Source organism: Pseudoalteromonas sp. UG3-2, from assembly GCF_037120705.1.
Taxonomy (GTDB): Bacteria; Pseudomonadota; Gammaproteobacteria; order Enterobacterales; family Alteromonadaceae; genus Pseudoalteromonas.
In genome coordinates, this window is record NZ_JAWLJU010000002.1 from 1,384,115 (window position 1) to 1,441,785 (window position 57,671).

Here is a 57,671-nt window from a genome sequence, read left to right on the forward strand (position 1 = left end):
AATCTTCCAGCGCTCTTCGGATCAAAGCAATGATACGCTGAACTGAGCTGGGGGAAAAAACTCGACCAGGCCAAATAGCCGAAAAAATAGCTTGTTGCGATACCACTTCACCGGCATGTTGCCGTAAAAAACATAACACTGCCATTGCTTTGGGCTCTAATGTATTGACTTGGTTATCCTTTTGCACCGTGCCTTTGCTCGGAGAGACCTGCCAGCCTCCAACTTCAAAATCTGACATCCTTCTGAAATCCCTAGATATATTTTCCCTAAGATTAACCTTAGAAATTTTTAAGCGTTTCTCAATTGCCACTTTCTCAGTAAAGCGCAAATTGGCCTGAGCGTATCAAAAAACAGGAGATCATAATGAAACGCCTTGCTTTATTATTTATCATTCAATTCTTTGCCTTAGCTGCTGTCTATGCTAGCCCAGCAAAACTGGGACAACACTTTACGATAGAATCCACCCATTTAAAACAATCTCGAAAAATTGTTGTATCAGTGCCCGAATACTATGACAGTGAGCCTCATCAACATTATCCAGTGCTTTACGTAACCGATGCTGCGGCGCAGTTTGATCACTTGTCTAGCACCATAAACTACATTGCCGGTACCGTCAGCCCAATGATAGTTGTGGGTATTTATCAGCAAGACCGCCGCGATGAAATGATGGCCTTTGATCAACAAAGCCAACCGCGCCAAAAGAGCCAGCGCTTTTTAAAGTTTATCACCGATGAGGTGAAACCGTTTATAAAGGAAAAGTTTCGTACCGTAGATCACAGTCTGTTAGCCGGTCACTCGATTGGTGGTGCTTTCACCCTTCATGCTTATTTAACTCAGCCGCAAGAGTTTGATGTTTTCTTAGCACTGAGCCCGAGCTTAGCGTGGGGTAATGAGCAAATGTTAGAACTACTACCAGCACACCTCAACCGCTCAGGACAGCCAACACTGCATGTCTATTTTGAAGGGATCACGCCATTTCCAACACCAGCAAAAAGCTATAAAGCGCTGAGCGCCATGTTTGCTAACGCCAAAGAGCAAAATAAGCTCGCTATTGAACTTAGAAATGATGAGGATCACATATCCATAACTCATTATGGTGTCTACACTTCGTTAAAGGCCATATACCATGATTGGTTTTTATATATTCCAGAAATAGTCAAAAATAAAACCGCGTTTACTAGCCACTTTTCGAACCTATCTCAACGCCTTGGCTTTAATGTTAAACCGAGTGAATACTATATTCGTGGACTGGTAGGGGCAATGCTGGATCAAAACCAAATTGACACGGCGCAGTACATTGCTAGCGAAGCGGTAAAATTATACCCCAACTCACATCAAAGCTTTGAGCGTCTTGCAGAAGTAGCAACAGCGAAGCAACAAACTAGCACAGCGCGCAAGCACTTAAACCAAGCGCTGCAATTAGCCAGTACTGATGAAGTGAAAGTGCGGATAAAAGAAAGCATTTCTGAACTTTAGATAACTTGCCAGCGCCATGGTTTTTTATCATGGCGCTGTGAGACGCACTTTTAACGCTTAAGCAGCGCCTTTAATTCAGGATCCGTAATATCCGCTTGGGCTAACTGGTTAAGCAGCCGCTGTGATGCGGTGTTATCATTATTCAGGCGATATAACTGACTCAGACGGTATTTGGCCCAGGTTTTCGGTGGGTGTCCGGGCTCTAGTGTCTCTGTAAGGTATTGCTCTAGCGCCATTATCCCCGACTTGATAAAGCGTTCTGCCAACACCGCGGTACGGCCTAACTGATATAAACTGGCAATGCGGTGGTAATTAAGCCCCACTGCCGGTGCTGGGCTCTGAGCTTGGGTAAAGCAGCGCTGCGCCAATTCGTAATGCTTCTTTTGCTGTGCTGCAAGCCCAGCTTTGAATAGCCACTCTTTACCTTTATCAGCCTCTTGTAACTGAGTGTTTATATATTCTACCAGGGTGTTATCATCACTTTGCTCGCTATGGTAGTTAAGCGTCAGCAATGCTGATTGATGGCTATCGATGGCATCGACACTCTGTATCTGTTGCCACGCTTTTTTACTCGAGCCACCAACAATGGCGGGGGCTGAGAGGTAAAAGTAAAACAACCCGATGTGAGCTTCTAGATGATTTGGCTCGGTTGCAATGGCCTGCAAAAAAGCCTCTTCAATAGCGCTGGCGTAACGGGGTTTGGCTAAGAAAAACGCGTCTTTAATAAGCTCAGCATTGGTTAGTCCTAGCCAATAATATTCATCGGCGTGATTAGGTGATTGCGTTAGCGCCTGCTCGAAATAGTCCAGTGCCCCCGCAAAGTCACCTTGTTGATAATAAATTCGACCTAAGTAATACCACGCCGTATTTGCGTCTTGCTGTTGTAATTGTTTGAAAGCCGCTTTGGCTTGTTGGTACTTTTGCGCAGTAAACCACTGCATCGCCTCTGCAAACTGGCTTTGCTGCGCTCTGGCAGACTGACCAGCCATTACCAGCAGCATTAGCACTATAATTAGAATTTTAATTAAACGAAACATTACTCTCTCCTTAAGCGATGCGGTACTGTTTAGCAATGCGTTTTTTAAAGCGATTTATCGCCACTGTGCCAATAATGCCAGGTAACACCCAAGGCAGTAACTGCCAAGCTCCAGGTAACACTTGCATTAACCAATGGCGGCCTCCAACAGCAAAAAAGGCAGTATACACAGCAATCCCTGCGCCGATGATGGTGGTCATATGCTCAAGCACCCACTCCCGTGATTTAAGCGTAGGTTTATAGATGTAATACAGCGTGGTGATCGCTGTAAATAACCCTATCCCGGCAAAGATGGCATACAACACACTGCCCTTGTCGATGGCAATATAAAGCACCCGAGCACCACTGAGTGTTAACAGTCCAATTCCTAACAAGTGGCCCAATGTTTTGAGCTGTTGGCGGGCTTGCTTTACCTGCAATACCAAAGTGGCGTGACGCACGCTCACCCATACCAGCAACGACAGCATCAGCAAGAACTCACTCAATTGTCTTTGTTGTGTGCTTAAACTAGCCAACTGTTGTGGCGACAGCTCTGCGCTTGGATAGCGAATGGCAATGGGGTCATAAATCACCATCAGCGACATAACAACGCCACTGACGGCCACCGCAAGCATACTGTAGTTAAACATTCTGCCCATTAAAATATGCTTGGCGCTGCCTTTTTTAACTATTACAGGCCCCCAAAAAATGATGAGCGCAAACGCTCCTAATACAATATGGAGATATAAAATAAACTGGTGAACGGTAAGCATAATTCTGCCCTCAATAATGTCATTAAGGTTAGCTTACGCAATGAATGGCCTTGTCACCTGTGCCAAAAGTCATGACTTAAATCGTGACTTTTGGCCTATAGGAGCCGCAGAGGATCTGTGCCATACTGCAAAAAAGAACAATAACAGGTACATCATCAATGCCGCAGAATAAAGCTTTACCTGACCGTGATAAGCGCGATGTATTGGCCATCGCCACATGGGCAGTAATAGCGCTGCTAGCTACCTATATAATGCAAAAGCAATCAGCGAGCTTGCCGTGGTATCACTATTGGCCATTTTTACTCAGCTATGTCGGCGGGTACTGGTTCGCCACCAACAGGCGTTTAAATCCGGCTGTGCGTGCAAGTTGTCTCGTAATGATGCTGCTCTCAGCAATTGGCACCATCACCATTTTGCAGCTTGAATTTACCGTTATTCTTACCATTATCTGGGCTGCCGTGCTGGCCTATTTTACCTCACCTAAGCGTGCAACTTGGATCACGGTTGCGGTTGTAGTGCTGCTTTTTGCGCTGCTGAGCTGGCAAGCACAGCAGGTAAAATGGATTGAGGCCATTTTATATGGCGCGTTTCACTTATTTTCGGTGTCTTTAGCAGCCGCCAACCATGGTGAAGAGCAAGCCAAAGAAGCCTTACAAAATAAAAACGCACAACTGCAAGCTACCCAGCACCTATTATCGGAGCTCTCGAGGCAGTCTGAGCGCACCCGAATTGCCAGAGATTTGCATGATTTACTTGGTCATCACCTCACCGCCTTAACGATAAAATTGCAAGTCGCAGGCCTCGCCTGCGCTGAGAATGCAAAAGCCAAATCGCAAATAGACGAATGCCATCAACTCGCCAAGTTACTCCTCAACGATGTCAGAGATGCCGTTGACACCTTAAGACATCATCAGCACATAGACTTCAGACAGTCACTGGCGTTATTTCTCGCACAAGTGCCTCGGCTTGAAATACACCTAGCAGACGAGGATGATTGGCAGCTGCAAGATAGTGCCTTGGCGCAAACTATGCTGTTTTGCATTCAAGAAGCCATTACCAACAGCTTAAAGCACAGCCAAAGTACGCGTTTTTGGCTTAAAATAAGCCAGCAACAGCAGCAAATCATTTTAATAATGCATGATGATGGCAAGGTCGCCGCTGACTTTCAGCCTGGCAATGGCCTAACAGGTATGCAGGAACGCACCCAGCTTTACCACGGCGATGCTCAGTTTGCGGTGGTGGCTGGTGCTTTGCATTACACTCTTACCTTTACTTTACCAAATGACGAGGAGCAACGATGAAAGTCGTATTGGTCGACGACCAAAAGCTGATCCGCGACGGCATTAAAAGCCTGCTTTCATTTCAACCGGGAGTGGAAGTCGTGGCGGAGTACAGTAATGGTCAAGCGCTCATTGAGCAGCTAGACACCTTACAGGCGGATATCATCTTATTAGATCTTAATATGCCGGTGATGAATGGCATAGAAACCCTTGAGGCGCTGGCCAAGCAAAAAACGACACTGCCAGTCCTGATGCTGACCACCTTTGATGACCCTAAGTTGGTGCTAGACAGCTTAGACAAAGGTGCCCGTGGCTTTGTGCTCAAAGACATTGCACTGGAGACTCTGGTGGCGGCCATGGAGGTTATCATCCAAGGTGAAACCTACTTCCAACCCGCCATTACCAACTCCTTGCTACAACAAGTGAGCAACAACCGCCAAGGGCTTGAAAGGCAAAGCCACTGTGAGGCATTAAGCAATCGCGAAGTTGAAGTGCTACGACTGTTGGCCAATGGCTACTCCAACAAAGAGATAGCTGCGGCTTTGCACAAATCAGAGGGCACCATTAAGAACCATGTCTCTAATTTGCTGGCTAAACTGGGGGTTCGCGATCGCACTAAGGCCGTGCTTCTGGCCATTGAGCAGAGGCTGATTTAATCTGCTCGCAAGGGCGTGAGTATCGCCCCCAAGCGCTGTTTGCTAGTCGCCATTGACATCAACGATGACGCGGCCTCGGACTTGACCTGCCAGCAACTGCTCGGCCAAAGCTGGTACTTCAGCGAGCGAGATTTGATGGTAAATTTGCGCTAACTTAGTCACATCCAAATCTCGCGCTAAGCGCTGCCATGCCTCAAGCCGCAGTGGCCTTGGGCACATCACACTATCAACCCCCAGCAAACTCACACCGCGAAGAATAAACGGCGCCACGCTCGCAGGAAAATCCATACCACCAGCCAAGCCACAAGCGGCCACAGCACCACCGTACTGGGTACTAGCACAGGCATTGGCCAACACATGAGAGCCAACCACATCAATTACCCCAGCCCAGCGCTCTTTTGCTAAAGGCTTGCCAGCGCCCTCTAATTCACTGCGAGGGATGACTTCAGAGGCGCCAAGTTCAAGTAAAAAGTCTTGCTGTTGCGCTACACGTCCACTTAAGGCGATCACCTCATAACCCAACTTAGCAAGCAGTGTCACGGCGATACTGCCGACCCCGCCGGCAGCTCCAGTAACAAGCACAGGACCACTTTGAGGTGTAATACCATGGCGCTCTAAGGCCATAACACACAGCATCGCAGTGTAACCTGCTGTACCAATGGCCATGGCGGTTTTTGGCGAAAATGCCTGAGGTAAAGGAACTAGCCAATCGCCATTTACTCGTGCTTTTTGCGCCAACCCTCCCCAATGTTTTTCACCCACGCCCCAGCCATTTAAGATCACCAGCTGGCCGCTTTGATAGTCGGGGTGTTGCGAGTCGGCCACACGGGCGACAAAATCAATCCCTGGGATCATCGGAAACTGCCGCACCACAGGCGACTTTCCGGTAATGGCTAAGGCATCTTTGTAGTTTAGGGTTGAATACAGCACCTCAACGAGCACATCTCCTTGAGGTAAATCTGACTCAGTCAAGGTGGTCAGTTGACAATGATACTCACCAGCTGGTTTATCTATTAGGATCGCATTAAACATAGCCTCTCCAATTAATTAGACCGATTGTCTATTAAATCATGTAAAAATGGTTAGGTTGTTTTGCAAAGAGCAACCTAGCCGCTACTTCACTGCTTAATTGCAGCGACATAAAAGTCGCTAAAAGCCGTTAAAGGTCGAGTAGAATGTTCCAACTTAGCGCGCATCACAGCGCCTTCCCAGCCATTCCAAAAAACATAGGCTAATTGCTCACAATCACTGTCAGCGGCGATTTCTTGCTGCGCTTTGGCAAGCTCTAAGCACTGTGTGACCAACTGCTGCCAATCAGCCAATACGCCCGAAAGCTTTTGCCGAAAAGACGGCGGCAACTGCGCCACTTCTTGGCTTAAGTTGCCCACCAAACAGCCTCGCGCAAACTGGTGGCGCTGCATCGCTTGGGCAGCATTTTGCATGTATTGCTGCAGTCGTTCTAAGCCCGACAAATGCGATTGTTGCAGTGCTCGGTTCAGTTGTGTTTGTAAGTAGTTACTATAACTTTCAAGTAGTGCTAAACCGTAGTCTTCTTTGCTTTTAAAATAATGGTAAAACGATCCTTTAGGCACATTCACTTGTCGTAAGATCACTTCGATCCCGGTGGCACAAAAACCGCGCTCGGTAAGAATTTCCATGCCCGCGCGCAGTAAAGCCGCTTTGGTTTCACTGTGCCCCGCTTGATCTTTTTTTGGCCGGCCGCGCCGCCGTTTAGGAGAATATTCAGTCATAGAAAAATATTAGACCGGTCGTCTACAAAAGTAAAGAGCAAAAAACATTCTTTCAATGTTATTCGGTTGGGGGAGTAAGTCAGGGCTTTATACCAATTAGCTTAATTAAGTGGTCTATTTAAGGGAATATTAATGCGGATTGGTGTTAGTGCCTGTGAGTTATTGCCGGATAACAGTGAACAAGGTTGAGCTACACTCTGAATTTAGAGACTTGTTGTTTTAATGCCACAGCCAGCGCTTTTAGCTCACTGCCGGCATCGGCAATTTCGCTACTGCCTTTCACTGTGGTGGTGGCGTGTTCACTGACATTAATAATGCCGCGATTGATTTCTTCTGCAACCGCCGACTGCTCTTCAGAGGCCGTTGCGATTTGGGCACTCATGTCATTAATAATGGAAATGTCTTCAACGATTTCTTTCAGCGCTTGATCGGCATCTTGCGCCTGCTCCACCGTTCTGTGGGCATACACTTGACCTTCTTCCATTACCGTTACCGCTTCATGAGAATATTTTTGTAAGTCCTCAATCATTTTTTGAATGCTTTCGGTGGACTCTTTGGTGCGCTGTGCCAAAGCACGCACCTCGTCGGCCACCACAGCAAACCCGCGGCCTTGTTCACCGGCACGTGCGGCCTCAATAGCCGCATTCAAAGCCAGCAAGTTAGTTTGTTCAGCAATGCCATTAATCACCGTAGTAACATTGCCAATTTCTTCACTCACCGCACCCAGCTGATGAATAACATTTGCTGCTTTTTCAACTTCACTGGCAAGACCATTCATCGCTTCAATGGCTGTATTAAGCAGCTTCATACCATCACCGGCTTCGTTATGGGCTTTGCTAGCGGCGTTCGCGGTATTAACCACATTATGAGCCACTTCGGTCACTGTGGTGGTCATTTCATTCATGGCCGTTGCCGCCTGCTCTATTTCTACCTGCTGACTGTCCATCGAGCGCTTAGTGTCACTGGCAACGCCTTCGAGGCTATCGGTGGCCACATTAAGCTGCTCTACCGAGGCATTGGTATTAAAAGCAATGTCTCTAAAGCTCGACACCATGCTATTCAGGCCAGTGGCTATATGGGTTAATTCATCTTTGCCAGAGGTATCAACACACAAAGTTAAGTCACTGGTGGCCTCCAGCCGACCAATGGTTTCATCAATACGGGTAAGTGGGTTAATAATACTGCTCAAGACCTGGATTGTAACAAACACGGTGATCACCGCGATCACCAATATAATCACAATGAGAGAGGCAGCTTCAGACCAAAAAGTATCTTCAATGTCATCAACATATACCCCAGTTCCAACGACCCAATCCCAAGCTGCAAACTCTTTAACGTAAGAAATTTTACCCACCGGTTTGCTCGAGCCGCTTTTTGGCCACAAGTACTCCACCGTGCCCTCGCCGTTACGCTCGACAGTGTTCACCATTTCTTTAAATAAGTATAAACCGTTAGGGTCGCGGTTATTTGCGACATTTCGGCCATTTAGCTCAGGCTTAATGGGATGCATTACCATGGTGTGGTCGGTGGTTAAAATAAAGATATATTCATTGTCGGCGTAACGCACCGCTTCTAGTGCCGCTTTTGCCCGTTGCTTTGCTTGCTGCTGGGTTAGCGCCCCGCTTCGAGCTTGATCGCCATAATGTCTAATAATACTGTGGGCTGTTTCCACCAGATTCTGGGTACTGGTTTGCTTTGCGGTTTTCAGCTCATCGTATAAGGTGTTCAGCATCAACACCGATATTAACGCAATCACCGCAAAACAAGAGATAACTTGCGCCCATAGGCGCGTTTTTACGCCATATTGTCTAAAAAAATCTTCCATCACTTTCCCTAAATAATCGTGCTAAATTTCCAGCAGCCATTAGCTAACAATGTCTTAAAAATGCCCTTAAACTCATGAGCAGCCAAAGTAAATCATCTACTCATGGGTCATTTAATAGCAGACAGTATATTTGCTTAGCAATAATCCCCTTTGTTTTTAATCAAATTTCGAGTTGAAGTGGTATAGTAATCAGTCACCTTCTTCTAAGGTAGAAGATGAAATAACAACAGTAAAGCCATTAAAGCTAAAGCCAACATAGACTTAAGAAGTTAATTCTTTCACCATAAAGTAACGACACCCAGTTTTTGGGTAGTCCTGTTGCACCCACTGTGTTTCATAACCATGACGCTGGTAAAAAGGCTGCGCTTGAAAGTGTAAAGTATCCAGCAACGCACGTTGACAACCGCGCTCAATGGCAACGGCTTCAACTTGTTGCAGCAGCTGTGTGCCAAGGCCTTCTCCACGCTGACTTTCACAGACCCATAAACGGTCTAATAACAACCAATTCCCAAAGGTACGTGCGGTTGCACCTGCCACTACTTCTCCTTGGTCATTTTTCACTTGTGCGGCTAATGGTAAACGCTCATTAACCTCCCAGTTTTGCCAGTTAAACTCACTGAGTTTGTTACTAATAAAGTCAATAAAATCAGCATCGGGGTCGGATAATATTTCTACCTGCAAAGGGTGTGCTCCTAGGCAAAACAAAACAGCAAACAGTATAGTATTAAACGGCTAGGAAAGGGAGTACTTGCTCGGGGTTTGCGTGGCATCAAGCAACTGATTAAACGCCAGGGTACTTCCTAATAATTCGCTTTTAATGCTATTCCATGCTTGCTTGTGATGACCATAACGAGATTGCCATAACGCCAACTCATCGCGACTGGGCTGATAAATTTCTGCCCCAGCTTGTTTTAATCCCATTTCGCAGCGCTGTTGCAGTGCTTTTATCTCGGCCAAGTGAGCGCTAAAGATAAGTTGGCTAGCCTCTTCCACTTGTTGCTTAAGCTTAGTGGGCAGCTCAGCTAACCACTGCTGATTTAACACGGTCACCCAAGCATCCGGGACGCTGGCGATTTTGGCAACCTGGCCAATTTCATTTTTAAGGTTATCGGGGCCAGCATAAAGTCCCACAACACTGGGATCCAACGCATCAATTTGGCCATTACGAGCCAGTTGCGCGGCTTTATCCCATGGCACACCCACCACATTCGCTGCTGTCATACTGTAAAAGTGATTTAGCACTCGAGAAGCAGGAACTCGCATAGTCACATCGGTTAACGCGTCGGGCGTGTTGATTAAACGCTTATAGTGCTTGGTGGTAGTCATGGTGCGAGACCCAACCACATGCTGCAACAACACAGTGAGCTTACTGTGTGTTTGAATAGGCTGTAACACCATTTTTTGCCATGTCGGTGAGGTGATCAGATTAAGGTACGCCTGATCGCTATTAAGCCAGAATGGAATATTTAAAATATCGAGCAGTGGCAACGCTCGAGATAAGTTTGAGACCGAGATCAGCGCCGCGTCAATTCTGCCGCGAGTAACCGCAGCCATTAATGCTCGGCCAACGCCTAGAGCGCCATTATCATAGATTTCAACATATACCTTACCTTGCGTGAGTGACTCAATATGCTGCTTAAGCTGCAAGTGCATGTGAGGAATAAAGTCAAAATCAGCCATACGGTAAGGCGAGGCCAGCCGCAACGTTTGCCAGGCCTGCTTTTGTTTCTCAACCTCCTCGGCTTGATGCAATATCTTAGCAGTCAAGTTATTAGCCAATCCTCCAGACAAATAAGTGACGGCGTAGAGTGCCAGTGAAGCTTGGAGAAAACGGCGTCTGTTTGGTGGCATAACTACAACAGCCCAATAACCACAGTGTTTTAACTATAGTAACTGTGGAGTCAAAAGCAATTCTCACCTTGCTATTGGCAAGGTCTAGATAATGGGTAATAATCCGCTGGATAAATAATAAAAATAAGGACGATTATGAACAGGCTTATGTTGCTGTTAAGTGTTTTTCTGATTGGCTGTTCCAGTAAAAATACCGTCAACATGGTAGTAGCAGAAAACGCGGTGATCAAACACAGTCATATTCAAGGATATGAAGACAGATACAGCAACTTGTATGATAAGCAAATCGCTTACCCCGTAACCTGCGAGGAAAACTGCTACCCTACAACCGAGCAGATACAGTGCCAGGAGGCTATGGAAAACTGCCACTTTGTTGGCAATAATCCCTCCTTAGAGCTCGATACCGGCTTTACCATTCAATGGCTTGGACACGCTTACTTTAAAATAAACACCGCCGATGGCCAGCAATTTCTTTTTGATCCTGTTTTTGAGCAGTTTGACTGGCCAGTGAACTGGGCGTTTTATCTCGCCGATAGCTTTAACCGCCAACCAGCCACCCCCTTATCAGAGGCCGAGTTAAAGCAAACCACAGCGGTGATGTACTCACATATTCATTATGATCATTTTAATAAAGACGATATTGCCGCTCTAGGAACTAAGCCGCAATACCTTGTGCCACTGGGCTTTGCCAAACACTTCGCCCAAGGCGGTTACAACATCACCGAAATGGCCTGGTACTCCAGTAAACGCTTTGCCGGAGTGACCGCGCACTTTGTCCCTGCTAACCACTTTAGTAGCCGCATTTGGGTACCGTTTATTTATGAAGACAATAACGCAAGCCTTTGGGGTGGCTGGATATTAGAGCAACAAGGTAAAACCCTGTTTTTTGCCGGTGACACTGGCTACTCGCCGCATTTTAAAGATATTCAAGCTAAGTACGGCGACATTGATATTTGCCTGCTACCCATTGCCTCTTATTACAGTGAAGAATCGCCAAAATGGTACCGTAAAGTGCACACCACCCCAGAAGATGCCTTAACCGCCGCGCAGGATCTAAACTGTAAAGTCATGATCCCATGGGGCTACGGCAATGCTAGCTGGAAAATGGGCGACCGCAGCTCCCATTCAGCCTTATTTCGCTTACTACACATGCGCGAGACATTAAACACAACCACGCCATTATACATTCTTAATGAAGGCGAGGCGGTAGCACTATAATCCGGATAAACAGCACAGCAGAAACAATCACTGCTGTGCGCTCAACTTGCCAATTTTTTGCTGTACTCAATAATAATATCAATCTGTTATAATTGAGGGTAATAAACGACTGGAGTATTGCGCCCGAGTGAATAAAGCCAAATTAAGCCAAGATGAAAGCCTATCATTTAAAGTAAATTACCAACTTCTCCCCAAAGAGACTAACCAGCTCGACTTATATTTCTCCATCCCCACCGACATGGGGATCAACGCCAACACCCTCAATGAGGCGAGCTACTTTAATGCCAATATTAAGTGTCATAGTGCGTTTTATTCCGAGCAGCTTCACCTGCCATTGGTTCGCAGTCGCTTTATTAGCCAAAGTAAGGGCGAAAAAAGCGATTACCGGGTAAACCTGAATTTATTCAGTTACCAGATCCGCATCGCCTTAGATGCCGACATAAAAATGACCTTAAAATTAAAGTCGGCAGAGGAGTTCTATCCGGCGGCGGTCATATTAGTAGCTGAAACCAAGCGCTTATTAAAGAAACTTAGGCGCTACACGCCCCCAGACGATAAGCTTAAGCCGTACTTTCAAAATGCCGATAACTACCTTAGCTGGCACAGCGAGCAAGCTTTTTTAAAGCTGCTCTCTCAAGGACCTAAATCCAGTGATTTCAGTGATGAGCGAGCCATCTTAATGGCGTTTTGCCAGGCCGAAAACGACCATCGCACCGCTAAAAGTTACAACTCACAGGTCACCTTGGAAGATCCCAACCGCATCACCAATAAAATGAAATTGTTGGAGCGCTTGATAGAGTATGGCGTGGTATTAAATAAACACACCATCGATTTAGGCGCTAATTTAAAACGCCTAGTTCGGGGCGTTGTCACCGGTGTGATGATGGCATTTGTCATGTACATTGTGCTTAACGCCCGCTCTAATTTCGAAGAAATCACCGTCGCCCTGATAGCCTTACTGGGGGTTATTTATGGGCTGCGGGAAACCTTTAAAGAAGATCTCACCCGCTGGGCTTGGCGGCTGATCCAAAGAGGCCGACCAAAGTGGCGTAATAAGTTTAAAAACTCAGTCAACGACGCCATTATTTGTAGTCAGACCATTTGGCTGGAGCATATTCGCAAAAAGGACTTGCCTGAAGAGGTCAAAAAGCTTTTAAGTAAGCGCCGGCAACAAAATAAGCAGGCCGCTAACCTGTTGCATTTTAGCTGTAAAAACCAAGTTCAAGTGAATGCCTTTCTGCCAGGTTATGAAGAAGTACAGCAAAGGATCACCTTTAACATGAGCTCCTTTGTGCGCTACCTGAAAAAAGGCGCGGGCAAACTGTACAGCCTAGAGGGTAAGAAAGTCTCAAAGCAGTCGGTAGAGAGGCGCTATCAAATTAACTTAGTGATGCGCTTTAAGACCGAGTCAGGCACACAATTAGAGCGCTATAAGGTCACCATGAACCGCTCTGAAATTGTCGCCATCGAGCTAATGGAAAGCGATTCTGAGTACATCGAGCACAAGTCTAGTTAGCCAAGCGTCCTTTAAGCCATACAACAACGTACCAGCTGCTATGGCTTAAAGGCAGTTACAGACAAACTAGCAACCGCTACTCTTTTGCACTGAACTGATTAATCTGCTCGTTTAAGCGCAGTGCCATGTCATTTAAGCGAGCTGCGCTTTCCTTGTTTTTATTATTATCGCCTAGCAGCTGCTCTGAGGCATCTTGGATCACGAAGGTGTTATTACTGATCTCTGCGGTTTTCACTTTTTGCTCTTCGGCCGCCACTTTAATTTCACCCGCCATAACGTTAATCTCTTTTACTAACTGCGCAATATCAGCAAAGCCACTTGAGGCATTACTGGCATCAATCACACTTTCTTCTGTTAATTCATGGCATTGACGCATGGTTTCAACGGCAGAATTAGAGGTAGATTGCAACGAGGTGATCATCCGCGATATTTCTTCTGTGGAGTCGTGGGTGCGCTGCGATAACACTCTGACTTCATCGGCAACAACGGCAAAACCACGACCTTGTTCACCGGCACGGGCGGCTTCAATGGCGGCATTTAGCGCAAGTAAGTTAGTTTGTTCCGAAATGCCGCGAATAGTGGCCACAATGCTATTGATTTGCTGACTGCTCTGCTCAAGCTCTAGCAGCACTTTGCTGGCGTTATCCACACGCTGCGACAAGGTATTAATGGTCGATTCAAATTTGCTCGCAAGGGCCCTACCTGAGTCACTGGTTTCCACCGCCGACAATAACGCACTTGAGGTTCTTTCTGCATTATCAGCCACTGCGGTCATGGCCTGCGCCATCTCTTCCATTACGGTGGTGATTTTATTAATTTCAGCTTGTTGCTCTTGCGCAGCATTCACCCCATGTTGCGCCACCCGAGTAACGTCACCGGCTTGCTCTGTCAGTTGATTGGCAGTATCACTGGTGTTTGTGAATACCCGCTCAATGCGGTCAAAAAACACATTGACTGTATCGCTAAGACCGTCTTGATCTTTAATGTTGATGCGACCGCTAAAATCCCCTTTAGCACCGCGCTGAACCAAGCCAATAACGCTGTTTGAAGTAACGAACTTAATGTTACCGTCCCAAATATAATAGGTGGCAACAGCTGCGCCTAGCACCGCAATAACAACATGATAAATCAACGGCGCAAATAAGCCCCAACTTGTGTCATAGCCCCACGAAAAAACATTGATGTCGGTGCCAAGCACAGTTAAGCCAATGCTTTGGCAGTAAGTAAATATAATATGATGAGCAACCGTAGTGGCAACCAGCACCAGCAAAGGCACAATGTCGCGATAACGGATCAAAATAGTAAAATTGACAAAAAAGAGAAAGTGCCCTTCACCTAAGCCATTGGCCTGTTGGATACTGATGGCCATCATCGCCGTTAATCCCACCGCCATAATGACCCGAGTAAGTGCCGCGCCAGGCATGATCTTATAGGCCATAAAGCAGGCGCCAAAAACTAAGCCTCCACCCACAATGCCTAAGGTAAAATAGCCGTGTTGCCATGAGGTTAAAAAAGAAACAATTACAAAGTAGGCAAACAAAACCTTAAGCACAACGCTGTCGGCCGCTCTAAAGTCCTCAGCAAAGGCATCCTTAAGGCCTTTATCTAAGCTCTCGTCGTAGCACACAAAAAGTTGCTTCAACATATATTCTCCTTGTTAATAAAGGTCACGTTCAAGTGTCGCGGCGTCAAACGTATCTGGATTATAAGATTTAACTAAATACCACTGCTGGTTTATACGGTTAAGTACGTAGGTGCGGCCGCGATGAATAATTTGCTCGCCTTGCTGGCGAATATTTAGACCAAAATCACCTTTGAGTTTAGCTAACAAATCAGCATTTGCATGTATCCCTTTGAAACTCGGGTGAAACTGCTTGGCATAGCGAGAGGCTGCAGCCATGCTACTGTTGCTATCAATATCAATAAACGTCACTTGGGGCCACCGAGCTTGATTTTCAGTATTATCCATAAGATGGCTAATAACGGCTAAGCTTGTGGGGCAAACATCGGTGCAATGACTAAAGCCAAAAAAGACCACAGCCTTATCACTGCCGTTTTGCTCTAAAAACGCAACATCAACCGGTTTATTAGAGTCTAATGGCACAAAAGGGATTGCAAAAATAATGGCAAACAACAGCACTAGCAGTGAACTGGACACAAGGTATTTAGCAGGTAGCTTCAATGTACTCTCAATCAATTAATGTTACTTGTTAAGTTATTAGTATAGTTTGCTTCAATGGTGTGACAAAGAAATAACAGTGCTTTGGTAACTAAAAAAGCGGGTCAAAGACCAGCCCCAATGAGGGGCTGGCGAATGGAGCTATTCTTTAATTTGGTTAACAGAAAAGCTGTTATTTTTAGCCAATATTTGCTCCATTTTCTGCTGCTTTTCGTTGTCAATGTCCACTAAAATAGCCAGCGGGTGTGATTTGTCTTTGGTTAACAGCTGACATTGGCTGTAAAGGTGGATCATGTGCCACCCCACCAAGCCGCTTACCCAAACAGAAAATAACGTCATCAGGGTGAAAAAGCCAAAACCTATGGCAAAGGACCAATCGAATAAACTACTCAACACCAGTGTGATCAAATAAAGCACCAGCAAAAATACCACTTCTGCTCGGGCTATATTGGCCACTCGGTGTGTTATCCAGGCATACCAAGGGTGTTGTTGCGAACCACAAATATCTGAAATATCATCCACCTCAGATATGTTTTCCAATTGGTCTTTCAGGGTGACAAATTCTTGATAGTTTGTACTAGTGATAAGGTAGTGCATAACTGCACCTCGATTTGTTGCTTAATCCGCTTAGTTCTACGTAGCGCAAACACAAATCGTTCAAAAATTACACAGTCACCATATTTCAGTGAATGTTATAGGGAAGCAGAACAATAAAGTGGCAAGTTTAGAGGGAAGATCTGGGAGCGCTTCAGCGCTCCACCAGCCAAAAACGATGCTACTTAGTGGCGTTTCTTTGATCCGTAACGCACCATGTCTTTACCGTTTTCGAAGACTTCGCTTGTCACCCAACGCCCTAACAGCAATTGGTGATTATCATCGAGCACCGCAACGAATGGCCGACCATCACTGTTATTGGTTGCCAACGCCACACCGGCCACGTTTTGTAGCCCCAATCCACCATTGTCGACTAAAATCAAAAATGATTCTAATTCCTCCAGAGTAGCGATCACGTCGTTGTCATTAATCATGTTGCTCTACCTAAGTAAAATTTTAAGGCGCGTAGAATAGCAGTTATCATCGCTTGGTTGAAGTAAAGCACTACGCCGCTCATTGCTCAGCGTGGCTTATTTACACTCAGGTAAATGCCCCACTTTCACCAAAATCACGGTTTCTTGCTCGACATAGGGGCAATGTTCGCTCAGGTGCGGGCTACGGATCCAGGTGGCTTCTGGGTAGCGACCCAACTGGTCAATAAATTCGCCACTGAGCACCAAAATTTCTTCACCGCCATAATGCTTATGAGCAACGAACTGTTCGCCTGCAGGCCATTTAACTAGAGCGGTATGTTGACCTTCAAAACTGTGCAAAGGCATCACTTGGAGACCACCCTGCCCAGCTTGCCATGGCGTTTGCTTGGTATTAACCCGCACCACTTGGTTATCATCAGGGTGAAATTGATTCAGTTTAACGAAAATAACGCAGCCCGATTGACTAAAAGGTGCATGACTACTGCCAGGGGGATTACGCAGGTAGGTACCGGCGGGATAATCTCCATGCTCATCAGAGAATACACCTTCTAAAACGAAGATCTCTTCACCGAGCGGATGGGGATGCGAACTAAAAGCTGAGCCAGGTTCGTATTTCACAATACTGCTAGTATGCCCCGATTCTTTATTTTCACGCTCCAGCGGCTTGCGCCACACACCGGCCGCCGGACTGGCAAGCCATGGTTGCTGCGCCGTTTCAATCACTAAGCGCTCAGCAAAGTCCATATTAAACATCATCACTCCACATCTATTACTGCTAACTGATGAATCATACTGAATAACTTAGTAAATGGCTCACTTGTTGCCGCATCTATATCAGTTTCCCCATTGCGAATACATCAGATGCTTCACTGTGTGAGCCAAATTAACCTCATCGCGGTCCAGTTAATAACGGATAAGGGGATTGTTAAGGCAACAGAAACTTAAATAAAGTTAATTCAGTTGCCTGTAACCGCCGCGATAAAAAGCACGCTACAGCGTGGCAATCATTGCTTATATTTTTCAAACCACGCCAAAGTATGCTCAATTTTACTGATCATTCTTGATGGCTTGCCTGCAATACCGTGGGGTGCGCCAGGAATTTTAACCAACACCGAATCCACTTTTCGTAATTTCAGTGCTTGATAATATTGCTCGGTTTCGGCCATTGGCGTACGTAAGTCTTCTTCGCCGGTCATTAGCATGGTGGGCGTAGTAACATTGCCTACCAACGACATGGGTGAGCGCTGCCAGTAGTGCTCAACATGCTCCCAAGGCATGCCAGGGAACTGGGTGGGAATTTGCATTAAGCCACTGTCCGCGGTAAGCACTTTACTGAGCCAGTTGATCACCGGTTTTACCACCGCGGCGGCATTAAAGCGGTCGGTTAAACCAATGGCGTAGGCGGTAGCAATGCCGCCGGCAGAGCCCCCAGCAATAAAGAGGTTGTTGTTATCAATAAAGCCTTTGGCTAGCATGGCATCCACTCCGGAGTTATGATCGGCAAAGTCTTCTTTGGAGCTGTACTTATACTTTAATAACATGGCAAAACGCTCACCGTAGGAGCTACTACCACGGTGGTTGTCGTAAAATACTACATAGCCTTCAGCCGCATAGCGCTGTAATTCTGCAGAGAAGTGTGGGCCGTAAGCTAGATGTGGACCGCCGTGAATTTCCAGTAACAGTGGGTACTTTTTGTTGGGATCAAAGTTTGGTGGGGTAATATACCAGCCTTGAATGGGCTCACCATCAAACGACGAGGTATAGTTTATCTCATGCACCTGACCTAAGGATTTATGGCCAAACAAATCCTCGTTGAGGGTTGTTAGCTGTTTTACCTTGCCGTCTTTTCTCACCACAGCCACATCCGCCGGACGCTCGCTCGAGCCCTTGGTAAAGGCTATTTGGCCAGCATAGTTGGCACTGAATTCGCCGCTAATGTAAGGGCGACCAAGATACGTCCCCGACACCGAATCGGTTAAGTCGGTGATCTTGCCACTGGTGGTAATGGTCGCAAGCTTGCGTTTGCCGTGGTCGTCATAAGCAATAGCGAGCTTATTACTAGCAATCCAAGCTGGGCTTTGAATGGAACGATCAAAATCTTTAGCAATCATTTGGTAAGACTTTGATGACCAATCCATAATATTGAGTTTGTGATTGCGATAAGGGTTCAACTCACCTGAAGCGCTTAAGAAAGCCAGCTTTTTGCCATCTTTAGAAAAGCTAGGGGCGTGCTCTTTACCTGGCGCCGAGGTTAACTGGGTTAACTCCCCAGACAACGACACCTTAAATAAATCCCCTTCTAGGCCTTTGTATTCCCAGTCGGCTATGCGATTAGCTGAAAACACAATGGCCTTTGAATCAGGCTGCCAAGCCAGCTTACCGCCATGGTGAAATTCGCCGCTGGTTAACTGTCTCGGCGTCCCCCCTTCACTTGGCAGAATAAAAATCTGCTGGTAGCCTGGCTTTACTAATCCTCGGCCATCGGCTTGGTAGTAGGCTTTATCAATTACAATTGCCGCTTCTGACCACTGGGCCCCTTTAGGCTTAGCTGGCATCTTGGCAATCACCGCCGGTTGCTCTGCTACTTTTTGACTAAACGCTAACCATTTGCCATCCGGCGACCAAGTCAGGTTACTAATAGGTGCCTGCAATTGACTCACCAGCGCCGTGCGATTTTGTTTTAGGTAATGCACGTAAATTTGGCTGCTACCAGAGGCTGAACTTAAAAAGGCGATTTTACTGCCATCTGGCGACCAGCGCGGTTGATAATACTGGTGCTGATCAGAAAACAACGGGGTTTGCGTGCCCGACTGCGTATCTAGCAGCCACAAGTTACGTCGCGTACTGTCTTTCATTACATCATTACTGTTGCGCACATACACCACCTGCTCGCCACTGGGGGAGATTTGCGGATCGCTGGCGTGCTCCAAGTCGAAAATATCACTGGCCGTAAACGTGCTGTTGGCCTGCACCAAGGCTGGTAAAAGTGCAGCCGCCGCAAGGGTGCGCTTTATTGAGCTTTTCATAAAAATCCTTTCGGGCAAATTAAATTAGCTAAGTGATACTAAAGATATCAGCAAATGTCATTCATTAACGATAAAAGCCACACCAAGAATAAAAATAATAACTCTCCGCACAGCAAATAGTTAGCAAATGCTTGGCGTAAAACCATGGCGTAATGGCCATCACAGCAGTTATAATGGTCGGTTTCGCCCGTTACGTCGTAGCGTAAACGCAATACCAAGCAACAACCGAGTATTTTTGCTTAACTGAAGTTTGATGAGGAAACATTATCCATTTAACCACAACACCCTCGAACCCACTTGGGGTAGATAAACCGTTATTTGTCATCACCGCAGGGTTTATCGCTCTGTTTTGTCTGTTTGCCGTGGTCGACCTCGATACCTTATCGGCTCTAGTTGATAGCAGCTTTGCTTGGTCGGCGCGCTACTTTGGCCTGTACTGGCAATTACTGTTACTGGCTACTTTCTTGATCAGTATTGTGATTGTATTTATGCCTGGAGCGGGCAGAAAACTGGGCGATACCGAGCAACCCGAGTTCACCGCCTTTCAATGGGGGGCCATGATCATGTGTACCCTCCTTGCAGGTGGAGGCGTATTTTGGGCGGCCGGAGAGCCCATGGCTCACTTTTTAACCTTGCCACCGCTATTTGATCATATAGCAGCAAGTAGCAAAGCAGCGGTGCCATACGCTTTAGCTCAGGCTTATTTACATTGGGGCTTTTTGGCTTGGGCCATACTGGGCAGTCTTACCACCATCATGTTTATGCATTACCATTATGAAAAAGGCTTGCCGCTGGCTCCGAGAACACTGCTGTATCCGGTATTTAAACAACACGCAATAAGCGGCCCCATTGCGACTTTAACCGACGCGGTGTGCATTATCGCGGTTGTCGCAGGCACCGTAGGGCCCATCGGCTTTTTAGGATTGCAAGTCAGCTATGGCCTCGAGGCGCTGTTTGGCATTCCTGATAGCACCACCACCCAAGTGATAGTCATTGCCGTACTCACTGCCCTATTTGTCCTTTCGGCTGTATCTGGCGTGACCAAAGGCATCCAAATTTTAAGTCGCTTAAACATGTACTTAGCTCTGGGCTTACTGGCTTTTATTATTGTGGCAGGCACCAGTGCGTTTATTTTCACCAGCTTTTTTGCCGGTCTTGTCACTCACCTTGAGCATTTCTTTGCCTTGGCACTGCACCGTGGCGATGCCGGGTTATTTAATGAAGCCGGCTGGTTAGGTTGGTGGACAGTGTTCTTCTGGGGCTGGTTTTTAGGCTATGGCCCTATGATGGCCATTTTTATTGCCCGTATTTCTCGCGGCCGCTCTATTCGCGCGATTATTATAATGCTGTCGGTGGTTGCGCCATTAATCACCATGTTTTGGTTTACCATTGTTGGCGGCACTGGCCTGGGCTTAGAACTAGAAACGCCCAACACCATTGCCAAGGCCTTTGAGGGCTTTAATCTACCCGCTGCGCTAATTGCCATCACCCAAGCGCTCCCCTTAGGTGGGCTAGTATCCTTTTTATTTTTGCTACTGACCATGACGTTTGTTGCCACCACCGGCGACTCCATGACCTATGTGTTGTCTGTATCAACCTCAAAATCCGAGCACCCGTCAGTGCAAGTTCGGGTATTTTGGGGCGTGGCCATGGGCTTAATGGCAGCCATCTTGATTGTGATAGGTTCTGGCGGTATCGATAAGCTACAAGCCTTTATTGTGGTCACTGCGGTGCCCGTTTCCATTATTTTGTTGCCGTCGCTTTGGGATGCGCCAAGAATAGTGATGACTCGCTCAACTCAAAAAGCCCACACTAGCTAACAAATAGGCAACTTTGGGCCTGCCTCAAAGTTGCCCCGCTCAGCGGCTTGCCGTACACTCATCACTATTAGAAGTATTTCGGTAAGAGGGTGTGGTGTCAGCGACCAATCAAAAGCAGTCTGGCTTTTTTAGCCAAATGATTTTTAACATTATTATTCCTGTGGTTATTCTAACCCGCTTTTCTGGTGAAGAAGATCTCGGCCCAACTCTTGGAGTCATTATCGCACTGGCTTTTCCGTTAGGGTTTGGTTTGTGGGAGCGCAAGAATACCGGAAAATTTAACTTTATTTCAGGCTTAGGCATTGTTTCAGTGCTACTCACTGGCGGAATAAGCCTATTGCAGCTCGATGCTAAATACATAGCCATCAAAGAGGCCTTAGTACCAGGCCTCATTGGCATCGCCATTATTGTCAGTCAGTACACTAAATACCCACTGCTAAAAACATTACTGTTTAACGACACCGTTATGGACATTGCTAAAATAGAGCAGGCATTGGCAGATAAAGGCAATACGCAAAAGCTGCGCAAAGTGCAAATTGTCGCCTCGAACATTCTGGCTGGTTCGTTTTTCCTATCTTCCGTTTTAAACTATGTACTGGCGAAAATGATTGTCGTCAGCCCAGCAGGCACTGAGGCTTATAACAATGAACTTGGCCGCATGACCGCCCTAAGCTACCCGGTTATTATGGTGCCAACCATGATCATCTTTTTTATCGCCATGTACTACCTGATCACGTCGCTCAAGAAGCTAACTGGGCTGGAGTTAGAAGAGCTGTTTCACGAACAATAATGGCTGACCTAGCGCGGCTAAGATCGGCTCATGACCTAAGTGAGTATAACTAGCATGATTGGCAAATAGGGTAGACACATTGGACTCAATTACACAGGTAGCATTAGGCAGTGCCGTGGGGTATGCCGCCCTTGGCAGCAGGCTGGGTCGAAAAGCGCTATTGGTGGGTGCTGCATTTGGCACCTTACCCGACCTAGATGTCTTAATTGATTTTGGTGGTGCGGTGGAAAACTTTGTCTTTCACCGCAGCTTTAGCCATTCATTACTCATGCAACTGTTGTTGAGCCCCCTATTTGCCTGGTTATTGCTGCGTTTTCAGTGGGCAAAGCCGGTACCTTTTAAGTGCTGGACTGTCGCCTTATTTGCCATCATGAGCACCCATGCTCTGCTCGATGCCTTTACTGTTTACGGTACCCAATTGCTCTGGCCTTTAACCGATTACCCCTTTGGGATATCCAGTATCTTTATTATTGATCCCGCCTACTCAGTGCCTCTGTTGTGCTCTGTGATTGCCTTGGCTTTTATAAAAAGCCCCACTACGGGACAACGCCTCAATACTGCCGTGCTAACGTTAACCTGTGGCTATCTTGCCTGGAGTGTGGCCGCAAAATGGTACATCGATGACAAAATCAAAGCCGCCATGAATGCTCATAACATGACTTACTTGGCTTATGAAAGCACGCCTTCGGCTTTCAACACCTTATTGTGGCGCGCTGTTGCAACCACGCCTGCGGGGCATTATGAGATTTACGCTTCGATATTTGATAACCCAGAAGAGGTCAGCATTGTCTTTTACCCCACTGAAAATACCTTACTGGATAAACTCAGCAACGAACGCAGGGTGCGCTTACTGCAGCAATTCACCAAAGGCCTATATGGCATTTATTTAGAAAATAATCAGCTAATTTTCAGTGACTTGAGAATGGGAGTTGAAGGGTTTTACGTGTTTTCTTTTGTTATTGCTAAACAGTCGCAACAAACCCTGAAATTTGCAGATTTTAAACAGCTGGAACGGCGCCCACCGCTATCACGCGCCAGCAAGTTGTTTGAGCGCATTACCGATCCTAGCATTAAATTAAACTTTCAAAACGACATACAGCCCGACTAAGGCCATAACACGATAATGACGGGGTTACTCTTCAGAGCCACTTTGCTTAGTTTTACAGCCTCGCTTGGCATTCGCAAAAGCAATCCCTAAGGCCGCACCCAGCGCGATTCCAACTCCGACGTTATCAAACAGGGCCTCACCAAAGACAATCCCCAAAGCCACGCCAACCGCTATCCATGTGCCCTTTTGTTTATTATTCGACATCCTACCTCACCTTGTAATTTAAACTCTAGATGAACAAATACTATCATGTTAGCTTACAAATTGTTCTATTTTTAGCCAAACTTTAAGATAGGCGGAAGCACTTTGCGATACATTACCCAAGCATACTCATTTGACCCGGCACTTTTTGCTTTTAAGTACCGAGTCAAACTCACCTAATGGCTATTCGCCCAATTATGTGATCTATTTGAAAAGCTAGTGGTAGGCTTAAGGCGAGTCAGTAAAGCTTATCTCTTGTGATTGCAAGCTGTATTGCTCGCCACTATCGAAGGTAATCTCAATAAAAAAGACATGGTTTAGCTTATATTGTGGTTCAGTATTTAATACTAGATGCATCGTTTTACTAGCTTGTGGGTTAGGCTCATTATTTTCAAAAAACTCTGTGATGGAATAATAATCTTTAGTGCCATCACTTGAGTCATAATAACGGTGGCTTAAAGCCTCTGAGTAAACAATATCAAACACCTCATTTAAGCTTGTCCCTGCAGTAAGCTGGTCACTAAAAGCGGCACTGGATGTAACCTTAATACCTGTGATCCTCTCTTTAGCCTCTGCTGGCGCAGGGGAGCATGCATAGGCTTTATTAATCAATGAAAAGTTAAAATCAAATAGCTGATTAAAAGCTGAGTAGTCAACTTCTGCTTCGAGTTTAAAAACCGCTTTTTGGTAAGGCACGCTTTGCTCTGCTTCACTTTGTGACTCTATGCTCAGAGTGAAGTCATTAATATCGAAAGAGCTAGGGCCTCCTCCTGTACCGTCACAAGAGCACGAAGTTGAACATTCCGCTTCTTTATCTTTGCTATTACAGCCAACCAGCGCCACAGTAAGCACCATCAATATAAAAATCAGTTTCATTTTACTTCCTTTAAATATCATGTACCGAATATCTTATAGAAGCTCACTCTAAAATAAAACTTACATCCAGTGCATGAAGAAAAACCTCCTTTGAAGCGAAAAATACTTATATAGAATAAAGGGTTAATTTTATTGACGCCCGAATTCAGTTGCAAAAACACCGCTCCAACACATTCTTGTAAGCTCCCTCTAATTAGACAAAACTGGCATACGTTTTACTCGCCGCGCTTGCCTGCGCTCATGTATTCGCTTTTTGATAGCAGCAAAGCGTGCTAAAAGCTCTGGCTGCCCTCCCGCCTGACGCTCAAACGCTTTATTAAGCAAGCTGGACTGTAAAAAGTACAGTTTCGAAAAGCCACCATCCACAGCATTCTCTAAGTGGGCAAGGAACCCCGCAGGATCTTGTGCGTTCAAGCGCGATAGCGGCACAAGCAATTGGTTATCTTCAAATGCCATGTAGTGATTCTGGGCGAAGCTTCCCTGCTCCCCAGCCAATAAACTGACAAATTCTCCTGCCAGCCCGGAGTAAGGAGTTAAGTAACGAGTGAGGTCTTTATAATACCTAATAGCCCTTTCTTGCTCACCCTTGAGGTCATAAGTCAGTGCCAATAAGAACTGTGCTTTGTATGCGTTAGGATATCGCTCTAGCAACGCCAGTAAAACGCGCTCAGCTTCTTGAAATTGTTTAGTCACCATAAGTTGTTCAGCATTAACCATGGCAACATAAGGATCATCGACCATGCTATCGCCTAACTGATTTACGTTATCGCGAACCCAACTAGTCATCTCTTTTTCAATTAAAACTTGCACCCGAGCCAACTGCACCTTGGGGTTATCCGGCTGCAAATCATAAGCTTTGTTAATGACTGTCCAAGCCTGCCCGATATCACCCATTACTCTGTACCCCTGTGCCAGTGTCACATAGCCATCAACCCAGCTAGTGGCTAGCTCTACAGCTTGTTCGCCGTGGCTGATTGCTTGAGGAACTTGCCCTAATAGTATAAGTGTTTTTGCTAATGCGAGGTGCGCCCAGGGCTGTTGAGGATGCAATTGAACCGCTTGATTAGCAAAGTGATTGGCTTGGTATAACTGTTTAATCTCAGGATTATGCAACTGGTAATTAACTAAGTAGTTATTACTGAGCGCAGCTAACACTGGCAAACTTTCTGGCTGAGTATCAAGCATGACTTCAAGCTCGCGAATTGCCCTTGCCACTTGCTTGGCTTCACGTAAGTCTAAATACTGCTCTACGGCTTTTAGTAATTTTTGATTAGGATCCAGTGGTTGCAAACTTTGAGAGGTCGTTGGCTTAACGTTAGGCTGATTAAGAATGTATAACCCTACTGTTGAAAACAATATCAACATAAAAGCAATTAATTTCCACTTAGAGTGTTCAAGCCAGCCACCCTTAGGCTTATGAGTTTGAATAGGTAACGCAAGACGATAACCAATACCTCTTTCAGCGACAATAATGTTTTGCTCTGGGTGAGTCTGTAAAATCTCGCGCAACCGAGAAACCCGCTTTTTGATCGTATCTTCGGAAACTAAGGTTTCTTTCCAAACCTCATTTTGCAATGTCTGGTAAGTCGTTACATGCGGAGCATTGGCCACTAAGCAGCTTAGTAAACGATAATTAAGCTCTGATAAGTTTATCAGATTCCCATTTTTAAAAAGGGCTCGCTGTGTTTGCTCTAACTCTAGGTTTTTTCCAATATATATTGCTGCCATAGCATTCCTTATAACTAGCGTAACTCTCTGTAATTTATAATTAAATATTAGGTGTCACCGTTTGTCCGCCGACGTCATTAAAAGTCACTCACGCCATAACACTAAGGTCATTTATGGTGACTATCCCACTTATCACTCAGGCATTAATCCGATGTCAATGAAAGTGCAACCAAAGATCTAAGGGCTCGCAGGTTAGAGCAAAAAGTAAGACGTTTCATTTTATTGGCGCAAGCGCTGACTTACTTATATGGGCTGATAATTATGCGAGATGGAATAACAAAGTGAGCAAAAAAATGACAAGTAAATTATTATTATTAATACTCTTTTTTATTAGTTTTACCACATTAGCTGGTTTCGATACAACTCAACGTTTGCACCGTTTGATTAGTATCTATCATCAATTAGAGCAATTTAATGGTGTTGCTTTAGTGGCTCATAAGGACCAAATTCTGCTTCATCGTGGTTATGGTCAAGCCAATGTTGAATGGGATATTCCACACACCATAAAAGGAAAATTTAAGCTTGCTTCTATTACTAAACAGTTTACAGCGGTACTCATACTGCAACTTGCAGAGCAAGGCAAGGTGCAACTAACAGACACTATTTTAGAGCATTTACCTGATTACCGCCAAGATACCGGTAAACAAATCACCATTTGGCAGCTATTAACGCATACCTCAGGCTTAGCAAACTTTTTTCATTTACCCAGCTACAAAGACATCGAGTCACGCAATCCTTATGATCTCAAGACATTTATTGCTCAGTTCTGTAGCGAAGATCTGCTATTCAAACCAGGCTCCCAGCTTCGTTACAGTAATGCAGGTTACACCATTTTAGGCAGTATTATTGAGACTGTGACAGGTAAACCATACTCCAAAGTGGCTCAAGAACGTATTTTTCAGCCATTGGGTATGCACAATAGCGGCGTAAATGGCCAATATGACATTCTGTCTCATCGCGTTTCAGGATACCAACGGACGCTTACTGGACTCAAACATGCTGAGCATATTGATATGTCAATTCCTTACTCCGCAGGCAGCATCTACTCAACCTCGGAAGATCTATTCTTATGGCATCGAGCACTGGCAGACGATACTTTACTATCAGAACCATGGCGCAAAAAACTCTATACCGTAACCCGTCATCGCAATTACGCCGCCGGTTGGTTAGTAGATAAACTAGATACCTTAAACCCACACTACACAGTCACCAAAGTACATCATGGCGGCGGGATACAAGGTTTTAATGCCAGTATCGCACGGATCCTTGAAGATGATTATTTGATAGTATTACTTAATAATACCGGTGGTGCTCCGATGACAGAAATGACCACTAACTTACTGAAAATTCTGTATGGCAAGACAACTAAAAAACCACAGCCAAGGTTCACTCAACAGCTATTCCAGATACTTTCTCAACAAGGCGTAGAAGCCGCACTATCTTGGTATCATAAAGAGGTGGAAAAGAATAACGGTTACAGTGAAAGAGGACTCAACCGCTTTGCAAACCAATTATTAGAAGTGAACCACGTTGAAGCGGCAATAGCATTTTTAATGTTAAACGTTAGCACCTACCCAACATCTGCTAAGGCGCACTTTGCTCTAGCTGAAGCTTATCAGAAAATAGGCGACATAAAACAAGCCAAGGTAATTCGAGCAAAAGCCAATAAACTAACTAACACGCCAAACAAAGCAACTAAATAACAAAAAACCTGTTTTGACTTAGCTTACTGGACATTTCGACTACTTAGCCTTTTGCCAAATGGAGTAAATAGACTATAAGCCCTGTCGTCTGAAAATTATTAGGCAATAAAAAGCGACTCGGCTAAACTTATTATAGTCAATAAATTCAAAGCAATATACGAGTAATCAACGATGGAAACGATAACCTTACTCGGTACCTTACTGGGCGGCATAGGCCTCTTTTTGGTTGCCATAAACATGATGACCGATGGCCTAAAGCTGGCTGCAGGTGAGTCGTTACGTCATGTTTTAGCAACCTGGACTAAAACACCACAGCGCGGAGTGGCAGCGGGATTTTGCATGACCGCCTTGGTGCAGTCTTCTAGTGCCGTTACGGTAGCTTCACTGGGGTTTGTTAACGCAGGTCTCATTACCATGTACCAAGCCCTAGGGGTGGTGTATGGCGCCAATGTTGGCACCACCATTACCGGCTGGTTAGTGGCGGCGGTGGGGTTTAAGTTCAATATTCAAGCCATTGCTTTACCCCTAATTGGCTTCGGCGCATTACTAAAATTACTACGGCCGCAAACGCGCTTGGCAGCCACTGGTATTGCTTTGGTGGGCTTTGGCTTATTTTTTATTGGCGTCGATGTGCTTAAAGGCGCATTTGAAAGTGTGGTCGCCACCTTTGATTTAAGTGCGCTTGAGGCCGACGGGCTGACTGGCATGGTTACCTTTTTACTGGTCGGTATGGTAATGACCACCTTAACCCAGTCATCCAGTGCTTCCATTGCCTTAACTATCACTGCCGCAGCAAGCGGTATTATTGATATTTACGCGGCAGGCGCCATGGTGATCGGTGCGAATGTGGGCACCACTTCCACCGCCATACTTGCGGCCATTGGTGCCACTTCAAATGCCAAACGCGTGGCCGCAGCCCAAGTGGTGTTTAACTTATTAACCGCGGTGATTGCTTTTGCCATCTTACCGGTGTTGTTTTATTTAATTCAGCAATTTACTGGTTTGATCAACCTGACGCCCAACCCAGCCTTATCGTTAGCCCTGTTTCACACCCTCTTTAACCTCTTAGGCGTCATTATTATTTTCCCCGTGAACCAGTACCTTGCTAACTTTTTAATGAAGCGTTTTTGTAGTGCCGAAGAAAACGCCTCGCGACCGCGTTTTTTAGACAAAACCATCGCTGCCACACCTTCTCTAGCCACAAACGCACTGCTGTTAGAATTAAAACTGGTGGCAGATAAACTGCTGACACAATTTGATAAAACCTTGGAGCTTGGAAACCAGCACACCATCGAGCAAGAGATAAAAGTGCTGCAGTCATTATGTCAGCAAATCAGTAACTTCATTGTCAGCGTTGAACAGGCGGCTTTATCACAACATACCACCGCTATGTTGGCTAAGCTGATGCGGGTTGAACACTATTTATTTACTTGCTGCCATTGTGTTGAAAAGCTGGCGCGGTTAACGCCGAATAAGACTCTGATGGAGCAGCAACAGCTGCATTCGCAATTCAGCGAGTATCAAAAACAACTGAGCCACTTTATGAAAACCAGCCTAGCACAGGAGCTCTCGGCCGCCAGCGAGTTAACCTCAGCCACTGAGCAGTTACAAAGCTTACATGACGACGTTAAAGACGATCTTATTTTGGCAGGTACCCATGCCACCTTAGCGGTAGACAAAATGGTACAAAACATTAATGCCTTAGCGGAAATGTGGCAGCTGTCGCAGCAGTGGCAAAAAGCCATGTTGCTGTTGTACCAAGTGGAGTCGCAATTAAATAACTCCCAAGCCGATGAGCTCGAGCAGCATGGTGAGCAAACAGGATATTGAGGTAAGCTATCGACAAACAAAACGCGGATCAAAGTAACTTGAGCTACCTTCTGATCCGCTATTGCATTTATATCACTTAGCCGTGGCGCTTCGCGGCTTGATAAGCCGGCCTTGCTTGCACTTTTTCTAAGTATTTTTGAATATTGTGATATTGCTCTAACTTACCCAGCTTAGCAGCCACTTCTAATAAAAACGTCATCATGATGTCGGCAGCGGTAAAGTGGCTCCCGGCAAAATATCCCTGACTTGCTAAGGTGTCATCAATGTAGCCCAGATCCACCGCAAGTTCTTTGCTAATATAGCCATCCATCGGCTGATCGCCAGAGCGCGTTTCCATGCTCATTAACATGCTGGTGATCATTGGCAATGCCAGCGAACCTTCAGCGAAGTGTAGCCACTCTAGGTAGCGGTAGTACTCTGGGGTGCTAGCTTGTGGCCGCAGTGTCGACTCTGGTGCTTGGTCTAGCAAATACTCCATGATGGCACCCGACTCACACAAGGTGGTCTCACCATCCACTAAAATAGGTGCTTTCCCTAAAGGGTGCACCGCTTTTAAACTTTCCGGTGCTAGGCGCGTCGTGGCATCACGCTCATGCTTTACGATGTCATGAGTCAACTCGAGCTCATTTAAGAGCCATAGCACTCGGGTTGAGCGCGATTCGTTTAAATGGTGAACAGTTAACATGATGTTTATCCTTATATTATTAATATCATGCGGTTATACGAGCTCATCGGGGCCTAAGCGCACCACTAACTTGCCAAAGTTTTTGCCCTCAAGCAGGCCAATAAAGGCATCCACGGTATTGTCCATGCCGTCGACCAAGTGCTCTTTGTATTTGATTTTTCCAGCTTGCAACCAAGGCACCATGGCGTCACTGAACTCTTGATAGCGATGACCATAATCATCAAACACAATAAAACCCTGCATTTTAATGCGCTTAACTAATAGCATCGCCATTAAAGCCGACATTCGGTCTGGCCCTTCAGGTAGCTCGGTAGCATTGTATTGTGAGATCAATCCACACACCGGAATACGAGCACTTGAGTTCAGTAGCGGCATGACCGCATCAAAAACTTTACCACCGACGTTTTCAAAGTAGACATCAATCCCAGCGTCACAAGCATTTGCAAGCTGCTCGGCAAAGTTATCGCTGCGATGGTCGATGCAAGCATCAAAGCCCAACTCTTCGCTAGCATAACGGCACTTTTCGCTGCCACCAGCAATACCAACCACTTTACAGCCTTGCAATTTAGCAATTTGTCCAACCAAACTGCCTACCGCCCCGGTTGCTGCGGCCACGACTACGGTCTCACCGGCTTTGGGCTGACCAATGTCCATCAAGCCCATGTAGGCGGTTAAACCGGGCATGCCTAACACCCCTAGGCTATAAGACGGTTTTGTGATGTTATTATCAAGCTTCAACAGCTCAGAGCCATCAGATAGGCTGTAATCTTGCCACCCGGCCATGGCCAACACCCAGTCGCCCTTGGCAAACTTAGGATTATTAGACTGCTCAACACGGCAAACCGTACCTCCAACCATGACATCACCAACGGCCACAGGCTCGGCATACGATTTGGCATCACTCATGCGACCACGCATGTAAGGATCAAGAGATAAAAACACCGTACGTAACAACACTTCACCGGCTTTAGGTGTTGGAATTTCGCTGTGTTGCAACTGGAAGTTTTCATGCTTTGGGGCACCGTGTGGCCTAGATGCCAAGGTGAGTTGTCGATTACTTTCTCGGGTTTGTGACTGACTCATTATTTACTCCTTTAACGCGACTATAGACATGATGCCAACCCGCTTAATTAAGCGAATTGGCATAAAGAGAGTTAACGCTTTACTGATTTAAGTAGGTCAGCATTTTCTCGGCCACTAACTCAGAGCTTGCTGGGTTTTGACCACTGAAAATAAGCCCGTCTCGCACCGCAAAAACGCTCCAGTCTTCTACTTTTTGGAAGTCTGCACCACGTTTAAGCAACTCATCTTCTAATAAGAAAGGGACTACCTCTGTAAGGCCAACTGCGGCTTCTTCACTGTTAGTAAAGCCTGAAACCGCTTTATCTTTAACTAAATAGTCGCCAGAAGCTGTTTTAACATCCATCAGCACCGCAGTAGCGTGACACACAGCACCAACGGGTTTATCCGCTGCAAGAAAGTCTTCGATCAATGAAATCGACTGTTCATTGGTTGCCAAATCCCACAGTGGGCCATGACCACCAGGATAAAACACAGCATCAAACTCTGCCGCATTCACCTCACTCAAAGCCTTGGTATTGGCGATAAGTGCTTGTGCGGTATCGTCTTTATAAAAGCGCTCAGTGCTAGCGGTTTGAAAATCTTCGGTCTCACTGTTTGGGTCAATAGGGGCAGTACCGCCTTTCGGGGAGGCCACTGTCACTTCCATTCCGGCATCGACAAAAGCGTAATAAGGTGCGGCAAACTCTTCTGCCCAGAAACCGGTTTTATTACCTGTATTACCCAGCTCTGCATGCGATGTTACTACCATTAATACTTTCTTCGTTGCCATGATTATCACCTCTGTTTTATCAATATTTTTCATTCAGACTGAGAGTCTTACTCTGCCTGTATCCGATTAATGATTAGTGTATGGGCCAGCGGGAGGTCAAGCAATGCAGACAAAAGCTAACTCTTTGTTCAAACAATTGATACAATCAACGCTCAGTAAGTGGGGAGCCAAGTATGGATATTTCGTTTGAACGCCTAAAAAGCATGGTGGTATTTGCCCAAGTGGTTGAGCAAGGTACGTTAAGTGGTGCGGCAAGGCAACTCAGCTTATCTCGGGCGGTAGTGAGTTATCATGTAAAAAAGCTGGAAACTCAGTTAGGTATCAAGTTGCTAAACCGCTCCACCAGAACCATTTCTCTAACCCAAGCTGGCAGCGAGTATTATCAGCGCTGTCGAGTGATTGCCGAACAAGCGGCGGCGGCCAACCAACAAATTGAAAACCATAAAAACGAGCCCGAAGGACTGATTAAGATCACCTGCCCTGTTAATGTTGGCTTGCAGACCATAGTGCCTGCTTTAAATCAATTTCGTGCCTTGTATCCCAAGATCCAGCTCGACATTATGCTCACCGATGAGGTGGTCAATATCATTAAAGCAGGCATTGATTTAGCCATTCGCGGCGCTCCCCTGCCCGATTCAGGCTTGCAAGCCACAAAACTCTCAGTATTAAAAACCTGTTTATGTGGCTCACCCGCTTATTTTGAACAACATGGTACGCCCAAACACCCTACCGACTTATACCATCATCAATGGGTGATCTATAAGCTCACTGCGGGAACACTGGAATTAACAAAGGGGTCTCGTAGTTATAGCATTAGCATGCAAGGTGGAGTAAGCACCAATAACGCAGCAGCCCGCACAGCTTTTGTTGAAGGCGGTCATGGCTTAGGGCGGATCCCGATATACGACGCCTATCCTAAAATTCAAGCCGGTACGCTGGTTTCCGTTCTCGACGATTACAGCATGAAAGACATCCATGTTTACGGCGTTTTTCCTGAAGGCAATACCAACGCTAAAAAAGTACGCTTGTTGCTGGACTTTTTAAAGGGATACTTTGAACAAAACCTGCCAGAGCCAAGTATAAATTAACCGGCTTACTCCCTTATAAAACAGTAGCTCAATAGTGCTTTTAATTGGCTGTTTAAGATATACTTTTGGTTTACGGATGTAACCTAGGACCCCCATGAAGAAACTGTCAAAAGTACAACTTAAGCAACAAGCGCTAGTAATGAGTGTTGCAGATCAGATTGAAGCGCAAGCACTGGCGGAAATTCCAGGTATGGTGCAGTGCTGGTTCGATGTGGAATACCATCTATTTCCCGGCTCGTTGCTGCTGTGTTTTCAGTTCGAAGATGACAACGCCCTCAATGCCGCCCAGCCAGAGTTATTAAAGTGGCAAAAAAAGCTCAGCGCCGCCATGTTAAAAAAAGGCGTGATCTTAAAAGATATGCGCAAGCATTTAACCTTCACATTGCTTGGGCCTGATGATTAGAGCTGTTAATTCACGCTAATTTCATACTCCCAGACACGAGTACCTTCTACTTGAGCAATATTAGAGCAATCCCCCCATTACAAATAATTGTATTAGTCACCTATTGTTTAACAAAGGGGAACAGTATAAAATCGCGCTCCCACATGTCGGGATATAAAACTAAAATAAGGATTTAATTCATGCTAAAAGCAACTCTTTCTGCGGCAGTACTTGCAGGCGCTTTCTTAGCGGCTCCAGCTCAAGCTCAAAACATCAACCCTTGGCAACAATGTGGTATCGGCGCAATAATCTTTCCAGAGAATGGTGCAGCAGCTGCAATCTCAAATATTATTTGGGACCTTGGTACAACAGCTGTATCAACCAATATCTCTTCGCAAGAATCTTGTGCTGGTGCAAATGTGAAAACAGCCATGTTTATTCAACAAACGTTCCCGGTTCTTGAACAAGAAATTGCTCAGGGTGAAGGTGAGTACGTTGCAGCTATGCTGAACGTACGTGGCTGTGATGCAACTGCACACGCAGATATTGTGACAGCGATCCGTAATGATTACGCCCAAAAACCAGCGACTGATGCACAATCGCTGTACAACATTGTTGAAAGCAAAGTAACTAGCCAATTTGCTGCTAATTGCTCTGCTATCTAAGCAATCGAAGTGGGCATAACTGCCCACTTTTGCTCCAGCTATGCTGCGACTATTCCTATTAACTGCCTTAGTATTACTAGTTCACACTACCGCGTGGGCTAAACCTAACTATATACAGCTTGCCAAACACCCTACTTGGTTAAAGTTAGGCCACTATAAAGCCCCTTTATTCAATAAAAGTTACGTCACCAGTGATCACTTTTTCCTTGCAAAGAATGGCCACACCAACCCCCACGCCGAATTACTCGCAACGGTTACCGAATTTAATCAACATCCCCAGAGCCAGTGTCGCTTTCCAGCTAGATACCAATGGCTTAGTGCACAGGGGATAACATTTACTGCAGTTAAGTCAGCATGCCCTGATTTAACACAGTGGCGAGACGCACAGAAAATACAATCTGTCAGTTTAGTTTTTGCTTCAGGGTACATGAGTAACCCAGCTTCTTTGTATGGCCACATGTTGTTGAAATTAAACCGCGCCACAGAAAAACACAGTAAGCTTCTGGATTACAGTATAAATTATGGTGCTTTGGTCCCTGACAATGAAAATGGTTTGGTGTACATCGCCAAAGGCTTATTTGGTGGCTATCAGGCAGGCTTTTCCGATCAGCTATTTTATCGTCATCGTCATAATTATGGTGAAGTTGAGCTAAGGGACTTATGGGAGTACCAGCTCAACCTTACAGATGCTGAAGTACAGTTAATTAGTAACCATATTTGGGAGCTGATGGGAACAGACTATACTTATTACTTTGCTGATGAAAACTGTGCCTATCACATTGCCCGAGTCATTGAATTGGTGGTCGGAGATAAACTCACACCAAACCTATCACCTTGGGTGATCCCAGTCACTATTTTTTCCAATTTAGCTCAAAGCCAACATCATGGTGAGTCATTAATTAAAGAAGTGCAGTTCACACCATCAAGAAGTAGCGTTTTTTATCAACTACAGCAACAGCTAAGCCCAAAAGAAAGCGAATTCGCCCAACGCATATATGCACAAAAATCGCTACTAGAAAGCGCAGGATTTAACTCATTGCCACTTAGCAGCAAAAAAAGAATCATTGAAGTTTTATTTGAGTTTGTACAGTTACAGCAGCTAAAAAAGCACCGACCAGAGCATAATCAAACGTTAAAACAAGCGCTCATTGCATCACGATTGACACTGCCTCCAGGTAACGAGCTTAGCGCTAAGCAATATCAGCAAAGCGCTCCACATAAGGCACAAAAGCCATCAAGCTATTCACTTTCGGGAGCATCGACAAACCATACAAGATTCGCCAAAGCAGGCTTTAGGCTGAGTTATTTCGACTCCTTAGCCAGTGATATTGCCAGAGTCCCTTTTTCCAATTTAGAAATGCTCGATGTCGAAGTTGCGATAAAAGACTCTACAATCTATTTAGATAAGCTTCATATTCTTGATTTAGAGTCATTTAACCCAGCTTACACTGATTGGCCTAATGATGGCGGTTGGGCTTGGCAGCTAAGTGCCGGCTTTGAACGCGATAGATCAAGCTGTAACCAATGTAGCAATACTTTCATTGCTGGCGGTGTCGGCAAATCACTGCTTTTCAACAACGACAAAACCCTCTTTTATGGCTTTGTGAATGGTTACATGGGAGAGCTTGCCAACACCTCGCATCACCTTGAGGGGAGCGTAGAAATTGGTATGCTCACTGATATCTATCGTGGAGTGAAGCTAAGAGCAAGTATTGAGCGTCCATACGAACATGCAACAATAGATAGAAAAGTTGAAGTTGTCATGCCAATACATCAAGACTTAGATATTCGCTTTGCTTATCAACGCAAACAACAAACGCTTTGGCAGTTAAAGATTAACTACTACTGGGATTAAAAGTATAGATTCACTCTTTTGAACACTAAAAGTTCACCTTGGGTGAGCTGGTATTTAGTATATCGCCGCGAGCCGATTCCATCCTTGCCCTTTTTGCAGTAAGCTTGTAGCCATGTGTTTAACCCAAACAGAAGGTAACCGCGTTGAGCAAGAGAATAGAGCCTGAACTGCCCAGTATTATGCCCGATATCGATCAGGTTGAAGCCTACAAGCAGTCTACTCGCGCAGCGAATAATAAAGCGTCGGCAGCAAGGCCCGACAGCACCACAAAAACAGCACCGGTCAAATCAACCGGGATCACCACTTGGTTGGGTGTGGTTGCCATCATAGCCCTTGCTGCGGGCGGTTATGGTTTGTATCAACAAAATCAAGCGACCAAAGCACAACTGTTTGCCTCTGAACAGCGTATTGCTGAGCTTGAGCGCACCCTATCTGCCACTGGCGAAGAAATGGGCGAGTCGGCAGGTGCTATGCGAGCTAAGCTCACTGAGTTAACTGAGAAAACCGACGAGTTGTGGACCCAAATGGATAGACTATGGGCCTCGGCATGGCGTCGTAACCAGTCTGAAATTAAAGAGTTACAAAAGCAAACCAACAATATTGCCAGCACCCAACAACAACAAGGCAACACGCAATCGGATGTTGCTGCCACGGTGAAAAATCTATCGCAGGCGCAGAACGAAATCACCTTAAAAATGTCGCTGATGCAAGAGCAGGTAGAAACCGCTCAAACATTAAAAAGCCAGCTGGCCTCTTTGAACGAAGACCTAGACAAGCTTAAAGCACAATCGCAGGAGCGCAGTGCACAACAAGTTGAAATAGGCAGTAGCATGGCGCAGCTAGAAATGACGCAAAACGCCTTATCCGAAAAAGTAGAACGCTTAGAGCGTCAACTGTCGAGCACCGCCACAGTTGGGCAAAACCTGAACTAGCGCAGCGCAGTTAGCCTCGAATAGCGATTTAAATCTTATTCCGCCATACCGTAAAACGACTCAGTTGAGTCGCTTTACGGTAAACGGCTTTTAGCGGTGCAACGACCTCGCGGTTGTTTATCACCGCAGCCAAAATAACTCTTGAAAAATACGCAGTTGCCCCACATTATGGCTTACCTTTGCGTTTTTCATTTTCGAGTTATGACATTCTCTAATACCTTTATGTCAAAATTAACTGCACTGGTTGAAGCGCAGTTTTTTCAAAACTTTTTAGTTGCCGTAATCTTATTTAATGCGGTTACTTTGGGCATAGAAACCACCCAGTTTGGTAAAGACAATGCAGCCCTTTTGCATAAGATTGATTTGGTGGTGTTAATTATTTTTAGTTTAGAGCTGCTGTTAAAACTGGTTGTCTATCGGTTGCGGTTTTTTAAGTCGGGCTGGAATTGCTTTGACTTTATTATTGTTGCCATTTCTTGGGCACCGTCGAGCGGTGCGCTTTCAGTGCTTCGTGCCTTTCGAATTTTACGGGTGTTACGGCTATTTTCTGTGGTGCCGCAAATGCGCAGAGTCATTGGCGCGCTTGGCCACTCGCTACCGGGCATGGCCTCGGTAGTTGGGGTATTGGGGATCGTGTTTTATGTTTCGGCGGTACTCACCACTAAGCTGTTTGGTCAACACCCCGACCCCAACATGCAAGAATGGTTTGGTAGCATCAGTGCCTCTGCCTACACCCTCTTTCAAGTAATGACCTTAGAGAGCTGGTCTATGGGCATTGTGCGCCCAACCATGGAGCTGTTCCCGCACTCGTGGCTGTTTTTTGTGCCATTTATTATTGTCACCAGCTTTGCGGTGCTTAACCTCTTTATTGGTATTATTGTCGATGCCATGCAAACCATGCATGAGGAAGAGGGCAAACCCGATCAAGTGTTTGTTACTCGGCAAGACATTGCTCGAGTCGAAGCCAAGCTCGATGAATTACTTAAACGCGAACAACAATAACGAAATGATAGAGAAGCCGCGCAGTTGCGGTTTCTTATTCGCCCGAATACACGCCTTGCTCGCCAACGACTGAAATATCACGTAAACTAAGCCATTCCCTTTTTGTATTTATGTCACATCACCGTTAGGCTTAGTACATATCCATTTTACTCTGGCAATTTCGCCATTGAGTATTTCTTGCTTGAAGGCAACTATGAAAAAAACATTTGAACTCACTCACCCTAAAATTAAACTCGCAAGACGTGTTGACGCCGTTAAGCATGAGCTGAAAAAGTACTTAAAGCGTGAGCGCAATAAAACCTTACCAGCTGGCGCTGATTACTGGGACTTTGATTGCAAGTTTGGCAACACAGAAGCCGAAGCCGAGCCGGTGCACGTATCGCAGCTTAATAAACTAATTGATAAAACCCAGCAAGAAGAGCGCACCAGTTTCTATGTTGAAATTTTAGCTAAACCAGCAGTAAGAAAAAGCAACCTTGGCGAAGCTGACGAAGAGTAAATCCAGCCCAGCTTCTTCTGGCCTCAATGACGCTACCTGTAGCAAATAGCATTGAGGCTAGCTTTTAGCAAAAAACGCCACTGTAAAATAAAACGAGTACTCTACCTCCCCTTTCTGATATTGGTTGCTACAAAACACCAAACAAATAAATGCCATTACACTTTATAAATATTTTTTGCGTTTTTTTACTTGCTCAAGCGCGCAGTACCGTGAACAATAGTTAAGCACATTAAACGCATCACTTCCTCTGTTGTAATGGAAGATAAATAGTCATTATTAGTAGGGATCCCCTGTGAATAAACAAATACCTCATCAAGTTAAAACCATGGCTTTGGCATTAGGCACTTGTGCTTTTTTAAGCGCGTGTGCCACCACCTCTTCACAAGTGATAGAAACACCGAAAGTGGCAAGTTACAACACCCAATATACAGGGGAGAAAAGTAAGCTTGTGGTAGGTAACTTTGTCAACCGTTCAAGCTTCCAAAATGGTATTTTTTCCAGCGGTGAAGACAAGCTTGGCAACCAAGCCAAAACCACCTTGATGAGTCACTTGCAGCAAACTAACCGCTTTAGAATATTAGATAGAGCCAACCTAGAGCTACTGGCACAAGAAGCACAACACGCTGGTACCACGCAAAGCATTGCCGGTGCTAAGTATGTTGTTACTGGTGATGTTACCGAGTTTGGTCGTAAAGCCATTGGCGACAAACAGCTATTTGGCATTTTGGGCAAAGGCAAGTCGCAAATAGCTTATGCCAAAGTCACCCTGAATGTGGTGAATGTCAGTACCTCAGAGGTGGTTTACTCCGTTCAAGGTGCTGGCGAATATAGCCTGTCTGAACGTGAAGTGATCGGTTTTGGTAGCACAGCAAGTTATGACTCAACTCTCAATGGCAAAGTGCTCGATTTAGCCATAAGAGAGGTAGTAAATAAATTAGTGAACGGTCTTGAGACTGGCGCGTGGACAAACTAAGGGTAAGCATGAAAAAGTCCCTCTTGGTCCTGTTAGCCATTATGGTTTTAGCTGGCTGTGAAACCACAGCCCCGCTTTACTATCATGGTCAATATAACACCGCAGTGTATAGTTACTTTAAAGCAGAAGATGTCACCCTCGAAGAGCAAATTGGGGTGTTGCAAGAGCTCATTGAAACCGCCGCAGCAAACAGCAAACACGTAGCGCCAGGGGTGCATGCTCACCTCGGCATGCTTTATTTTGAAACGGGTAATGCCGCCTTGGGTAAACAACACTTTGAAACAGAAATGGCGTTGTTTCCCGAGTCTAAGCACTACATCTCGTTTTTATTAAAGTCTGCAGGAGTGTAAGATGCGCCAGATACTATTCACTTTACTACTATCGGTACTGGTTACAGGTTGTGTTAGCACCCCTGAAGGCCATGATTACTCTGCGTTCCGAGCTGCAGATCCGCACTCCATCTTGGTGCTACCTCCGGTGAATAATACCCCGGAAGTAATTGCTCCTTACAGTTTAATGGCACAAATATACCGTCCAATTGCGGAGTCGGGCTACTACGTATTCCCAGCAGCAGTAGTGGCACAAACCTTTAAAAACAATGGTCTTACGGTAGCTAGCGATACCCATGCCGTACCAGTGGCTAAGCTGCATGAAATCTTTGCTGCTGATGCCGCGCTTTATATCACCATCGAAGAATATGGCACCAGCTATGTGGTGATTTCGAGCGAAACCAGAGTCACCGCCTCCGCTACACTCGTTGATCTTAGGTCTGGCACAGTGCTATGGCAAGGTAAAGCCACAGCTTCATCAGCGGAAACCCAAGATAACAGTGATAGTGGATTGCTTGGAATGCTCGTTGAAGCAGCCCTAACGCAAGTGCTGGAAAGCGTTTCCGATAAAGGCTTTGATATTGCCGCCATTACGGCCAACCGACTACTCTCATCAGAAACACATAACGGCTTACTTCACGGCCCACGTTCACCCAAATATGGTCAGCCTGCGAAAAGTGAAAAAGCCAAATAACCTATCTAAGCTGTTGTTTACTCATGTATGCAACAGCTTTTCTTCTCATCTCTCTAAGCAATAAAAAGCCACACACCTGCCCTACTCAACCTTCAACATGACCGCCTTGTTTTAATAAAAAAGCTCACCGGGGTTTAAATCTCAGAGACCATCCCAAGGTCTTAATGTAAGCGAACAAAGCGAAAAAGGAGTGCGATTATGAAGACCTTAATTATTGGTGCAAGCGGTCAAATTGGTAAAATGACCACCGAAAAAATGCTTAAAAAGGGGCACGATGTGGTGGCATTGGTACGCGACAAAGCTAAGCTTGCCGATATCAACTCAGAACAGCTACGCATTGTTGAACAAGATTTAGAGGGCGATTTTAGCGCCGCCTTTGATAACGTTGAGCAAGTGATTTTTAGCGCCGGCTCTGGCGCCAGCACGGGTCCAGATAAAACCTTATTGATTGATTTATGGGCTGCGGTTAAGGCCATTGATTACGCCGTAAAAGCCGGTGTAAAACATTTTATTATGGTCAGCTCCATTGGCGCCGATAACCCAGATCAAATAGAGGGCGACATCAAGCCTTACTTGGTGGCAAAACACATGGCCGACCAACACTTGCAACAGAGTATTTTAAACTACACCCTAGTACGCCCTGGTAGCTTGCAGAATGAGCCAGCTACAGGTGGCTATACCACCACTTGGCCAGAGCAAAGAGAGCACGCTGTAATTAACCGTGAAAACGTAGCCGAGGCACTGGTGTATTTAGCTGAGCAACACCCAGAAAACCTCACCTTTGAGCTCTTTAATGGTGAGCAGTCTCTTGAACAGGCACTTACTAAATAACCCAGCTTTGCTCCTAAGGCACTTGCCTTGGGAGCTTTACATTCCCCAAGCCCTACTCTTTTACCAAGACCACCTTATCAGTTTGATTAATAGGCGTTGCCGCTGGGTACTGATTTGCATGCCGTATACTTTCAAGGTCATTAAAACGCACGCCATGCTCGGCCATAACCGGGCGTATTTTTTTACTGATCCATTGGCGAATATAAAAGGGTTGGTTAGGCACAAAATGATGGATGGTATGAGTACGACCAAAATCAAAACAAAACAGCTGAAATGGCACAAACCAGCGGCTAGTGAGCACATGGGTTTGCTCTAACACATTGCTCACACCACCATAGTAATGCATTGAAGAGGTGACCAAATTCAAAGACGCCGAACGGAGCATATTGGGCACAATCAGCACCACCATTAAAAACTCAGCCAGCGCCAGTAATTCGGCTCCCCACTGTGGCACAGCAAAAGGGTGCAGCCACTGCAGCGCATGGTAAGCAATCACGCCATACAAAGTGGCAAAATACGCCGTGGTGATTGGAAAACCAGCATTAAACACCTGTAAAAAGCGAAAGCCATGAATTTCTTGACTAAAACGCTTAGCATTTATTAATAAGCCGAGCAGCCCATCAACAATGACCAGCCCCCGTAACCAAAGCGACTTAATGCCATTACCCACTAAGCGCTCTTCTATATCTTGCTCGGTACCAGAGACTTTATGGTGGTGCAGGTGTATTTTTCTGCGATACCAAGGGTTCACCGTATTTGGCCGCATTAACCACACCACCAGCATCATAAAATTATGGATAAATGGCCGGTGACTAAAGTACTGTTTATGGATAAGGTCGTGCTCAAGTTCATGAGAAACGGAAGTGATCAAAGCCGCTAAAATAATACATAACCAAGCCGGAATAAGCGCAAAATAGTAAAGCGCAGCCACGCCAATCAGTGCGCCAAGCGACAACAGCAAGATCACCATGGCAATGCCATTTTGCCAATGTAATATGGGGTAACGTGCCCTAAGCGCTTGCTCTTCTGCTTTAATCGCGGTCACTATCGCTTTTATGTTCTGTTTTGCGGTTACTGTCGACATGACTTACTTTACTCATCTAATGATAGTAAAACCATATCGTAAAGCGCCCATGTATTCGAGCGGATGTGTTGAAGTGAGTCGGTTTTAAACTAACTTTATGCCAGAACAAAAATAAAGGATGCAAGGGGCCAATAAAAACCGCACTCTTTTATAAGTAGAAAAACGATTATGACCCCTCATATTTAATTTATGGTGCTTCTACAACAACAGATAAGGCTGCGGGGCTTTCACCTGTGATGCTAACCACTAAACGATAGCCGTTGTGAGTTTCATCATATATGCCGTTATCTGAATAATGTTTACTTGTTTTATCTGCCGCTTTGTACGCATCCTTTGCAGAGTCATAACCTGTGGCACTGTGGCTTATTTTAAAGTAATTTTGCTTGTTGGATGGGGTCGCTCCCATAACAGCCCAGCCAGAGCCATTTGGCATTGAGATATTAAAAGTGATATTAGATCCTGCACCTCGAGCATGAACACCGGCATCCCATTGCTCCCCTTGTGGAATCTTGTTCCCTTCCGATACCTCGTGCAAGCTACCGTGATGAACATAATAATCAAGGCGAATCGTATTACCTGCTTCATTTAAAATACCTGAAGCAAGATCGTTTCTCTCTCTGTCTCCTCCAAACACATTGCTAATTAGTTCATTTACATTAATTTCAAAGTCAGTGTTAGTTGCCATGTCTATATCCTTAATGATTTGGCTTAAAGTTCACACAAAGAATACAAACATAATTTTAACACATCAATTACAAGATATTACATAAGACTAATAAAGCAAAGCCACTATTGAGAATAACAAAACTATTGAGAGGGATTGATTACACCTAAGGGGGAAAGCTTTTAGCGAATATGGCAAGCTTAAATAAAAAGAGTTAACCCATGTAAGTTAACTCTTTTAACTGATGAAACACGGTGAGATTTGACTAACCTCTTATTTTTATTGATTATTCTCTATTTCATATTGCTTTAAAATGCTCAACATATTGTCAGGAATAGGCGCCTTTTGCCCCGTTTTCATATTAAACATCACCACATTGGCATAGCCCGTTGTGCAAATCGCTTGCTGCGACTCACTATATGCCTCGTAGCGCATAGTAAAACGGTCTTCTTTAATATCGGTAATGTACGAGCCAATATGTAAGATATCTGGAAACGTCACCGGGCGTTTGTACTGCGCATAAGTATCGCGCAATACGGGGCTATGGGTGGGCTCTGATAAAACAGAAAGTAATCCTGTTTGGGTTAAAAAATCGATTCGCGCGGTTTCAAAATAACGAAAGTACGAGACATTATTGACGTGCCCTAAGGCATCCATTTCGCCCCACACCACGTTAATTTTGGTGGTAATTGCAAACTTATCGAAAAATTCCTGCATGATGTTGCCTTTAATTATGGTTATAGACCTTGAGAGTAACAACTCATCGTACCAGCAACAAGCACTATGCGATAAGCCTAAGTAAGCAACATTGAACGCTCAATATACTTCCCTTGAATAAAATAAACCACACGCGCCAAATGCTCTGTTACCGAACAGGGCAAGTACAAGCCCGGCAACAAACACTCTATCGGCCTACTAACAACCGATGAAAACTATCAAGATAACATCAGCAAACTGAAGAGTTTTATAAAAAACCTCGGCTGGGAATCCATCACCTTTTGTATGGTGGAAGAAGTCAACGACATCAGCACTTTGTCGAACGACGTGCTGATATCCAGCTTTCTTCGGGCCCAGCAAAATGGCCAGTCATTGGTAGTGAATGACCTGCCAATTACCGTGCATTAAGAAATAAATAAAACTGGGTAGGAGCGGCTTTACGCCGCGATCTCTAATCGAGCAGCGAGCAGTTATGATACCATTCGACAAGAGATACTCATTCAGGTGAACGGCTAGTATCCTGCAAACCTCATTGCACAGCCTGAGCCTATGCACTCAACTCGCTTGTCGAGCTCAATTTTATGAGTATAACTTCATTCAAACTTTGCTTAAGTAATTTGGATTTGATATAAAAGTTTAGAAAAATCAAGGGATACAGTACCTAAATTGGCACCTTGTAAAAAGAGGAAATAAAATGGAATTTATTATTGGGTTATTAGTAATTTATTTGATTTATAGATTATTTAAAGGTAACAGTAAACCTTCTACACACAATTCTTCCCCAAAAATAACTCCCCAACCTTTCTCTGAAAAAACAAAGGTCCCTGAAAGTAGAACCTCATCCCCCAGCATTGCAGTAGGATCTTCCAGCATAAGTGTATCCAGTACATCTAATCATACTTATTTAGACGATGATGATGACTTTGCTACTTTTACTATTCATACAAGCTTTGGCCGAGAGCCAGAAAAAACAACGAACAAGCAAAAAGGTCGATGGATAAGTGAAGATGAACAACTTTCTGTTAATGGAAGACAGTTAGCAAAAGGCTTTTTCTACTTTGGCGGAGTAATGAATTCACTAGATGGGTACGGTATAGAGCCATCTCTAGTGGATGATAAACGCCCAGCTTCAAGTCCCGCTGTAGATTCAGAGATATACTCTGATGAATCCTTAGGGTACTGGCCAACTTACGCATCTTTATCTAAAGGCTGTAGAGGCGCTTACCTAGATTGGCTCGCCTCTGATCGCTCAAACCCCAATACGCCAATTGGTTATGTCTTCATCTACTTTTACGGGTTTGAGAGAAGAGTCATCGAAAACAAATCTAACAATCAAATATCTGATGAAGAGTACATAGCAATATTTGAAGAAGTGTTGCGTCTCAATAGCGTTTTCAACGCAAATCGTTCATTCAGAGGATATTCTGCTAATTTTCTCGAACTAATGGCACTTCAAAAACCCGCCTTATTTGAAGATAGATTGTCAGATATACCAGAAACTAATAATGCATTATCATTCAAAGTCAAACTTGCAACAACTGTAGCCAATGGAAAGCCTGTAACAGCTCCCTTAGCTTTAGAGTGGCTAAAAAATACATTCGAGTATTCCCTAAAAACTCCCGCCCGTAGATGTGAAGAAGAGTTTAGCCAGCTTTTCCAAATTAGATTTTCTGATAAGTTTGGCGAAGGAATTTCCGTAAAACCCAATAAAACTAAACTGCGACTTTCATACAATGCAGCAAGTAATGGTGTGCATGGGGTTGATTTGGAGTTGGGTGACTTACCAGATCCAAGTATTCTCAAAGGCCCAATTAAAAAGCTCATTCCTATCGCCGAACAATGTACGGAAGAGTTGAACAGCTATAGCCGTTACTTAGGAAAAGCTGATACCTCAAGGAATGATATTGCAGCGTTAATGTTATTACCTAAAGAACTGGCAAACGAAGAAAATTCACCAGTTATAGAAACGTTCAAGTCTTGGGCCAATCAGATAATTAGCTCAAATAATGGACTAACCAAAGTCAAGGACTTCTGGACTCATACAGGTACACCTCTCCCTAAGGCGTTTAACAAAAAAGAAAATGAACTAGTCGCCAACTTGGCTGCTAAGGCTGAAATAGGTATTGCACCAGACCAACGTTTTCATCATGCAAAACTGAAAATCGATGACAACATTGTGCTCTTCTCTCCGGGCCATGGAGAGTTTTTTGAGCCAAGCTCGGCATTCAACCAAGTAAGTTTAGCAATTAGGTTAGGGGCAATGGTCGCAACGATAGACGGTACTGTAGATCAGCATGAGAAAATCGCCTTACAAACGTTGATAAACCACGATGACAAACTCTCACCTTCTGAAAAGAACTCGTTAAATGCATATTTAACTTGGCGTCTAAATGCCCCTGTAAATAATACCGGCTTGAAAGCTAGGATTGAAAAACTCGGCGTTCCTCAGGTGGAATTCTTGAAAAGATTCATGCTTTCCATCGCTCTTGCTGATGGAAGGATCGATGCTTCTGAAATTAAGCAAATTGAAAAGTTATATACCTCGTTAGGCTTAGATAAATCACTCGTTACAAGTGACATTCATGCGTTTACCTCCAGTAAACAACCTATCTCAGCCACATCTAAAGGCGCTTCAATTGATAAAAGTACCTTTCAGTTGGATGAAGGTATTCTGGCTATGCATGAAAGTGACACCAACGATGCAAAGATTATGCTGGAGAGTATATTTGCCGTTGATGAAGAAGCTGAACTGGGAGTGAGCCCCACAGCTGATATCAATGAAGAAGGCTTAGATAGTCCTTACAAAGAACTTTTTGAAACTTTGATAGCTAAAGAGTCGTGGCCACGTAAAGAAGTTCATGAACTGTGCAGCAAACTAAACATAATGGTTGATGGCGCATTAGAAACTATTAATGACTGGGCTTATGACAAAGTCGATGCGCCAATTCTAGATGACGATGGTGATATCTATGTCGATCTAGAAATCGTAGAAGAATTGAAGGGATAAACAATGGTTGCAAAAAGAATACGAGCTAAAGAAAGGGATGCAATTATCCAATCTCTGAAGTCAGGTGTGACTCCTAAGATTGGAATCCAGCATATCCAAGTTGGTCGAGTAAATGAATTAAAAGCACTGATCCAAGACATTGATCGGATCTCAGATGGAGGTTCAGCTTTCAGGCTCATTATCGGCGATTATGGTTCTGGTAAAACATTCTTTTTAAGTGTTGTACGTGCTATTGCTCTGGAGAATAAGCTTGTAACCGTCAATGCAGACTTATCTCCTGATAGACGTATTCATGCATCGGCTGGTCAAGCTAGAAACCTTTACTCTGAGCTAATGCGTAACATGGCGACTCGCAACAAACCTGATGGTAATGCTCTAACAAGTGTAGTTGAAAAGTTCATCACAGAAGCGATGAAAGAAGCTGATACTTCAGGAAAAAGTATAAATTCAATTATCCATGAAAAATTAGCATCACTTTCTGAACTCGTTGGCGGTTATGATTTTGCTAAAGTTATTGAGGCTTATTGGATAGGTCATGAGAAAGATGATGAGATATTAAAAGCTAACGCCATAAAATGGTTACGAGCAGAGTATTCAACTAAAACCGATGCCCGAAATGACCTAGGAGTTCGAACAATTATTTCGGATACATCTTTTTATGACGCGCTGAAATTAATGAGTTTATTTGTCAGACAAGCTGGCTACCAAGGGCTTCTAGTTAACTTAGACGAGATGGTAAATCTATATAAGTTGAACAACACCACAGCGAGAACTTCTAACTATGAACAAATACTCCGAATTCTAAACGATTGCTTGCAAGGAAGCGCTGAGCATTTGGGATTCCTTCTTGGCGGAACCCCTGAGTTTTTGCTAGATCCACGTAAAGGCTTGTATAGCTATGAAGCACTGCAATCTAGATTGGCAGATAACAGCTTTGCTAAACAAGCGGGCGTGATTGATTATTCGTCACCAGCGCTACACCTCGCTAGCTTAACGCCTGAAGAACTTTATATTTTGCTTAAAAACTTGCGTCATGTTTACGCTGAAGGTGACGAAGCGAAGTACTTGGTTCCAGACGAATCTCTCAAAGCGTTCTTACAGCATTGCAGCCAAACTATAGGGGATGCGTATTTTAGAACGCCACGTAACACCATTAAAGCATTTTTAGACATGCTCGCGGTAATCGACCAAAACCCGCAAATTGCATGGCATAGTCTAATCTCATCAGTAGCAATTAATGAAGATAAGCCTTCCGATGTTGAACTCGAAACAGAGGACAATGAAGATGGATTTGCTGACTTCAAACTATGATTGATGAACATGAAAAATTAGACCATCGGATTCAGCGCTGGATATTCAAACAAGGCTGGACTGGCTTACGAGAAATACAATGCCTTGCTATTGAACCTATATTGTCTGAAAAGACAGATGTGCTGATCAGCGCTTCAACCGCAGCCGGAAAGACAGAGGCATTTTTCTTGCCTGCGCTCAGCGCTATAGCACCTCAAGAAACGGGTGTAGGGATCCTTTACGTTAGCCCTCTAAAAGCCCTTATAAATGACCAAGATAGGCGCTTAGAAAGTCTGTCTGACCTGTTAGAAATACCGGTTACTCCCTGGCATGGTGATAGCTCACAGGGCCGAAAGAAGAAATTAAAAGCATCACCATCCGGTGTCGTGTTAATAACACCTGAGTCATTGGAGTCATTACTCATCAGAGACTCTGGCTGGATCAAAGCAGCATTCTCTAATTTGAAATATATCGTTATCGATGAGTTTCATGCCTTTATTGGCTCTGAGCGCGGCCATCACTTACTCTCTTTACTTCATAGACTTGAACACCTTCTAGGAAGACTAGAAACACCAATCCCGAGAGTCGCTTTGAGTGCTACGCTTGGTGAGTTAGAGAAAGTACCTCTATCACTTCGCCCTAATCGCTCTTTACCTTGCAAGATCATCAAAGATACACATTCGACATCCACCTTGAAGGTTCAGGTAAAGGGGTATGTCAACCCTGCTAACTTAGAAGCTGAGTCTTCCAATGATGCCGAATATACGATCTGCCAAGATTTATTTAAATTTTGTCGAGGCGGAAATCACCTTGTGTTTGCAAATAGTAGAAGCCGTACAGAAAGCATTGCGGCTACATTATCTGACTTCTGTGAAGAGAAAATTGTACCGAATGAATTTTTTCCTCACCATGGTTCGCTATCTAAAGATCTTCGAGAAAGCTTAGAAAAGCGATTGCAACAGGAGCATTATCCTACCACAGCGATTTGCACAATGACTCTTGAACTAGGCATTGATATCGGCAAGGTAAACTCCGTAATTCAAGTAACAGCCCCCCACTCTATTTCAAGTTTACGTCAAAGAATGGGACGCTCAGGAAGACGCGGTGGAGCCTCAATATTGCGAATGCTAATCGCTGAAGCTGAATTGACAAAAGACTCTAGCGTCATCGACAAGCTGAGATTGGAGCTTATTCAATCTCTAGCCATGATCAGACTTCTTATCGGCAGTAAATGGTATGAACCAGCTGATACATCACTTTACCACTTCTCAACACTCCTTCACCAAGTACTTGCGGTTACTGCACAATGGGGAGGAATTAGAGCCGAGCAATTATTTAGTTTGCTCTGTAAAGATGGCCCTTTTCAAAACGTTAATGTTGAAAACTTTAAAGCACTACTTGTCCACATGGGCAAAACAGAACTCATAACTCAGTTAGGAAGTGGTGAATTGGTTCTTGGCCTTTTGGGAGAAAAGCTGACAAGCCATTACTCGTTCTATGCTGTTTTCAAAACGCCTGAAGAGTTTCGGATTGTATGTGGAACAAAATCACTCGGAACGCTGCCTGTAGATTCTTTGGTATTGGAAGGTCAGCATATTGTTTTCGGTGGAAAACGTTGGAAAGTAAACGACATAGATAGCGAAAAGAAAGTCATTTATGTGGAGCATGCAAAAGGTGGCAAGCCGCCTAAATTTAGTGGTGCTGGCTTGAACATACATGATGTTGTCCGGCAAGAGATGTTCCAAATATTAAAAGACGGTGACTACAGAATTTCTGTGGGGGATCAGAAAGTCGACTTCGCTGATTCAGCTGCACGAGAACTGTTTGGTGAAAGCGTAAGATATTTCGAAGATGCAAAGCTCTCTAGAGAACCACTGCTCCAGGTTGGCAATACTACTTATATATTCCCATGGCTTGGCGACAAAGTGGTAAATACAATTGTCGCCTTGCTAATCCAACATGGGTTTGAAGCTGGCGCATATGCAGGAGTCATAGAAGTAGAAAAAGCGTCATTAGAAAATGTTCACGCAACATTGCTCAAACTTGCTTCAACGGAACTCCTAACAGAAACAGAACTTGCACAACAAGTAATGGAAAAACGTACCGAGAAATTTGATGAATTTTTGCCAGAATCAACTCTATCCGAAGGGTATGGAGCAAAAGCTTTTGATATAAAAAATGCAAAAAGTTTTTTTAAGAGTTTAGCTTTCAGTGTTAATGAGCAAATTGCTACCCGCCAAAAAGTTCAGTGAATCAACAAGAAATTTCTGAAACCTAACTCTTTTATTACTTATGGTCAGATCCACATTTAGTAATATTCTAGTTTTTTGGGGGTCATTCAAGACATCATCACGACCTAATGCCTCCAACATATTTACTCTATCGTATAAGTTCTTAAATTCTCTTTTTACTTCTGACTTGTTATAAACCCCGTCAAGCTTGAACATCGATGAGTTTGCTCTCAATTGTTCATTTATATTGTCACATTCCCATAAAATGAGACATGCATAATATGTGGAAACTGATATAAAATGGCCACACATTGATGGTACAATTCAAGTGCACGATGTTCTTAAAGGCAAACAGGTTAAGCAAGTTCAAATTAAAACTGGGTTGGGCGGTGGTGATTGTGGCATACCATTTGTAGTTGGAAAACACTACTCAGTTTTTGTGAATAAAGACGGCGAACATGCAGGAGCTTGCGATGCAACTCAACAAGTCAATATATATGATAAGGAAGATTATATTAATAAAATAAACTCTTTCAGGAACAAGTAGTAAACGAGTCCTTGTCTGACGTTCTGGTATGATGAACCCCAAATTTTGATTGAGTACCCTGTTCGATTGTTCCTGTGTTTTGTTAGAGCTTTATTTTCTTCAGACGATGCTTTGGCTATTCGAACCTTTACTCGGAAGTGCTTAATAACATATCCGCTTATGTTATCACAGTTGCTTATGGATGCCGTTTTATCAATTACCTTACCAAAACATTGCTTCTTAACCGCCAAATATATTTAAACTTTTAATTAGTGTAATGAACTCTAACTGGCTTTACATGAATACATCAATTGATCTGCTTGATGGAGTAGCTCAGATAAACTTTTACTATTTTTGGGAAGTATTTCGACATTACCAATAGAAAAGCATATTTTCTGCATCCCTGTTTTTTTATGTTCTTCATCTTGTAAGCTTTCGATCCGTTTCATGAAGTTTTGTATTGCAACTTGTTCATCATTATTTAAAACTACAATAAATTCATCTCCTCCCCAACGACACAAGAGGTCTGTTTTTCTCGTACAAGATCTTAGAATATTTGCAAAACGTTTAAGTACTTGATCCCCAGCTTCATGACCAAGAGTGTCATTAATGAGTTTAAAGTTGTTTAGATCTATGAAAATTAATTGTGCTTTTCGGTTCAGCTTGCTCGATAGCTGTTGAAGCGGTTCAAAAGCTTCTTCAAAACCTCTTCGATTATAAATGTTTGTCAGGGGATCTAGGCGACTCTCTATTTTTAGTTCACTTTCTTTATAAAGGTGAGCTAAATCACCACTAATTACATCCCTTAAAACTTCCAAAATATCGAAAAACTGTTTTTTGTAATTAGTTGGGGCTGTATCCATTACACATAATGTGCCAAAACATTTTCCGTCGGGCCAATGTATAGGATAGCCTAAATAAGAAACATAGTTATCTTCAGTTAATTCAGGATTGTTCTGCCATGCATCAACTGAAGCAGCATTTTGTACATACAATGGCGAGTTATTTTTTACGACAGTATGGCAATATACGTTAATATCCATAGAAGCAGAACCACCGGGAGAATAATGAGTTGTGGGTAGCTCTGAGGCGATTAATACTTCAATTCCTTTATGAGAAGCTTGGTTAATGAATGCTACTGGCGAATTGAACAGCGAAGCAACTGAGTTTACCAGTTTTTGCCATCTTTCCCAGTCTAAATCTTCAAGTGCTAAATCGTAAAGCGACTCATAAGAATAACCAGACATAACAACTGCTCTGAAAATGAATTTGTAGTCTCAAAGTCTAGCACATAATATAAAATATAAGACATCGGAGTAGTATGATTTATGGTGATTTCTGGTGTACGAGGATGAAAGAGCGCGGCATACTCAGTTGGTAAAAGATCCTGGCAGATCAACCAACAACAAGAGTAAGCCGCTATGTCGAATGATAATCTTATTTCCATAGAATCACCAGAAGATCCGCTTAACAATTTGCTGAAGCAAGGAGTCAGACAGCTCTTAGCCCAAGCAGTGGAAGCTGAATTGGCTCAGTTACTCTCAGAGTATGAAGAGCGCCGTGATGAGCAAGGCAGGCCCGTAGTTGTGAGGAATGGATATTTACCGGAAAGAACCATTCAGACTGGGCTGGGTGATATTGATGTTAAAATCCCAAAGGTACGAGATCGCTCGAATAGCGGGATTAAATTCAACAGCAAACTGGTTCCTCCTTATTTAAAGCGAACTAAAGCGATAGAAGAGTTTCTACCTTGGTCATACTTGAAAGGGATCTCAACAGACGATTTTCTAGAAACCCTGCAAAGCCTGTTAGGTGTTGATGCATCAGGGCTTTCATCCAATACAATAGGCCGGTTAAAATCGACCTGGGAAAGTGAATACCAGAGTGAAGGAAGCGCTGCATGATATTTGGCAGGCAGAGACAAGAGAAGATGCTTACAAAGCGTATGATACCTGTATCAGGCGGTTTGAGGACAAATATCCTAAGGCCATGGAGTGCTTAAGCAAAGATAAAGGGAGCCTATTGGCCTTTTATGATTTTCCAGCTTAACACTGGCTCCATATCCGGACAACGAATCCGATAGAATCGGTGTGTCCGTCCGCTAAACCACACCTAGTAACCGCGGTTTTATAAAGGTAGCTTTAAACTCCAATCAACCATGGAGTAAAACATGCCTAAACATAGAACTGCCGAGCTGTGGCAATGGCTCCTATCAGGCTTATCGGTGATTGCCCATAAGCCTCTGAATTATGGTTATAACGTATGATCATAACCACGCGATTTAGATCACCAATTGATATGAATAAAGTGGAGGCATAACAGCGGTTTATTGGTAAAATAATCCGCATGAAAGATATTAACGCATTGCCTGATGACCCCCAATAGTTGAGGCAAATGATTGCTCAGCTCCAGGCGCGCAATAACTACCTCGAAGAGCAATTCAGACTGGCCCAACATAAACGCTTTGGGGCCAGCAGTGAGTCGCACCCGGCGCAAGCTGACTTGTTTAATGAAGTGGAAGCGCTGGTTGAAGAGACGCCTGAGCAAGACGTTGAAACCATCGAATATCAGCGCAAAAAGCCAACGCGCCAACCACTGCCAAAAGACTTGCCTCGCGAGCGTGTTGTGCATGACATCGACCATAAACACTGTGATTGCTGTGGTGGTGAGCTACACAAAATGGGTGAGGATGTCAGCGAAAAGCTGGAGTTTATCCCAGCCTAAGTTAAAGTGATTGAACACGTTAGGCCCAAATACAGCTGCCGACACTGTGAAAAAACAGACACCCAGGTGGCGATAAAGCAAGCCCCTGTACCACCGAGCCCCATTCCAAAAGGCATTGCAACGGCCAGCTTGCTGAGCCAAATCATCACCAGTAAATATCAGTACGGCTTACCGCTATATCGGCAGGAAAGCCTATTCAAACAATATGGGATTGCGTTAGGTAGGCGCACCATGGCCGACTGGATGCTACGTTGCGCCAGTTTATTTAAACCACTCTACGACAGGCTTCACGACGTGTTGCTACAGCAACCGGTGATACAAGCCGATGAACCCCCAGTTAAGGTGGTGAAAGAAGGCAAACAAACCAGTTACATGTGGCTGTATTGCAGCGGCACGGATTCGCCCGAGGCGGAAGCAAACATCTCTAACATTGTATTGTTCGACTATCAGAATAGTCGTGCAGGGCGCTGTCCTGTGGGTTTTTTACAAGGATACGACGGTTATCTGCAAGTAGATGGTTATACAGGCTATGAACAAACCCAAGCGACACTAGTTGGCTGTTGGGCACATGCAAGACGCAAGTTCAAAGAAGCCGCAGATGCGCAAGCGAAGGGCAAAACCGGTAAAGCCAACTGGGCACTCAACCACATTCAAAAGCTATACCGCGTTGAAACAGCCATCAAGGCCGCAAGCCTTCAAGAAAGGCACATTGCGAGGGAAAAACAAAGTACAGCGCTACTCGAGCAGTTTAAAACCTGGCTAGAAAAATCAGCACAAACGGTGGTACCAAAATCGAAGCTAGGTGAAGCCATCCATTACACGCTAAGACAGTGGCCAAAACTCATTCGCTACCTCGACAACGGGCAGTTAGGCATAGACAACAACCGCGCTGAGCGCGCCATCAAACCGTTCGTTATTGGCCGCAAAAACTGGCTATTTAGCTTCACCACAAGTGGCGCAGAGAGCAGCGCGATACTCTATAGCTTAATCGAAACCGCCAAAGCAAATGGCCTCACGCCATTCGACTATGTGATGCACTGTTTAAACGAACTTGCTCAACCAGACTGTGATATCGACAGTTTATTGCCTTGGAAGGTTAGCCTCTAAGTGTGGTTCGCTGCACGCTTACTAATAAAAAAGCGAACCAGAAGTGGTTCGCTTTTTTGTTTTACTGACCTCAAGATTCAACTATCGGTTGCAAACTTTATTTGAGTTGCAAACTTAATTTCGATAGTTGCAATCTTTATTCGAGATCGACAATCAAACCTTAGTCACGATAGCTATCAACCGCTGGGCAAGAGCAAATGAGATTACGGTCGCCGTATACGTCATCGATACGAGTAACCGTTGGCCAGAATTTGTCTTTGGCTACGCTTGCTACTGGGAATGCGGCATAGAAACGGTCGTATGCGCGGTTCCAGTCGTTGCTAAGTACGTCGGCTTGGGTGTGCGGTGCAAATACCAGAGGGTTGTCTTCGATTGACCATTCACCTGACGCGATTTTGTCGATTTCGCCTTTAATCGAAACCAGTGCTTCGATAAAGCGGTCTAGCTCTACTTTTGACTCAGATTCCGTTGGCTCAACCATCAGTGTGCCCGCTACTGGGAACGACATGGTTGGTGAGTGGAAGCCGTAGTCTTGTAGGCGCTTAGCTACGTCCATTTCGGTGATGCCAGTGGCGTCTTTCAGTGGGCGTAGGTCAACAATACACTCGTGGGCAACACGGTCGTTACGACCACGGTATAAAATTGGGAAGTGCTCGCTGAGTTTCGCAGCCACATAGTTACCATTAACAATGGCCATTTCTGTCGCTTGTTTTAAGCCTTCGCTGCCCATCATGGCAATGTATGCCCATGAGATAGGTAGAATCGCTGCTGAGCCGTAAGGCGCTGCAGAAACGGCACCGTTGCCGACGTTTGTGCCTTCAACGTTAATCACGCTGTGGTTTGGCATAAATGGCGCTAGGTGTGATTTAACACCAATCGGACCAACACCTGGGCCACCGCCACCGTGTGGAATACAGAAGGTTTTGTGTAGGTTTAAGTGCGATACGTCTGAGCCAATTGAACCTGGGCTAGTGACACCCACTTGCGCGTTCATGTTAGCGCCGTCCATATACACCTGACCGCCGTGCTGGTGAACAATGTCACACACTTCGCGGATAGACTCTTCATACACGCCGTGCGTAGACGGGTAAGTAACCATGATGCACGATAGGTTTTCTGCTACGTCTGCCGCTTTAGCACGTAGGTCTTCCATATCGATGTTACCGTTCTTATCACAGTCAACCACAACCACTTTCATGCTCGCCATTTGAGCAGATGCAGGGTTAGTACCGTGCGCAGAGCTTGGAATTAAGCACACATTACGATGGCCTTCGCCGCGCGACTCGTGGTATTTACGGATGGCGATTAGACCAGCGTATTCACCTTGCGCACCTGAATTTGGCTGTAGCGAAACCGCGTCGTAGCCAGTGATATTCACCAGCCAGTCGTGCAGCTCGGTCATCATGATCTTGTAGCCTTCAGCTTGGTCGATTGGGCAGAACGGGTGTAGCTCTGCAAACTCAGGCCAAGTTACTGGGATCATCTCCGCAGTAGCATTCAGCTTCATGGTGCATGAACCCAATGAAATCATTGAGTGGTTCAGTGCCAAGTCTTTGTTTTCAAGACGCTTGATGTAACGTAGCATCTCAGTTTCGCTGTGGTAGCTGTTAAAGTTTGGATGCGTAAGAATTTCGTCATCACGTACTAGGCTTGCTGGAATACCAGTGATGTTCTCGCCTGCTACTTGTGCGTCTAGTGCATCCACATCAAGGCCGTGGCCTTCGCCAAGGATGATGTCGAACAGCTCTGCTACGTCGCTACGCGTGGTGGTTTCGTTAACCGCAACTGAGTATTCACCTTCGTGGTTTAGAGCAAAGTTTACGCCGTGCTCTACCGCACGTGTTAGTGCCGCTTGCTTGTCTGCGTCGTCGGCCTTAACTGTGATGGTATCAAACCAAGTGTCATGCTTCAGTGCAACGCCTTTGGCTTTAAGGCCTGTGGCGAGAATGCTGGCAAAACGGTTAATGCGCTCTGCAATGGTTTTTAGGCCTTCTGGACCATGATACACCGCGTAGAACGCCGCCATGTTCGCCAGTAGCACCTGTGCAGTACAAATGTTTGAGTTGGCTTTTTCACGACGGATGTGCTGCTCACGAGTTTGCATTGCCATACGTAGGGCGTCGTTACCTAAACGGTCTTTAGAAACACCAATAATACGCCCTGGCAATGAACGCTTGTACTTGTCGCGAGTAGCAAAGAATGCCGCGTGTGGGCCACCGTAGCCCATAGGCACACCAAAGCGCTGAGCAGAACCAAGTACCACGTCGGCACCTAGCTTACCTGGTGCTTTTAATAGCATTAAGCTCATGATGTCAGCTGCCACACAAGCAATCGCTTTTTTGTCTTGTACTTGGGCGATTAAATCAGTGATATCAACTACTTCACCTGAAGTGGTTGGGTATTGGAATAAGGCACCAAAAATATCGTGGTTTGCCGCTTCAGTTGCAGGGCCTACCACCACTTCAAAGCCAAATTGCTCTGCACGAGTCGCCACTACGTCAATGGTTTGCACGTGTACGTCGTCGGCAATAAAGAAGGTGTTGGCTTTTTTAGCTTTAGCAACGCGCTTGGCCAATGCCATGGCTTCTGCTGCTGCGGTTGATTCGTCAAGCAGTGAGGCACTGGCAAGATCTAGGCCGGTAATGTCCATAGTCATGGTTTGGAAGTTAAGCAGTGATTCCAAACGACCTTGCGCAATCTCTGGTTGATACGGCGTGTAAGCAGTGTACCAGCCCGGGTTCTCCAGTACGTTACGTAAAATAACGTTAGGTACGTGAGTGGGGTGGTAGCCTTGACCGATGTAAGATTTGAAAACCTTGTTTTTGCTGGCTACTGATTTTAGGTAGCTTAGGGTTTCCACTTCTGTGCGGCTTTCACCGATCTG

50 protein-coding genes and 3 pseudogenes (2 of these 53 running past the window's edge) are annotated in these 57,671 nt (G+C 44.9%); 28 read left to right on the forward strand and 25 right to left on the reverse strand.

All coding sequences use genetic code 11. From position 1 onward, the window contains the following. A protein-coding gene (locus R3P39_RS09475) for a winged helix-turn-helix domain-containing protein (protein WP_336567127.1) crosses the window boundary here: on the reverse strand, positions 1 to 238 show its 5' end (the start). The gene continues 1,679 nt to the left of window position 1, outside the view; only the first 238 of its 1,917 coding nucleotides appear in the window; the start codon lies at positions 236 to 238; its stop codon lies off the left edge, out of view. Between the two features lie 125 nt (positions 239 to 363). Between R3P39_RS09475 and R3P39_RS09480 the strand changes: the two genes are divergently transcribed. Then, on the forward strand, positions 364 to 1,476 hold the full coding sequence (locus R3P39_RS09480) for an alpha/beta hydrolase-fold protein (RefSeq protein ID WP_336567129.1): 1,113 nt from the start codon (positions 364 to 366) through the stop codon (positions 1,474 to 1,476). Positions 1,477 to 1,526: 50 nt separating this feature from the next. Here R3P39_RS09480 and R3P39_RS09485 read toward each other — a convergent pair whose 3' ends face one another. Further along, a complete protein-coding gene (locus R3P39_RS09485; protein ID WP_336567130.1) occupies positions 1,527 to 2,513 on the reverse strand; it encodes a tetratricopeptide repeat protein in 987 nt (328 codons plus the stop codon). A 10-nt stretch (positions 2,514 to 2,523) separates the two neighbouring features. Then, positions 2,524 to 3,264, reverse strand: coding sequence for a hypothetical protein (locus R3P39_RS09490; RefSeq protein WP_336567132.1), 741 nt, complete (start codon positions 3,262 to 3,264; stop codon positions 2,524 to 2,526). Between the two features lie 158 nt (positions 3,265 to 3,422). On the opposite strand from R3P39_RS09490, the gene R3P39_RS09495 reads away from it, so the two are divergent. Together R3P39_RS09495 and R3P39_RS09500 are read left to right on the forward strand one after the other, a co-directional pair. Beyond that, positions 3,423 to 4,565, forward strand: coding sequence for a sensor histidine kinase (locus R3P39_RS09495; RefSeq protein ID WP_336567134.1), 1,143 nt, complete (start codon positions 3,423 to 3,425; stop codon positions 4,563 to 4,565). Further along, positions 4,562 to 5,200 carry a response regulator transcription factor gene (locus R3P39_RS09500; protein WP_336567136.1) on the forward strand — a complete coding sequence of 213 codons (639 nt, stop codon included), beginning with the start codon at positions 4,562 to 4,564 and terminating at the stop codon, positions 5,198 to 5,200. The genes R3P39_RS09495 and R3P39_RS09500 overlap by 4 nt, the downstream gene beginning before the upstream one ends. A gap of 42 nt (positions 5,201 to 5,242) precedes the next feature. On the opposite strand, the gene acuI is transcribed toward R3P39_RS09500, so the two are convergent. The 5 genes from acuI to dctP all read right to left on the reverse strand — a co-directional run bounded on the left by acuI (position 5,243) and on the right by dctP (position 10,627). Further along, positions 5,243 to 6,232 (reverse strand): acrylyl-CoA reductase (NADPH), encoded by a 990-nt coding sequence (acuI, locus tag R3P39_RS09505; protein WP_336567138.1) that lies wholly within the window; start codon positions 6,230 to 6,232, stop codon positions 5,243 to 5,245. Between the two features lie 86 nt (positions 6,233 to 6,318). After that, on the reverse strand, positions 6,319 to 6,951 hold the full coding sequence (acuR, locus tag R3P39_RS09510; RefSeq protein WP_336567139.1) for an acrylate utilization transcriptional regulator AcuR: 633 nt from the start codon (positions 6,949 to 6,951) through the stop codon (positions 6,319 to 6,321). Positions 6,952 to 7,141: 190 nt separating this feature from the next. Beyond that, positions 7,142 to 8,776 carry a methyl-accepting chemotaxis protein gene (locus tag R3P39_RS09515; RefSeq protein ID WP_336567140.1) on the reverse strand — a complete coding sequence of 545 codons (1,635 nt, stop codon included), beginning with the start codon at positions 8,774 to 8,776 and terminating at the stop codon, positions 7,142 to 7,144. A gap of 261 nt (positions 8,777 to 9,037) precedes the next feature. Beyond that, positions 9,038 to 9,457, reverse strand: a complete 420-nt coding sequence (locus R3P39_RS09520; protein WP_336567142.1) for a GNAT family N-acetyltransferase — start codon at positions 9,455 to 9,457, stop codon at positions 9,038 to 9,040. A 51-nt stretch (positions 9,458 to 9,508) separates the two neighbouring features. Next, entirely contained in the window at positions 9,509 to 10,627 is a 1,119-nt protein-coding gene (gene dctP / locus R3P39_RS09525) for a TRAP transporter substrate-binding protein DctP (RefSeq protein WP_336567144.1), read from the reverse strand. 135 nt (positions 10,628 to 10,762) lie between these two features. Here dctP and R3P39_RS09530 point away from each other — a divergent pair, with 135 nt between their 5' ends. Together R3P39_RS09530 and R3P39_RS09535 are read left to right on the forward strand one after the other, a co-directional pair. Then, a complete protein-coding gene (locus R3P39_RS09530) occupies positions 10,763 to 11,845 on the forward strand; it encodes an MBL fold metallo-hydrolase (protein ID WP_336567145.1) in 1,083 nt (360 codons plus the stop codon). Between the two features lie 127 nt (positions 11,846 to 11,972). Next, a complete protein-coding gene (locus tag R3P39_RS09535; protein WP_336567146.1) occupies positions 11,973 to 13,361 on the forward strand; it encodes a hypothetical protein in 1,389 nt (462 codons plus the stop codon). 76 nt (positions 13,362 to 13,437) lie between these two features. On the opposite strand, the gene R3P39_RS09540 is transcribed toward R3P39_RS09535, so the two are convergent. The 6 genes from R3P39_RS09540 to R3P39_RS09565 all read right to left on the reverse strand — a co-directional run bounded on the left by R3P39_RS09540 (position 13,438) and on the right by R3P39_RS09565 (position 19,594). Continuing rightward, positions 13,438 to 15,006, reverse strand: a complete 1,569-nt coding sequence (locus R3P39_RS09540; RefSeq protein ID WP_336567147.1) for a methyl-accepting chemotaxis protein — start codon at positions 15,004 to 15,006, stop codon at positions 13,438 to 13,440. Between the two features lie 12 nt (positions 15,007 to 15,018). Further along, positions 15,019 to 15,558 (reverse strand): SCO family protein, encoded by a 540-nt coding sequence (locus R3P39_RS09545; RefSeq protein ID WP_336567148.1) that lies wholly within the window; start codon positions 15,556 to 15,558, stop codon positions 15,019 to 15,021. A gap of 123 nt (positions 15,559 to 15,681) precedes the next feature. Continuing rightward, entirely contained in the window at positions 15,682 to 16,137 is a 456-nt protein-coding gene (locus R3P39_RS09550; RefSeq protein WP_336567149.1) for a hypothetical protein, read from the reverse strand. A gap of 182 nt (positions 16,138 to 16,319) precedes the next feature. Further along, the gene (locus R3P39_RS09555) at positions 16,320 to 16,568 is read right to left on the reverse strand and encodes a hypothetical protein (protein ID WP_336567150.1); all 249 of its coding nucleotides are present in this window, start codon (positions 16,566 to 16,568) and stop codon (positions 16,320 to 16,322) included. Positions 16,569 to 16,664: 96 nt separating this feature from the next. Then, positions 16,665 to 17,321 carry a cupin domain-containing protein gene (locus R3P39_RS09560; RefSeq protein WP_336569282.1) on the reverse strand — a complete coding sequence of 219 codons (657 nt, stop codon included), beginning with the start codon at positions 17,319 to 17,321 and terminating at the stop codon, positions 16,665 to 16,667. 251 nt (positions 17,322 to 17,572) lie between these two features. Then, positions 17,573 to 19,594 carry a S9 family peptidase gene (locus R3P39_RS09565; protein ID WP_336567152.1) on the reverse strand — a complete coding sequence of 674 codons (2,022 nt, stop codon included), beginning with the start codon at positions 19,592 to 19,594 and terminating at the stop codon, positions 17,573 to 17,575. A 266-nt stretch (positions 19,595 to 19,860) separates the two neighbouring features. Here R3P39_RS09565 and R3P39_RS09570 point away from each other — a divergent pair, with 266 nt between their 5' ends. The 3 genes from R3P39_RS09570 to R3P39_RS09580 all read left to right on the forward strand — a co-directional run bounded on the left by R3P39_RS09570 (position 19,861) and on the right by R3P39_RS09580 (position 23,312). Further along, positions 19,861 to 21,414, forward strand: a complete 1,554-nt coding sequence (locus R3P39_RS09570) for a BCCT family transporter (RefSeq protein ID WP_442962081.1) — start codon at positions 19,861 to 19,863, stop codon at positions 21,412 to 21,414. Positions 21,415 to 21,505: 91 nt separating this feature from the next. Then, a complete protein-coding gene (locus R3P39_RS09575) occupies positions 21,506 to 22,204 on the forward strand; it encodes a VC0807 family protein (RefSeq protein WP_419147442.1) in 699 nt (232 codons plus the stop codon). A gap of 79 nt (positions 22,205 to 22,283) precedes the next feature. Then, positions 22,284 to 23,312, forward strand: a complete 1,029-nt coding sequence (locus R3P39_RS09580) for a metal-dependent hydrolase (RefSeq protein ID WP_336567154.1) — start codon at positions 22,284 to 22,286, stop codon at positions 23,310 to 23,312. Between the two features lie 24 nt (positions 23,313 to 23,336). Here the strand turns inward: R3P39_RS09580 and R3P39_RS09585 are convergent, their stop codons facing one another. From R3P39_RS09585 to R3P39_RS09595, 3 genes are all read right to left on the reverse strand, one after another. Beyond that, positions 23,337 to 23,516, reverse strand: a complete 180-nt coding sequence (locus R3P39_RS09585; protein WP_336567155.1) for a hypothetical protein — start codon at positions 23,514 to 23,516, stop codon at positions 23,337 to 23,339. Between the two features lie 225 nt (positions 23,517 to 23,741). Beyond that, on the reverse strand, positions 23,742 to 24,389 hold the full coding sequence (locus R3P39_RS09590; protein ID WP_336567156.1) for a hypothetical protein: 648 nt from the start codon (positions 24,387 to 24,389) through the stop codon (positions 23,742 to 23,744). Positions 24,390 to 24,578: 189 nt separating this feature from the next. Further along, positions 24,579 to 26,117, reverse strand: a complete 1,539-nt coding sequence (locus R3P39_RS09595; protein ID WP_336567158.1) for a winged helix-turn-helix domain-containing protein — start codon at positions 26,115 to 26,117, stop codon at positions 24,579 to 24,581. A 293-nt stretch (positions 26,118 to 26,410) separates the two neighbouring features. On the opposite strand from R3P39_RS09595, the gene R3P39_RS09600 reads away from it, so the two are divergent. Together R3P39_RS09600 and R3P39_RS09605 are read left to right on the forward strand one after the other, a co-directional pair. Then, positions 26,411 to 27,820: a serine hydrolase gene (locus tag R3P39_RS09600; protein ID WP_336567159.1), complete on the forward strand. Its 1,410-nt coding sequence runs from the start codon at positions 26,411 to 26,413 to the stop codon at positions 27,818 to 27,820. 171 nt (positions 27,821 to 27,991) lie between these two features. Then, positions 27,992 to 29,650 (forward strand): Na/Pi cotransporter family protein, encoded by a 1,659-nt coding sequence (locus tag R3P39_RS09605; protein WP_336567160.1) that lies wholly within the window; start codon positions 27,992 to 27,994, stop codon positions 29,648 to 29,650. A gap of 76 nt (positions 29,651 to 29,726) precedes the next feature. Here the strand turns inward: R3P39_RS09605 and R3P39_RS09610 are convergent, their stop codons facing one another. The 3 genes from R3P39_RS09610 to R3P39_RS09620 all read right to left on the reverse strand — a co-directional run bounded on the left by R3P39_RS09610 (position 29,727) and on the right by R3P39_RS09620 (position 32,187). Then, positions 29,727 to 30,335 carry a glutathione S-transferase family protein gene (locus R3P39_RS09610; RefSeq protein WP_336567161.1) on the reverse strand — a complete coding sequence of 203 codons (609 nt, stop codon included), beginning with the start codon at positions 30,333 to 30,335 and terminating at the stop codon, positions 29,727 to 29,729. A 33-nt stretch (positions 30,336 to 30,368) separates the two neighbouring features. After that, the gene (locus tag R3P39_RS09615; RefSeq protein ID WP_336567162.1) at positions 30,369 to 31,418 is read right to left on the reverse strand and encodes an NADP-dependent oxidoreductase; all 1,050 of its coding nucleotides are present in this window, start codon (positions 31,416 to 31,418) and stop codon (positions 30,369 to 30,371) included. Between the two features lie 79 nt (positions 31,419 to 31,497). Next, positions 31,498 to 32,187 carry a type 1 glutamine amidotransferase domain-containing protein gene (locus tag R3P39_RS09620; RefSeq protein WP_336567163.1) on the reverse strand — a complete coding sequence of 230 codons (690 nt, stop codon included), beginning with the start codon at positions 32,185 to 32,187 and terminating at the stop codon, positions 31,498 to 31,500. Positions 32,188 to 32,360: 173 nt separating this feature from the next. Here R3P39_RS09620 and R3P39_RS09625 point away from each other — a divergent pair, with 173 nt between their 5' ends. From R3P39_RS09625 to R3P39_RS09675, 11 genes are all read left to right on the forward strand, one after another. Further along, positions 32,361 to 33,275, forward strand: a complete 915-nt coding sequence (locus R3P39_RS09625) for a LysR family transcriptional regulator (protein ID WP_336567164.1) — start codon at positions 32,361 to 32,363, stop codon at positions 33,273 to 33,275. 94 nt (positions 33,276 to 33,369) lie between these two features. Further along, on the forward strand, positions 33,370 to 33,678 hold the full coding sequence (locus R3P39_RS09630) for a hypothetical protein (RefSeq protein ID WP_336567166.1): 309 nt from the start codon (positions 33,370 to 33,372) through the stop codon (positions 33,676 to 33,678). 179 nt (positions 33,679 to 33,857) lie between these two features. Continuing rightward, positions 33,858 to 34,322, forward strand: coding sequence for a DUF3015 family protein (locus R3P39_RS09635; protein WP_336567167.1), 465 nt, complete (start codon positions 33,858 to 33,860; stop codon positions 34,320 to 34,322). Positions 34,323 to 34,362: 40 nt separating this feature from the next. After that, the gene (locus R3P39_RS09640; RefSeq protein ID WP_336567168.1) at positions 34,363 to 36,177 is read left to right on the forward strand and encodes an Lnb N-terminal periplasmic domain-containing protein; all 1,815 of its coding nucleotides are present in this window, start codon (positions 34,363 to 34,365) and stop codon (positions 36,175 to 36,177) included. 143 nt (positions 36,178 to 36,320) lie between these two features. Next, complete coding sequence (locus R3P39_RS09645; protein ID WP_336567169.1) at positions 36,321 to 37,109, forward strand: hypothetical protein; 789 nt, start codon at positions 36,321 to 36,323, stop codon at positions 37,107 to 37,109. A gap of 222 nt (positions 37,110 to 37,331) precedes the next feature. After that, positions 37,332 to 38,111: an ion transporter gene (locus tag R3P39_RS09650; protein ID WP_336567170.1), complete on the forward strand. Its 780-nt coding sequence runs from the start codon at positions 37,332 to 37,334 to the stop codon at positions 38,109 to 38,111. A 193-nt stretch (positions 38,112 to 38,304) separates the two neighbouring features. Further along, complete coding sequence (locus R3P39_RS09655) at positions 38,305 to 38,610, forward strand: DUF6172 family protein (RefSeq protein WP_336567171.1); 306 nt, start codon at positions 38,305 to 38,307, stop codon at positions 38,608 to 38,610. A gap of 325 nt (positions 38,611 to 38,935) precedes the next feature. Continuing rightward, positions 38,936 to 39,583, forward strand: coding sequence for a CsgG/HfaB family protein (locus R3P39_RS09660; RefSeq protein ID WP_336569285.1), 648 nt, complete (start codon positions 38,936 to 38,938; stop codon positions 39,581 to 39,583). Positions 39,584 to 39,591: 8 nt separating this feature from the next. Then, positions 39,592 to 39,933 carry a DUF4810 domain-containing protein gene (locus R3P39_RS09665; RefSeq protein WP_336567173.1) on the forward strand — a complete coding sequence of 114 codons (342 nt, stop codon included), beginning with the start codon at positions 39,592 to 39,594 and terminating at the stop codon, positions 39,931 to 39,933. 1 nt (position 39,934) lies between these two features. Next, positions 39,935 to 40,606 (forward strand): DUF799 domain-containing protein, encoded by a 672-nt coding sequence (locus R3P39_RS09670; protein WP_336567174.1) that lies wholly within the window; start codon positions 39,935 to 39,937, stop codon positions 40,604 to 40,606. A gap of 195 nt (positions 40,607 to 40,801) precedes the next feature. Then, complete coding sequence (locus R3P39_RS09675) at positions 40,802 to 41,437, forward strand: SDR family oxidoreductase (protein WP_336569286.1); 636 nt, start codon at positions 40,802 to 40,804, stop codon at positions 41,435 to 41,437. Between the two features lie 52 nt (positions 41,438 to 41,489). On the opposite strand, the gene R3P39_RS09680 is transcribed toward R3P39_RS09675, so the two are convergent. From R3P39_RS09680 to R3P39_RS09690, 3 genes are all read right to left on the reverse strand, one after another. Next, a complete protein-coding gene (locus tag R3P39_RS09680) occupies positions 41,490 to 42,521 on the reverse strand; it encodes a fatty acid desaturase (RefSeq protein WP_336567175.1) in 1,032 nt (343 codons plus the stop codon). A 187-nt stretch (positions 42,522 to 42,708) separates the two neighbouring features. Then, a complete protein-coding gene (locus R3P39_RS09685) occupies positions 42,709 to 43,206 on the reverse strand; it encodes a hypothetical protein (protein WP_336567176.1) in 498 nt (165 codons plus the stop codon). A gap of 258 nt (positions 43,207 to 43,464) precedes the next feature. Next, positions 43,465 to 43,902: an acyl-CoA thioesterase gene (locus R3P39_RS09690; protein WP_336567178.1), complete on the reverse strand. Its 438-nt coding sequence runs from the start codon at positions 43,900 to 43,902 to the stop codon at positions 43,465 to 43,467. A gap of 135 nt (positions 43,903 to 44,037) precedes the next feature. Between R3P39_RS09690 and R3P39_RS09695 the strand changes: the two are divergent. The 5 genes and pseudogenes from R3P39_RS09695 to R3P39_RS09715 form a co-directional block, all read left to right on the forward strand. Next, positions 44,038 to 44,310, forward strand: a pseudogene (locus R3P39_RS09695) (hypothetical protein); the annotation flags it as partial. Between the two features lie 286 nt (positions 44,311 to 44,596). Continuing rightward, complete coding sequence (locus tag R3P39_RS09700; RefSeq protein ID WP_336567180.1) at positions 44,597 to 46,909, forward strand: tellurite resistance TerB family protein; 2,313 nt, start codon at positions 44,597 to 44,599, stop codon at positions 46,907 to 46,909. A gap of 3 nt (positions 46,910 to 46,912) precedes the next feature. Further along, the gene (locus R3P39_RS09705) at positions 46,913 to 48,220 is read left to right on the forward strand and encodes an ATP-binding protein (protein WP_269408919.1); all 1,308 of its coding nucleotides are present in this window, start codon (positions 46,913 to 46,915) and stop codon (positions 48,218 to 48,220) included. Beyond that, positions 48,217 to 50,451: a DEAD/DEAH box helicase gene (locus tag R3P39_RS09710; RefSeq protein WP_336567183.1), complete on the forward strand. Its 2,235-nt coding sequence runs from the start codon at positions 48,217 to 48,219 to the stop codon at positions 50,449 to 50,451. Before R3P39_RS09705 ends, R3P39_RS09710 begins: the two co-directional genes overlap by 4 nt. A 262-nt stretch (positions 50,452 to 50,713) precedes the next feature. Next, entirely contained in the window at positions 50,714 to 50,977 is a 264-nt protein-coding gene (locus R3P39_RS09715) for a hypothetical protein (protein WP_336567184.1), read from the forward strand. A gap of 263 nt (positions 50,978 to 51,240) precedes the next feature. On the opposite strand, the gene R3P39_RS09720 is transcribed toward R3P39_RS09715, so the two are convergent. Next, positions 51,241 to 52,203 (reverse strand): sensor domain-containing diguanylate cyclase, encoded by a 963-nt coding sequence (locus R3P39_RS09720; protein ID WP_336567185.1) that lies wholly within the window; start codon positions 52,201 to 52,203, stop codon positions 51,241 to 51,243. A gap of 174 nt (positions 52,204 to 52,377) precedes the next feature. On the opposite strand from R3P39_RS09720, the pseudogene R3P39_RS09725 reads away from it, so the two are divergent. Then, a pseudogene (locus R3P39_RS09725) lies at positions 52,378 to 53,002 on the forward strand (transposase); the annotation flags it as partial. 348 nt (positions 53,003 to 53,350) lie between these two features. Next, positions 53,351 to 54,787, forward strand: a pseudogene (tnpC, locus tag R3P39_RS09730) (IS66 family transposase). Positions 54,788 to 54,947: 160 nt separating this feature from the next. Here the strand turns inward: tnpC and gcvP are convergent. Continuing rightward, positions 54,948 to 57,671 carry the 3' portion of an aminomethyl-transferring glycine dehydrogenase gene (gcvP, locus tag R3P39_RS09735; protein ID WP_336567186.1) on the reverse strand. Its footprint extends 174 nt past the window's final position, so only the last 2,724 of its 2,898 coding nucleotides appear in the window; its start codon lies beyond the right edge, outside the window — the gene reads right to left on this strand; its stop codon occupies positions 54,948 to 54,950.

Bases quoted from the DNA above. Each gene is read 5' to 3' on its own strand.
- acuI (WP_336567138.1), bottom strand. From the start codon at position 6,232: ATGTTTAATGCGATCCTAATAGATAAACCAGCTGGTGAGTATCATTGT.
- R3P39_RS09635 (WP_336567167.1), top strand. From the start codon at position 33,858: ATGCTAAAAGCAACTCTTTCTGCGGCAGTACTTGCAGGCGCTTTCTTA.
- R3P39_RS09690 (WP_336567178.1), bottom strand. From the start codon at position 43,902: ATGCAGGAATTTTTCGATAAGTTTGCAATTACCACCAAAATTAACGTG.
- dctP (WP_336567144.1), bottom strand. From the start codon at position 10,627: ATGCCACCAAACAGACGCCGTTTTCTCCAAGCTTCACTGGCACTCTAC.
- R3P39_RS09515 (WP_336567140.1), bottom strand. From the start codon at position 8,776: ATGGAAGATTTTTTTAGACAATATGGCGTAAAAACGCGCCTATGGGCG.
- R3P39_RS09600 (WP_336567159.1), top strand. From the start codon at position 26,411: ATGACAAGTAAATTATTATTATTAATACTCTTTTTTATTAGTTTTACC.
- R3P39_RS09565 (WP_336567152.1), bottom strand. From the start codon at position 19,594: ATGAAAAGCTCAATAAAGCGCACCCTTGCGGCGGCTGCACTTTTACCA.
- R3P39_RS09700 (WP_336567180.1), top strand. From the start codon at position 44,597: ATGGAATTTATTATTGGGTTATTAGTAATTTATTTGATTTATAGATTA.
- R3P39_RS09555 (WP_336567150.1), bottom strand. From the start codon at position 16,568: ATGATTAATGACAACGACGTGATCGCTACTCTGGAGGAATTAGAATCA.
- R3P39_RS09595 (WP_336567158.1), bottom strand. From the start codon at position 26,117: ATGGCAGCAATATATATTGGAAAAAACCTAGAGTTAGAGCAAACACAG.
- R3P39_RS09610 (WP_336567161.1), bottom strand. From the start codon at position 30,335: ATGTTAACTGTTCACCATTTAAACGAATCGCGCTCAACCCGAGTGCTA.
- R3P39_RS09665 (WP_336567173.1), top strand. From the start codon at position 39,592: ATGAAAAAGTCCCTCTTGGTCCTGTTAGCCATTATGGTTTTAGCTGGC.
- R3P39_RS09685 (WP_336567176.1), bottom strand. From the start codon at position 43,206: ATGGCAACTAACACTGACTTTGAAATTAATGTAAATGAACTAATTAGC.
- R3P39_RS09625 (WP_336567164.1), top strand. From the start codon at position 32,361: ATGGATATTTCGTTTGAACGCCTAAAAAGCATGGTGGTATTTGCCCAA.
- R3P39_RS09485 (WP_336567130.1), bottom strand. From the start codon at position 2,513: ATGTTTCGTTTAATTAAAATTCTAATTATAGTGCTAATGCTGCTGGTA.
- R3P39_RS09680 (WP_336567175.1), bottom strand. From the start codon at position 42,521: ATGTCGACAGTAACCGCAAAACAGAACATAAAAGCGATAGTGACCGCG.
- R3P39_RS09560 (WP_336569282.1), bottom strand. From the start codon at position 17,321: ATGTTTAATATGGACTTTGCTGAGCGCTTAGTGATTGAAACGGCGCAG.
- R3P39_RS09670 (WP_336567174.1), top strand. From the start codon at position 39,935: ATGCGCCAGATACTATTCACTTTACTACTATCGGTACTGGTTACAGGT.
- R3P39_RS09590 (WP_336567156.1), bottom strand. From the start codon at position 24,389: ATGAAACTGATTTTTATATTGATGGTGCTTACTGTGGCGCTGGTTGGC.
- R3P39_RS09480 (WP_336567129.1), top strand. From the start codon at position 364: ATGAAACGCCTTGCTTTATTATTTATCATTCAATTCTTTGCCTTAGCT.
- R3P39_RS09615 (WP_336567162.1), bottom strand. From the start codon at position 31,418: ATGAGTCAGTCACAAACCCGAGAAAGTAATCGACAACTCACCTTGGCA.
- R3P39_RS09620 (WP_336567163.1), bottom strand. From the start codon at position 32,187: ATGGCAACGAAGAAAGTATTAATGGTAGTAACATCGCATGCAGAGCTG.
- R3P39_RS09705 (WP_269408919.1), top strand. From the start codon at position 46,913: ATGGTTGCAAAAAGAATACGAGCTAAAGAAAGGGATGCAATTATCCAA.
- R3P39_RS09660 (WP_336569285.1), top strand. From the start codon at position 38,936: ATGGCTTTGGCATTAGGCACTTGTGCTTTTTTAAGCGCGTGTGCCACC.
- R3P39_RS09500 (WP_336567136.1), top strand. From the start codon at position 4,562: ATGAAAGTCGTATTGGTCGACGACCAAAAGCTGATCCGCGACGGCATT.
- R3P39_RS09540 (WP_336567147.1), bottom strand. From the start codon at position 15,006: ATGTTGAAGCAACTTTTTGTGTGCTACGACGAGAGCTTAGATAAAGGC.
- R3P39_RS09640 (WP_336567168.1), top strand. From the start codon at position 34,363: ATGCTGCGACTATTCCTATTAACTGCCTTAGTATTACTAGTTCACACT.
- acuR (WP_336567139.1), bottom strand. From the start codon at position 6,951: ATGACTGAATATTCTCCTAAACGGCGGCGCGGCCGGCCAAAAAAAGAT.
- R3P39_RS09495 (WP_336567134.1), top strand. From the start codon at position 3,423: ATGCCGCAGAATAAAGCTTTACCTGACCGTGATAAGCGCGATGTATTG.
- R3P39_RS09655 (WP_336567171.1), top strand. From the start codon at position 38,305: ATGAAAAAAACATTTGAACTCACTCACCCTAAAATTAAACTCGCAAGA.
- R3P39_RS09605 (WP_336567160.1), top strand. From the start codon at position 27,992: ATGGAAACGATAACCTTACTCGGTACCTTACTGGGCGGCATAGGCCTC.
- R3P39_RS09710 (WP_336567183.1), top strand. From the start codon at position 48,217: ATGATTGATGAACATGAAAAATTAGACCATCGGATTCAGCGCTGGATA.
- R3P39_RS09630 (WP_336567166.1), top strand. From the start codon at position 33,370: ATGAAGAAACTGTCAAAAGTACAACTTAAGCAACAAGCGCTAGTAATG.
- R3P39_RS09720 (WP_336567185.1), bottom strand. From the start codon at position 52,203: ATGTCTGGTTATTCTTATGAGTCGCTTTACGATTTAGCACTTGAAGAT.
- R3P39_RS09585 (WP_336567155.1), bottom strand. From the start codon at position 23,516: ATGTCGAATAATAAACAAAAGGGCACATGGATAGCGGTTGGCGTGGCT.
- R3P39_RS09490 (WP_336567132.1), bottom strand. From the start codon at position 3,264: ATGCTTACCGTTCACCAGTTTATTTTATATCTCCATATTGTATTAGGA.
- R3P39_RS09530 (WP_336567145.1), top strand. From the start codon at position 10,763: ATGAACAGGCTTATGTTGCTGTTAAGTGTTTTTCTGATTGGCTGTTCC.
- R3P39_RS09550 (WP_336567149.1), bottom strand. From the start codon at position 16,137: ATGCACTACCTTATCACTAGTACAAACTATCAAGAATTTGTCACCCTG.
- R3P39_RS09650 (WP_336567170.1), top strand. From the start codon at position 37,332: ATGTCAAAATTAACTGCACTGGTTGAAGCGCAGTTTTTTCAAAACTTT.